This window comes from Rhodococcus sp. IEGM 1379 (assembly GCF_030056815.1).
GTDB lineage: Bacteria > Actinomycetota > Actinomycetes > Mycobacteriales > Mycobacteriaceae > Rhodococcus_F.
In genome coordinates, this window is sequence record NZ_JASHKR010000005.1 from 115034 (window position 1) to 172704 (window position 57671).

Annotated in this window: 58 protein-coding genes and 1 pseudogene (2 of these 59 running past the window's edge); 46 read left to right on the forward strand and 13 right to left on the reverse strand. The window is 61.4% G+C overall.

Annotation, left to right across the window (positions count from 1 at the left end; translation table 11 throughout):
- Positions 1-1694, reverse strand: the 5' portion of a protein-coding gene (locus tag QM600_RS05070) for a hypothetical protein (RefSeq protein ID WP_283260377.1). The gene continues 247 nt to the left of window position 1, outside the view; 1694 of the gene's 1941 nt are visible here — the first part of the coding sequence; the start codon lies at positions 1692-1694; the stop codon falls past the left edge of the window.
- 471 nt (positions 1695-2165) lie between these two features.
- On the opposite strand from QM600_RS05070, the gene QM600_RS05075 reads away from it, so the two are divergent.
- The 3 genes from QM600_RS05075 (at position 2166) to QM600_RS05085 (ending at position 5204) form a co-directional block, all read left to right on the forward strand.
- On the forward strand, positions 2166-3596 hold the full coding sequence (locus tag QM600_RS05075; protein WP_283260447.1) for an MFS transporter: 1431 nt from the start codon (positions 2166-2168) through the stop codon (positions 3594-3596).
- Positions 3597-3678: 82 nt separating this feature from the next.
- Positions 3679-4107: a CBS domain-containing protein gene (locus QM600_RS05080; RefSeq protein ID WP_283260378.1), complete on the forward strand. Its 429-nt coding sequence runs from the start codon at positions 3679-3681 to the stop codon at positions 4105-4107.
- A 176-nt stretch (positions 4108-4283) separates the two neighbouring features.
- A complete protein-coding gene (locus QM600_RS05085; RefSeq protein ID WP_283260379.1) occupies positions 4284-5204 on the forward strand; it encodes an NAD-dependent epimerase/dehydratase family protein in 921 nt (306 codons plus the stop codon).
- A gap of 86 nt (positions 5205-5290) precedes the next feature.
- Here QM600_RS05085 and yaaA read toward each other — a convergent pair whose 3' ends face one another.
- Positions 5291-6031 (reverse strand): peroxide stress protein YaaA, encoded by a 741-nt coding sequence (yaaA, locus tag QM600_RS05090; protein WP_283260380.1) that lies wholly within the window; start codon positions 6029-6031, stop codon positions 5291-5293.
- A gap of 55 nt (positions 6032-6086) precedes the next feature.
- On the opposite strand from yaaA, the gene QM600_RS05095 reads away from it, so the two are divergent.
- From QM600_RS05095 to QM600_RS05115, 5 genes are all read left to right on the forward strand, one after another.
- Positions 6087-7832 carry a proline--tRNA ligase gene (locus QM600_RS05095; RefSeq protein WP_283260381.1) on the forward strand — a complete coding sequence of 582 codons (1746 nt, stop codon included), beginning with the start codon at positions 6087-6089 and terminating at the stop codon, positions 7830-7832.
- A gap of 81 nt (positions 7833-7913) precedes the next feature.
- Positions 7914-8585, forward strand: a complete 672-nt coding sequence (locus QM600_RS05100; protein ID WP_283260382.1) for an O-methyltransferase — start codon at positions 7914-7916, stop codon at positions 8583-8585.
- Positions 8586-8633: 48 nt separating this feature from the next.
- Entirely contained in the window at positions 8634-9293 is a 660-nt protein-coding gene (locus QM600_RS05105; RefSeq protein WP_283260448.1) for a rhomboid-like protein, read from the forward strand.
- A gap of 56 nt (positions 9294-9349) precedes the next feature.
- Entirely contained in the window at positions 9350-11092 is a 1743-nt protein-coding gene (locus tag QM600_RS05110) for an acyl-CoA dehydrogenase family protein (protein ID WP_283260383.1), read from the forward strand.
- A complete protein-coding gene (locus QM600_RS05115) occupies positions 11089-11868 on the forward strand; it encodes a ketosteroid isomerase family protein (RefSeq protein ID WP_283260384.1) in 780 nt (259 codons plus the stop codon). Before QM600_RS05110 ends, QM600_RS05115 begins: the two co-directional genes overlap by 4 nt.
- Before the next feature lie 41 nt (positions 11869-11909).
- Here the strand turns inward: QM600_RS05115 and QM600_RS05120 are convergent, their stop codons facing one another.
- Positions 11910-13307, reverse strand: a complete 1398-nt coding sequence (locus QM600_RS05120; protein WP_283260385.1) for an aminotransferase-like domain-containing protein — start codon at positions 13305-13307, stop codon at positions 11910-11912.
- Here QM600_RS05120 and QM600_RS05125 point away from each other — a divergent pair.
- On the forward strand, positions 13306-14316 hold the full coding sequence (locus tag QM600_RS05125) for a DMT family transporter (protein ID WP_283260386.1): 1011 nt from the start codon (positions 13306-13308) through the stop codon (positions 14314-14316). The two genes, QM600_RS05120 and QM600_RS05125, sit on opposite strands and share 2 nt — an antisense overlap.
- On the opposite strand, the gene QM600_RS05130 is transcribed toward QM600_RS05125, so the two are convergent.
- The 3 genes from QM600_RS05130 to QM600_RS05140 all read right to left on the reverse strand — a co-directional run bounded on the left by QM600_RS05130 (position 14269) and on the right by QM600_RS05140 (position 16330).
- Positions 14269-15108 (reverse strand): SDR family NAD(P)-dependent oxidoreductase, encoded by an 840-nt coding sequence (locus QM600_RS05130; RefSeq protein ID WP_283260387.1) that lies wholly within the window; start codon positions 15106-15108, stop codon positions 14269-14271. The two genes, QM600_RS05125 and QM600_RS05130, sit on opposite strands and share 48 nt — an antisense overlap.
- Positions 15105-15602 carry a nuclear transport factor 2 family protein gene (locus tag QM600_RS05135; RefSeq protein ID WP_283260388.1) on the reverse strand — a complete coding sequence of 166 codons (498 nt, stop codon included), beginning with the start codon at positions 15600-15602 and terminating at the stop codon, positions 15105-15107. The genes QM600_RS05130 and QM600_RS05135 overlap by 4 nt, the downstream gene beginning before the upstream one ends.
- Before the next feature lie 92 nt (positions 15603-15694).
- Positions 15695-16330: a TetR/AcrR family transcriptional regulator gene (locus tag QM600_RS05140; RefSeq protein WP_283260389.1), complete on the reverse strand. Its 636-nt coding sequence runs from the start codon at positions 16328-16330 to the stop codon at positions 15695-15697.
- Between the two features lie 73 nt (positions 16331-16403).
- Between QM600_RS05140 and QM600_RS05145 the strand changes: the two genes are divergently transcribed.
- Positions 16404-17825 carry an MFS transporter gene (locus tag QM600_RS05145; protein WP_283260390.1) on the forward strand — a complete coding sequence of 474 codons (1422 nt, stop codon included), beginning with the start codon at positions 16404-16406 and terminating at the stop codon, positions 17823-17825.
- Between the two features lie 20 nt (positions 17826-17845).
- On the opposite strand, the gene QM600_RS05150 is transcribed toward QM600_RS05145, so the two are convergent.
- Together QM600_RS05150 and QM600_RS05155 are read right to left on the reverse strand one after the other, a co-directional pair.
- Positions 17846-18301: a ferritin-like domain-containing protein gene (locus tag QM600_RS05150; protein WP_283260391.1), complete on the reverse strand. Its 456-nt coding sequence runs from the start codon at positions 18299-18301 to the stop codon at positions 17846-17848.
- Positions 18298-18753 (reverse strand): hypothetical protein, encoded by a 456-nt coding sequence (locus tag QM600_RS05155; RefSeq protein WP_283260392.1) that lies wholly within the window; start codon positions 18751-18753, stop codon positions 18298-18300. Before QM600_RS05155 ends, QM600_RS05150 begins: the two co-directional genes overlap by 4 nt.
- Before the next feature lie 364 nt (positions 18754-19117).
- On the opposite strand from QM600_RS05155, the gene rimP reads away from it, so the two are divergent.
- The 13 genes from rimP (at position 19118) to QM600_RS05220 (ending at position 30731) form a co-directional block, all read left to right on the forward strand.
- The gene (rimP, locus tag QM600_RS05160) at positions 19118-19738 is read left to right on the forward strand and encodes a ribosome maturation factor RimP (RefSeq protein WP_283260393.1); all 621 of its coding nucleotides are present in this window, start codon (positions 19118-19120) and stop codon (positions 19736-19738) included.
- Positions 19735-20766, forward strand: a complete 1032-nt coding sequence (nusA, locus tag QM600_RS05165; RefSeq protein ID WP_283260394.1) for a transcription termination factor NusA — start codon at positions 19735-19737, stop codon at positions 20764-20766. Before rimP ends, nusA begins: the two co-directional genes overlap by 4 nt.
- Before the next feature lie 44 nt (positions 20767-20810).
- On the forward strand, positions 20811-21161 hold the full coding sequence (locus QM600_RS05170; RefSeq protein ID WP_283260395.1) for a YlxR family protein: 351 nt from the start codon (positions 20811-20813) through the stop codon (positions 21159-21161).
- Positions 21162-21269: 108 nt separating this feature from the next.
- Positions 21270-24299: a translation initiation factor IF-2 gene (infB, locus tag QM600_RS05175; RefSeq protein WP_283260396.1), complete on the forward strand. Its 3030-nt coding sequence runs from the start codon at positions 21270-21272 to the stop codon at positions 24297-24299.
- 140 nt (positions 24300-24439) lie between these two features.
- On the forward strand, positions 24440-24730 hold the full coding sequence (locus tag QM600_RS05180) for a DUF503 domain-containing protein (protein ID WP_283260397.1): 291 nt from the start codon (positions 24440-24442) through the stop codon (positions 24728-24730).
- 117 nt (positions 24731-24847) lie between these two features.
- On the forward strand, positions 24848-25333 hold the full coding sequence (gene rbfA / locus QM600_RS05185; protein WP_283260398.1) for a 30S ribosome-binding factor RbfA: 486 nt from the start codon (positions 24848-24850) through the stop codon (positions 25331-25333).
- A 12-nt stretch (positions 25334-25345) separates the two neighbouring features.
- Positions 25346-26338, forward strand: coding sequence for a DHH family phosphoesterase (locus QM600_RS05190; RefSeq protein WP_283260399.1), 993 nt, complete (start codon positions 25346-25348; stop codon positions 26336-26338).
- Positions 26335-27753, forward strand: coding sequence for an MATE family efflux transporter (locus QM600_RS05195; RefSeq protein ID WP_283260400.1), 1419 nt, complete (start codon positions 26335-26337; stop codon positions 27751-27753). The genes QM600_RS05190 and QM600_RS05195 overlap by 4 nt, the downstream gene beginning before the upstream one ends.
- Positions 27738-28661: a metallophosphoesterase family protein gene (locus tag QM600_RS05200; protein ID WP_283260401.1), complete on the forward strand. Its 924-nt coding sequence runs from the start codon at positions 27738-27740 to the stop codon at positions 28659-28661. Before QM600_RS05195 ends, QM600_RS05200 begins: the two co-directional genes overlap by 16 nt.
- Positions 28662-28674: 13 nt before the next feature.
- Positions 28675-29334 (forward strand): 4'-phosphopantetheinyl transferase family protein, encoded by a 660-nt coding sequence (locus QM600_RS05205; RefSeq protein WP_283260402.1) that lies wholly within the window; start codon positions 28675-28677, stop codon positions 29332-29334.
- Positions 29335-29358: 24 nt separating this feature from the next.
- The gene (truB, locus tag QM600_RS05210; protein ID WP_283260403.1) at positions 29359-30279 is read left to right on the forward strand and encodes a tRNA pseudouridine(55) synthase TruB; all 921 of its coding nucleotides are present in this window, start codon (positions 29359-29361) and stop codon (positions 30277-30279) included.
- Entirely contained in the window at positions 30276-30458 is a 183-nt protein-coding gene (locus QM600_RS05215) for a hypothetical protein (RefSeq protein ID WP_283260404.1), read from the forward strand. The genes truB and QM600_RS05215 overlap by 4 nt, the downstream gene beginning before the upstream one ends.
- A gap of 69 nt (positions 30459-30527) precedes the next feature.
- On the forward strand, positions 30528-30731 hold the full coding sequence (locus tag QM600_RS05220) for a hypothetical protein (RefSeq protein ID WP_283260405.1): 204 nt from the start codon (positions 30528-30530) through the stop codon (positions 30729-30731).
- A 28-nt stretch (positions 30732-30759) separates the two neighbouring features.
- Here QM600_RS05220 and QM600_RS05225 read toward each other — a convergent pair whose 3' ends face one another.
- On the reverse strand, positions 30760-31506 hold the full coding sequence (locus tag QM600_RS05225; protein ID WP_502942883.1) for a metal-dependent transcriptional regulator: 747 nt from the start codon (positions 31504-31506) through the stop codon (positions 30760-30762).
- Between the two features lie 117 nt (positions 31507-31623).
- Between QM600_RS05225 and QM600_RS05230 the strand changes: the two genes are divergently transcribed.
- From QM600_RS05230 to QM600_RS05330, 22 genes are all read left to right on the forward strand, one after another.
- The gene (locus QM600_RS05230; RefSeq protein WP_283260406.1) at positions 31624-32622 is read left to right on the forward strand and encodes a bifunctional riboflavin kinase/FAD synthetase; all 999 of its coding nucleotides are present in this window, start codon (positions 31624-31626) and stop codon (positions 32620-32622) included.
- Positions 32623-32791: 169 nt separating this feature from the next.
- Entirely contained in the window at positions 32792-33061 is a 270-nt protein-coding gene (gene rpsO / locus QM600_RS05235; RefSeq protein WP_094274942.1) for a 30S ribosomal protein S15, read from the forward strand.
- A 485-nt stretch (positions 33062-33546) separates the two neighbouring features.
- Positions 33547-35817: a polyribonucleotide nucleotidyltransferase gene (locus QM600_RS05240; RefSeq protein WP_283260407.1), complete on the forward strand. Its 2271-nt coding sequence runs from the start codon at positions 33547-33549 to the stop codon at positions 35815-35817.
- Positions 35818-35965: 148 nt separating this feature from the next.
- A complete protein-coding gene (locus tag QM600_RS05245) occupies positions 35966-37312 on the forward strand; it encodes a M16 family metallopeptidase (RefSeq protein WP_283260408.1) in 1347 nt (448 codons plus the stop codon).
- A gap of 31 nt (positions 37313-37343) precedes the next feature.
- Positions 37344-38450 carry an alcohol dehydrogenase catalytic domain-containing protein gene (locus QM600_RS05250; protein ID WP_283260409.1) on the forward strand — a complete coding sequence of 369 codons (1107 nt, stop codon included), beginning with the start codon at positions 37344-37346 and terminating at the stop codon, positions 38448-38450.
- Positions 38451-38636: 186 nt separating this feature from the next.
- Positions 38637-40361 carry a cutinase family protein gene (locus tag QM600_RS05255; protein ID WP_283260410.1) on the forward strand — a complete coding sequence of 575 codons (1725 nt, stop codon included), beginning with the start codon at positions 38637-38639 and terminating at the stop codon, positions 40359-40361.
- A 139-nt stretch (positions 40362-40500) separates the two neighbouring features.
- Positions 40501-40830 carry a hydrogenase maturation nickel metallochaperone HypA/HybF gene (locus tag QM600_RS05260; protein ID WP_283260411.1) on the forward strand — a complete coding sequence of 110 codons (330 nt, stop codon included), beginning with the start codon at positions 40501-40503 and terminating at the stop codon, positions 40828-40830.
- Between the two features lie 2 nt (positions 40831-40832).
- Complete coding sequence (gene hypB / locus QM600_RS05265) at positions 40833-41612, forward strand: hydrogenase nickel incorporation protein HypB (protein ID WP_283260412.1); 780 nt, start codon at positions 40833-40835, stop codon at positions 41610-41612.
- Between the two features lie 148 nt (positions 41613-41760).
- On the forward strand, positions 41761-42834 hold the full coding sequence (locus QM600_RS05270) for an NADH-quinone oxidoreductase subunit B family protein (protein WP_283260413.1): 1074 nt from the start codon (positions 41761-41763) through the stop codon (positions 42832-42834).
- 59 nt (positions 42835-42893) lie between these two features.
- Positions 42894-44687: a nickel-dependent hydrogenase large subunit gene (locus QM600_RS05275; RefSeq protein ID WP_283260414.1), complete on the forward strand. Its 1794-nt coding sequence runs from the start codon at positions 42894-42896 to the stop codon at positions 44685-44687.
- 3 nt (positions 44688-44690) lie between these two features.
- Positions 44691-45620, forward strand: coding sequence for a NifU family protein (locus QM600_RS05280; RefSeq protein ID WP_283260415.1), 930 nt, complete (start codon positions 44691-44693; stop codon positions 45618-45620).
- Between the two features lie 14 nt (positions 45621-45634).
- Entirely contained in the window at positions 45635-46258 is a 624-nt protein-coding gene (locus QM600_RS05285) for a DUF5947 family protein (protein WP_283260450.1), read from the forward strand.
- On the forward strand, positions 46255-46893 hold the full coding sequence (locus tag QM600_RS05290) for a DUF6084 family protein (RefSeq protein ID WP_283260416.1): 639 nt from the start codon (positions 46255-46257) through the stop codon (positions 46891-46893). Before QM600_RS05285 ends, QM600_RS05290 begins: the two co-directional genes overlap by 4 nt.
- Positions 46890-48275, forward strand: coding sequence for a hypothetical protein (locus QM600_RS05295; RefSeq protein WP_283260417.1), 1386 nt, complete (start codon positions 46890-46892; stop codon positions 48273-48275). Before QM600_RS05290 ends, QM600_RS05295 begins: the two co-directional genes overlap by 4 nt.
- Positions 48272-48391: a DUF6893 family small protein gene (locus tag QM600_RS29755; RefSeq protein ID WP_502942885.1), complete on the forward strand. Its 120-nt coding sequence runs from the start codon at positions 48272-48274 to the stop codon at positions 48389-48391. Before QM600_RS05295 ends, QM600_RS29755 begins: the two co-directional genes overlap by 4 nt.
- Positions 48392-48397: 6 nt before the next feature.
- On the forward strand, positions 48398-48886 hold the full coding sequence (locus QM600_RS05300; protein WP_283260418.1) for a hydrogenase maturation protease: 489 nt from the start codon (positions 48398-48400) through the stop codon (positions 48884-48886).
- Between the two features lie 3 nt (positions 48887-48889).
- Positions 48890-49147 carry a HypC/HybG/HupF family hydrogenase formation chaperone gene (locus tag QM600_RS05305; RefSeq protein WP_283260419.1) on the forward strand — a complete coding sequence of 86 codons (258 nt, stop codon included), beginning with the start codon at positions 48890-48892 and terminating at the stop codon, positions 49145-49147.
- Entirely contained in the window at positions 49144-51483 is a 2340-nt protein-coding gene (hypF, locus tag QM600_RS05310) for a carbamoyltransferase HypF (RefSeq protein ID WP_283260420.1), read from the forward strand. Before QM600_RS05305 ends, hypF begins: the two co-directional genes overlap by 4 nt.
- A 16-nt stretch (positions 51484-51499) precedes the next feature.
- Positions 51500-51817: a HypC/HybG/HupF family hydrogenase formation chaperone gene (locus tag QM600_RS05315; RefSeq protein WP_283260421.1), complete on the forward strand. Its 318-nt coding sequence runs from the start codon at positions 51500-51502 to the stop codon at positions 51815-51817.
- Positions 51814-52926, forward strand: a complete 1113-nt coding sequence (hypD, locus tag QM600_RS05320; protein ID WP_283260422.1) for a hydrogenase formation protein HypD — start codon at positions 51814-51816, stop codon at positions 52924-52926. Before QM600_RS05315 ends, hypD begins: the two co-directional genes overlap by 4 nt.
- Complete coding sequence (gene hypE / locus QM600_RS05325) at positions 52916-53986, forward strand: hydrogenase expression/formation protein HypE (protein ID WP_283260423.1); 1071 nt, start codon at positions 52916-52918, stop codon at positions 53984-53986. Before hypD ends, hypE begins: the two co-directional genes overlap by 11 nt.
- Positions 53986-54738, forward strand: a complete 753-nt coding sequence (locus QM600_RS05330) for a DUF6390 family protein (protein WP_283260424.1) — start codon at positions 53986-53988, stop codon at positions 54736-54738. Before hypE ends, QM600_RS05330 begins: the two co-directional genes overlap by 1 nt.
- Here QM600_RS05330 and QM600_RS05335 read toward each other — a convergent pair.
- Positions 54712-55119, reverse strand: a complete 408-nt coding sequence (locus QM600_RS05335; RefSeq protein WP_283260425.1) for a Zn-ribbon domain-containing OB-fold protein — start codon at positions 55117-55119, stop codon at positions 54712-54714. The two genes, QM600_RS05330 and QM600_RS05335, sit on opposite strands and share 27 nt — an antisense overlap.
- 234 nt (positions 55120-55353) lie before the next feature.
- Positions 55354-56289 carry a helix-turn-helix domain-containing protein gene (locus tag QM600_RS05340; RefSeq protein WP_283260426.1) on the reverse strand — a complete coding sequence of 312 codons (936 nt, stop codon included), beginning with the start codon at positions 56287-56289 and terminating at the stop codon, positions 55354-55356.
- 139 nt (positions 56290-56428) lie between these two features.
- On the opposite strand from QM600_RS05340, the gene QM600_RS05345 reads away from it, so the two are divergent.
- Positions 56429-56596: a hypothetical protein gene (locus QM600_RS05345; protein ID WP_283260427.1), complete on the forward strand. Its 168-nt coding sequence runs from the start codon at positions 56429-56431 to the stop codon at positions 56594-56596.
- A gap of 204 nt (positions 56597-56800) precedes the next feature.
- Here the strand turns inward: QM600_RS05345 and QM600_RS05350 are convergent.
- Positions 56801-57142: pseudogene (locus QM600_RS05350) on the reverse strand (HNH endonuclease); the annotation flags it as partial.
- A 175-nt stretch (positions 57143-57317) separates the two neighbouring features.
- A protein-coding gene (adhP, locus tag QM600_RS05355; RefSeq protein WP_283260428.1) for an alcohol dehydrogenase AdhP crosses the window boundary here: on the reverse strand, positions 57318-57671 show its end. Its footprint extends 699 nt past the window's final position; 354 of the gene's 1053 nt are visible here — the last part of the coding sequence; its start codon lies off the right edge, out of view; it ends in the stop codon at positions 57318-57320.

A 57671-nucleotide genomic window follows, 5' to 3' on the forward strand; every position in this document is an offset into this window, starting at 1 on the left:
TAGATCGAGCACGTGTTCTTGGTGCAGTCGGAGTCGCCCTTGACGGCCATGATTTTCATGGTGGTGGACCACGCGCCGTTGGTGATCTTGCTGGGGAGGATGAAAGCGGTGGTCATCCAGGCGCCGGCGTCGGTGGTGGAGTACTTATCGTCCTGGATGAGACCGACGTAGATGCCCGGCTGCGCACCGGAGAATCCGGTGCCCGAGATGGTGATCTCTTCGCCCTCGATCTTGATGCCGCTCGACTTGGACAGGGTCACGGCCCCGGTATTTGCAGCGCCGCTGTTGGCGGCGCCGTTACTGGCGGGGGGCGCGGTGACTGTGCCCGGTGCGACGCCGCCGACGAAGCCCACCGGCGTGCGGCTGTCCTGGCTGCGGTCACTCGAGCCGTGGGCGGCGACGGTATAGATCGAGCACGTGTTCTTGATGCAGTCGTAATTTCCTTGAACGGCAGCAAGTTCCATGGTGGTGGACCAGTTGCCGCCGGAGATCGACTCCGGCTTGAGGAAGGCCGTTGTCATCCAGACCGAGGCGTCGGTCGCGCTGAACACGTTGTCCTGAACCATTCCGACATAGAGGCCCGGCGATGCGCCGGAGAAACCGGAGCCGGAAATGGTGACGGTTTCACCGGAAGGCGTGATGTCGGTGGACTTCGAAAGTGTCACTGACAGAGCACTGTTGGTCGCTATCGCGCCCGCACCAGTCCCGGTACCCGTCCCGGCACCTGTGCCGGTTCCTGTTCCGGTGCCTGTGGTTGCACCGGGCGCCGGGGTTCCGACGAAACTGATGGGGGTGGAGGTGTCCTGGCTGCGGTCGCTCGAACCGTGTGCTGCGAGGGTGTAAATGGCGCAGGCGTTGGCCTGGCAGTCGCTACCGGCGAAAATCGACGACACGTTGAGTGACGTCGACCAGGAACCGCCGGGCATATCCGTGGGCTTGATGAACTTCGCGTCCTGGAACACTGAAGCGTCGGTGTTCGAGTACCGGTTCGACTGCGCGATACCGATGTAGATACCCGTTCCCGAGGTCGAGAATCCGCTACCGCTGATGCTGATCGTGTCGCCCGCCGCGTTCAGCCCGCTGGTTCGGTCAGCGCTCACGCTCGGTCCGCCGGTCGGCGTCGTCGGTTTCTTGGTGGTGGTGATGACCGGAACATCGATGGTCGGTTCCGGATCTTCGGTGGTGGTCGGCGGCTTGGTGGTGGTTGTCGTTGTTGTTGTCGGTGCAGCTGCGAAGGTCACCGTTGTCTGGGTGTCCTGGCTGCGATCGCTCGAGCCGTGTGCCGCGACGGTGTAGATCGAGCAGGAGTTCTTGGTGCAGTCCGAGGCGCCCGCAATGCCCACGACGTCAACTGATGTCGACCACTCGCCGCCGATGATCTGGGTGGGGCGGATGAACGCAGTGGTCATCCAGGCGCTGGCGTCCGTGGCAGAGAACTTGTTGTCCTGGACCAGGCCGACGTAGATTCCGGGCTCGCTGCCGGAGAATCCGGTGCCCGAGACGGTGATGGTTTCACCGCTGACCTTCAGCCTCGACGTCTTGGAGACCGTCGTATCCGGAGTGCCCGAGATGGATTTGGAGGCCGGGGCGCTGTCACCTGAAGTTTCGGGGGCGGCGACGGCGACGCTCACCGATGTCGTCAACGCCACGGCTACGGCCATAGTCGCGAAAGCAGCCCTGCTTAACGCTCGCATCTTTCTTCTTTCCTTCTGGCGACAATCGCAGTCACAGCGCGATCCGTCGAACACACACTCGAGTAAGTTAGCCTAAGCTAGCAGAGGCCAGCCTAAGCTACGTCATATTGGTCCATTTTGGGCTAGCCATGAAGTCTCCTGACCGTTGTGCCGGGGATCACGGGGCCATTTCGGTGCAGTCGGTTGTAGGTATTCCGGCCACGTCGCGAGAGGTGAGGCCTGAGCCTGCTGCTGCAAATGGGCATGTTGTGCCGCGTCATCCGGTTGGGTTGGACGACCGAACCGAAATGTCGACACGTGCCGAGGGCGACGAGATCGAGTCGTCGACCATCGTGACCACCGACCGGTGACGAGCATTTCCCTGAACTCTGGGTAACGTGAAGCCCTGTGTCTGATTCCCTGAGATCCGAAAATGCCGGTGGGTCCGAAAACCTTGCTGTGAAATACCCCGTGACCACCCGGGCGTTCGGTATGGCCATCATCGTCTTGAGCGGTATGCAGTTGATGATGGTGCTCGATGGCACCGTTGCTTCACTGGCGCTCGCTCGGATTCAGGAGGATCTCGACCTCAGCGATTCCGGACGCAACTGGGTCATTACCTCGTACGCGCTCACCTTCGGCGGTTTGATGCTGTTGGGCGGTCGACTCGGCGACACCTTCGGGCGCAAGAAGGTCTTCCTCAGCGGCGTCATCCTGTTCACGCTCGCATCTCTGGCGTGCGGCCTGGCCACCAACGAAGCGATGCTGATCGCGGCGAGATCCGTCCAGGGTGTCGGCGCGGCAATCGCATCGCCGACGGCATTGGCTCTGGTGGCAACCACGTTTGCGCCGGGACCCGTCAGGAATCAGGCGATCGCTATCTTTGCTGCGATGACGGGTATCGGATCCGTCACGGGCCTGATCATCGGCGGCGCACTCACCGAAGTGTCGTGGCGGTGGATCTTCCTGATCAACGTGCCGATCGGCCTGTTGATCATCGTGCTCGCGTTCGGTGCGTTGGTGGAAACCGGAGCGGAACGGCTGGCATTGGATGTTCCGGGAGCGATCCTCGCGACGCTCGGCTGTACCGGAATTGTCTTCGGCTTCACCGAAGGACCCGAAATGGGTTGGACCAGCGCGCCGGTGCTGGGTGCGCTCATCGGCGGCGTCGCTCTGTTCGTCATCTTCCTGATGGTCGAGCGTCGTGCCGAGAATCCACTACTGCCGTTCAGTCTGTTCAGGAACAAAAATCGTGTCTTCACGTTCATCTCGCTCGCCTTGATCGGCGCGGTGATGTTCTCGCTGGCCCCGTTTGTTGCTCTCTTCGTCCAGGACATTCTCGGCTACAGCCCGCTCCACGCGGGTCTGGCCTTTGTTCCGTTTGCCTTCGGATTGGGCGCCGCAGCGTTTGTCGCGTCCAAACTTGTCGTGCGGGTGCAGGCTCGCTGGTTGATCGTCACCGGTGCGGTAATGACGTTCTTCGGACTCCTCTACGGTTCGACGCTCGACCAATCCACCACGTACATGGGCAATCTGTTTGTGCTTGTTGTCGGTATCGGCTTCGGCGTCGGACTGGCGGTAGTGCCGCTCCCGCTGTGCGCGATCGCGGGAGTCGGCCCCCAGGACATCGGCCCACTCACCGCCATCGCTCAGGTCGCGCAGGTACTTTTCGGCCCGGTCGGCTTGGCCATCGTGGGAGCCATGGCGACGTCTCGCACACTCTCGCTCGGCGGTGTCAGCGGTGTAGCCGCCGACATGAACGAGGCCCAGTTGTCGGCCTTGAGCGAGGGATACGTATTCGCTCTGTTCGGGTGCGCGATCTTCGCGGCCCTCGCCGCAATCTCGGCACTGTTCATCAAGTTCACACCCGCTCAGGTTGCGCAGGCACAGGCCAATGAAAAGGTTGCTCAGGGTATCGACTGATCAGGCCCTATTTTTGAGAGTCTTTACTGGCTACGATCGTTGCAAGGGGAGCCGAGATTCTTTAAAAGATCGGAGTGCCACGATGCGGATTGCGGATATCTTGCGCAACAAGGGCAACAGTATTGTCACGATCGACGCCCATGCGACTGTGAACGCGCTACTGTGCGACCTCGCCCGCCATAACATCGGTGCCATGGTCGTCCTGGACAACGACGCGGTCGTCGGAATCATCTCCGAGCGCGACGTTGTACGACGCCTCCATGAGCGCGGATCCGAACTACTGAGCACAGAAGTATCCGACGTGATGACGGCGCTCATGTTCACCTGTGTGCCTGCCGATTCGGTGGACAGCATCGCCGCGATCATGACGGAGCGTCGTATCCGTCATCTGCCGGTCATCGAGGACGGCGTCCTGCTCGGGATCGTCAGCATCGGCGATGTCGTGAAGAGTCGGATCGACGAATTGCAAAGTGAGCGTAACCAGCTGGAGTCGTATATCGACCAGGGTTGATCGACTGTTCGGACAGGTTCCGTTCGATCACAATTTCCGGTGGCAAAGGCGATTTCACGTCGAATGACGGCGATTTGCCGGATTCTCGGTCCCGCTCGGTGAGAGCAGTGACTCCCGAGTGAGCGGAATTTCCCTAGATTCGGATTGGAGTATTTCCCCTGTAAAGAAGAGGTTTTATGAAAATCCTGGTTGTCGGCGGAACTGGCATGATCGGTGCCAACACGGCACTTTATCTGCGCGAGATGGGTAACGACGTTACGGTGGCCGCGCGTAATCCGCTCACCGACGACTCTCCCGTTGGGGACTTCCCGGTCTTGCTCGGTGACTACACAGAGCAGACCTTTACGGCCGCGCAGCTTGCGCCGTTCGAGGCCATCGTCTTTGCCGCCGGACAGGACGTGCGCCACATGGGCCGCGGCGTCGACGAGGCAGAGTTCTGGGAGAAGACGCAGTCCGGTGGGGTGCCGCGGTTTGCGGCGCTGGCCAAGGAAGCCGGCGTTGCCCGGTTCGTCCAGGTCGGTAGCTACTACCACCACCTGCGTCCTGAGATGGCGGAGACGATGCCGTACATCGCAGCGCGAAAAGCTGCAGACGAGGGAGCTCGCGCGCTAGCCGACGAGACTTTCAATGTCTCGACGCTGAATCCGCCTTCAATTCTCGGCACTATCAGCGGAGCGTCAGCGAAGCGTTACCGCAAGATGTTCTCGTGGGCTGCGGGCAACGAGGTGGAGATTCCCGACTTCGCACCGGCTGGCGGCACAAACTTCATGTCGGTTCGCTCGCTCGCGGAGGCGATCTGGGGCGCGCTGCAGCATGCTGAGTCCGGCAAGGCGTACCTGATCGGAGACGAGAGCCTTACGTACCAGCAGTACTTCCAGTTGATTGTCGATGCCACTGGCGGCGATCGCGTCATCGACGAACGCAACGAGGAGCACCCGATTCTCCCGGACAGCTATATCGTCCAGGGACGCGGCAACGTCATCTCGTACGAGCCGGCTGCCGAGGACACCGCGCTGCTCGGCTACACCCGGAATGACTGCGCGCGTGCGCTTACGGAGATGTACGAGGCTGTGAAAGTAGCCACCGAAGCACGCTGACTCGTCGATAGCTGGGGCGGGTGAGGATTGCGCGGCCCAGCTATCTTCGATCGTCCAGTTCCAGAAATCGTCGTCGGGAAGCGCAGCTACGTCAGAATGATCAATTCCCGATCCGACGCGATTTCCACCCGCAAGCCCGCTTTCGACGCCACTTTCGCGACGCCTTTGACGTCGCTCGGCTCGGCTCGCGATATCACCAAAGCCCGTGCGAGCAGTCCCTTGTGATGCTTGTTGAAGTGGCTCACGACGGTGCGAGTGCCGTCCGGCTTTTCGGTGAGAACCGTCGCGATCACGGCATCAGGGATCGGCCCCAAGTCCTGATAGGTGCCTGACCTCAGATCGATGACCAGGCCGTCGGCTTCGGCAGCCAGGGCCTTCGGTAGTTCCGGCTTCCACAGTGAGCGCAGTGTGCCCATCCCGGGCAGTTTGGATCCGCCGGAGAGTCGATACGCGGGAATCAGATCACCTGCGCGAACTGCGCCGAACAATGCGGAACCGATGGCGATCCGGTCGAGGGCCTTGGCTTTCTGGGTGCGAGAGAATGACTTTGCGTCGAGGGCGTCGAAGAGCACGCCGGTGTAGCGCTGCAATGCCGGCCGCGTGGCCGAGACCCACAGTTTGGCGTTGCGTTCGACCTCGCCGGCCTGGGTGGGGCCGAGCCCCAACGCTGCGCATGACGCGTCGACATCAGCCGCCAGGTCGACCAGCGTCTGGATCAGCAATTCGCGGGTTTCGGTCAACTGGGGCATCGACAGTTCGGCCAGATCCAGGGGCGCATCCTTGCCGCCGTCGGACTTGGTTTCTGAGGGAGGCAGCAATACAAGCACCCCGATACCGTACCGACGCCCGGATAACCGAGTGCGCCGACTATCCTTGGACCTCGTGATTACCCGTCTGTCCCACCTGTTCCTGCGTACCCTGCGTGACGACCCCTCGGACGCCGAAGTTGCCAGCCACAAACTGCTGGTCCGTGCCGGCTACGTGCGTCGTATCGCCCCCGGCGTCTACTCGTGGTTGCCTCTGGGTCTGCGGGTGCTGCGCGAGGTAGAACGCGTTGTCCGTGAAGAGATGAATGCCATTGGGGGACAGGAAATCCTGTTGCCTGCTCTGCTGCCGCGTGAGCCCTACGAGGCTTCAAACCGGTGGACCGAGTACGGCCCCAACCTGTTCCGTCTCAAGGACCGGAGGGGCAACGATTACATGCTCGGCCCGACCCACGAGGAGCTTTTTGCTCTGACGGTCAAGGGTGAGTACAACTCGTACAAGGACTTCCCGGTCACCCTGTACCAGGTGCAGACCAAGTATCGCGACGAAGAGCGTCCGCGCGCCGGCATTCTGCGTGGACGTGAATTCCTGATGAAGGACTCCTACTCCTTCGACCTCACCGACGAGGGCCTGACCGCGTCCTACCAGGCGCACCGCGACGCCTACGAGAAGATCTTCACGCGTTTGAGCGTCAAGTACGTCGTCGTCTCCGCGACGTCCGGCGCGATGGGTGGCAGTGCGTCCGAGGAATTCCTTGCCGAGAGCGAAATCGGCGAAGACACCTACGTGCGCTGCCTCGAGTCCGGTTACGCCGCCAACGTGGAGGCCGTCAAGACGGTTGTTCCCGACGCGCTTCCGATTGACGGTTTGCCCGAGGCGAAGGTCTACGACACCGCGAACACGCCCACTATCGACACCCTTGTCGACTGGGCCAACGGCGCAGATCTCGGCCGTACGGTCACCGCCGCAGACACACTCAAGAACATCATGGTCAAGACCCGCCTGCCCGGCGGCGAGTGGGAACTGCTCGGCATCGGCATCCCCGGGGACCGAGAGGTAGACGAGAAGCGTCTCGAAGCTTCGCTCGAGCCCGCTGAGTTCGTCATGATCACCGAGACCGACTTCAAGAACAACCCGTTCCTGGTCAAGGGATACATCGGACCGAAGGCTCTGCAGGCCAACGGCATTCGCTATGTCGTGGACCCGCGAGTTGTCGAGGGCACGAGCTGGATCACCGGTGCCGACGAAGACGGCAAGCATGTTGTCGACTTGGTTGTGGGCCGCGACTTCACTCCCGACGGAACCATCGAAGCTGCTGAGGTCCGTGACGGAGATGCATCTCCCGACGGCGCCGGCACGCTCGTCTCCGCTCGCGGAATCGAGATCGGGCACGTCTTCCAACTCGGCCGTAAGTACACCGACGTGTTCACCGTCGATGTCCTGGCAGAGAACGGCAAGCCTGTCCGCCCGACGATGGGTTCGTACGGCGTCGGAATCTCGCGCCTGGTCGCTGTCATCGCCGAGCAGCATCACGACGAGAAGGGCCTGCGCTGGCCGGCCGAGGTGTCGCCGGCTGACGTGCACCTGGTCATCGCGAACAAGGACGAGACTGCTCGTGAAGGTGCCGAAGGCTTGGCAGCGCAGCTTGATCGCGCGGGCCTCGAGGTCATCCTCGACGACCGCAAGGCTTCGCCTGGTGTGAAGTTCAAGGACTCGGAACTGCTGGGTATTCCCACCGTCGTTGTCGTCGGCCGTGGTTGGGCTGACGGAAAGGTCGAGATTCGCGACCGCTTCACCGGCGAGAGCCGCGAGATCGATGCAGCGTCGGCGCTCGACGAAATCATCACCGCCGTGCGTGGCTGATTCGGCACACTGACCCAGGGTGGCCGCAGATACCTTCGAGGTACCTGCGGCTGCCCTGTTTTTCTGCCACAATCTTTATCCATGGACCGCGAACCGGATTGGGCAGAAGTCGACGGCTATCTCGTGTCCACGTTGGTAGGTGAAGACCCCGCTCTGGACGCGGCACTCGCCGCCAATGCCGAAGGCGGTCTGCCGCCCATCGACGTGGCCCCGAATCAGGGCAAGCTCCTGCATTTGTTGGCTCGAATGTGCTTGGCGCGCAACGTCCTCGAGATCGGAACGTTGGGTGGCTACAGCACGATCTGGCTGGCTCGCGCGGTCGGGCCGTCGGGACGCGTCATCACTCTCGAGTTCGATCCGGTGCATGCTGACGTCGCTCGCTCGAACATCGAACGGGCTGGATTGGCCGATCGCGTCGACATTCGAGTCGGAGCGGCGCTCGGGTCCCTCCCGGACATCGTCAAAGAGGAACTCTGTCCCTTCGACCTGGTGTTCATCGATGCGGACAAGGAAAACAACTGTGAGTACGTGCGATGGGCTCTTGCGCTCTCGCATCCGGGTACCGTCATCATCGTCGACAACGTCGTGCGTGGGGGCCATGTCTCCAACCCCGATATCGACGACGAGAAGGTCAAAGCCAGCCGCGCGGTGCTCGAGATGATCGCTGCTGAGCCGAAACTCGGCGGCACGGCCATTCAGACCGTCGGCTCCAAGGGCTGGGACGGGTTTGCCATTGCACTCGTGAACGAGTGAACGTTATTGCACTAGTGAACGAGTGAGCGCAGACTCGAAACGGTGAGAATGCGGCGGGCTGCAAAGTCGGTGTGGGGATGGGTTCGGAGTGCGCCCGGGACGTATGTCTGGCTGCTGGCGTTGCTATTCACGACGCTGTTCCTGCGTCACCTTCCCGAGGATGTCCAAGAACATTTCCTGGGCCGACGGTCGACCAATCTCCATCACCTCGCCGAGGATCCACTCCGTGTCTTGTTTTCGAGCGCCTTTTGGCTCGAAGGTGGAGGCTGGCTGGGCTACCTGGTCTTGTTCACCATCTTTCACGCAACGGCGGAGCGGTGGCTCGGGACCTGGCGCTGGCTGTGTGTTGTGGTGGTGGCCCATGTCGGAGCTACTTATCTCAGTGAAGGTGTTCTCTACGAAGGCATCCGGCATGGCTACGTGCCGAATTCGGCTGTCAATACACTCGATGTCGGTGTCAGCTACGGGCTGGCGGGAATCGTCGGTGTGCTCGTCTATCTGATCGCAAAGCCCTGGCGCTACGCCTATCTGGCCGGGGCGTTGATTTTCTATGCCGTGCCTTTGATTTTTGCTACCACTTTCACGGCGGTGGGGCATATGTCCGCCTTGCTGCTCGGGTTGGCGTGCTACCCGATCACTTGCGCGCGGCCGGCGGTGTGGAATCCGCGGGACATGTTGACGTCGCGAAGGATCCCAAGCGTCCCATGAACTCGGCACGCTAAGTTACTGGCTGGTAGGTTGACGGAATCGACGAAAGGTATGACGTGTCTGACACCGACGGATTGCTGTTCAACCCCCACACCGCAGACTTCGCGCAGTTCGATCCGGAAACCCGGCGACTACTGAAGGCCACCATCGAGTGGTTCGAGAACCGCGGCAAGAAGCAACTGCTCCAAGACGATCTCAACGCCGTGTGGGTTTCCGATTTCCTCGACTTCGTCAAGAAGGAGAAGCTGTTCGCAACGTTCCAGACGCCGTCAGCATTCGCCGGCGGCGACGAGAACAGGCGCTGGGACGGCGCCCGCAACGCGGCGCTCAGTGAGATCTTCGGGTTCTACGGACTTGCGTATTGGTACGCCTGGCAGGTCACCATCCTCGGTCTCGGGCCGATCTGGATGAGCGATAATGTGGCCGCTAAGAAGCGTGCCGCGCAGGAACTCGCCGACGGCAGGGTCATGGCATTCGGACTCTCCGAACGCGAACACGGTGCAGACGTGTACTCCACCGACATGCTGCTGACTCCATCCGAGGGTGATGCAGCGGGTGATTCGGCCTTCCTCGCGAGCGGCGAGAAGTACTACATCGGAAACGGCAACATTGCCGGCATGGTGTCGGTCTTCGGGCGTCGTACCGACGTCGACGGGCCTGAAGGGTACGTATTCTTCGTCGCGGACAGCGCGCACCCGAACTACCACTTGGTGGACAACGTCCTGCGCGGTCAGATGTACGTCAGCACGTTCCGTCTCGAGAACTACCCGGTTCGTGACGAAGACATCCTGCACACCGGTGTCGCAGCATTCGAAGCTGCGCTCAACACCGTGAACGTCGGAAAGTTCAATCTCTGCACCGGTTCGATCGGCATTACCGAACATGCCTTCTTCGAGGCGATCACTCACGCACAGAACCGAATTCTGTACGGCAATCCCGTGACCGATTTCGCTCACGTTCGCGCGGCATTCGTTGACGCCTACTCTCGTCTGATCGCGATGAAGCAGTTCAGCGGCCGGGCCGTCGACTACTTCCGGAGCGCAAGCCTCGATGACCGTCGATACCTGCTGTTCAATCCCATGACCAAGGCCAAGGTCACGTCGGAGGGCGAGCGCGTTGTCGGCCTTCTACACGACGTGATTGCGGCCAAGGGTTACGAGAAGTCCACGTACTTCCGCGAGGCCGCTCAGATGATCGGAACCCTGCCCAAGCTCGAAGGAACGGTCCACGTCAATGTCGGCCTGATCCTTAAGTTCCTGCCGAACTACCTGTTCAATCCGGCAGAGTTCCCCGAGGTCGGTACCCGCCTGGATGCTTCCGACGACGAATTCTTCTGGAATCAGGGACCGACTCGCGGCGCCGCGAAGATCAGGTTCCACGAGTGGAAGTCGTTCTACGAGAAGCACTCCGGGATTCCGAACGTCGCACGTTTTTACGAGCAGGCAATCGCATTGACCGAATTGCTCACCGCGGCAGCGCCGGACGAGCAGCAGCGACAAGACCTAGATTTCATGCTCAATATCGGACATCTCTTCTCCTTGGTCGTCTATGGTCATTTGATCCTCGAGCAAGCAGAAATTACGGGATTGGATACTGACATCATCGATCAAATATTTGACTTCCAGATTCGGGACTTCTCCGGATACGCGATTGCGTTGCACGGAAAGCCGTCGTCGACGCCCGATCAGCAGGCGTGGGCGTTGGCCTCGGTGCGCAAGCCGCACGTCGACGGCGAGCGTTTCCATCGCGTCTGGCAGCACGTCAAGGCATACGACGGCGCCTACGAGATGCGCCCATGACCACCCCGGTGACCCGCGACCAGTTGATGGCTGTGGTGGAAGGATCCCCCAAAGCCGTAGGCGCGCACGATCGGTCGACATGGGTGGCGCTCTTCGCCGGTGACGGCCAGATCAACGATCCGGTGGGCTCGCGCCCGCACAACGGAATGTCGGCAATCGAGAGTTTCTACGACACCTTCATTGCACCGAACGCCATCACGTTCTACGTCGAACGCGACATCGTGTGCGGACAAACGGTGTGGCGTGACTTGAGCCTTGCCACGGAGATGTCGACCGGTGTGGTGCTGAATGTTCCGATGCATCTGAGGTACGACCTCGTCGGGGATCCCGAGAATCTTCACATCGGAACCCTCTATGCCCATTGGGAATTGGCGACGATGCTGCGGCAGCTCGCCACGGCCGGCGTCGACGGAGTCAAAGCTGCGGCCAAGCTGACCCCGCAACTGTTATCCAACCAGGGGATCGGGGGAGCGCTCGGCTTCTCCCGCGGCATCCTCGGCGTTGGAGCAAAAGGTAAGCAGGCCGCGACGAGATTCCTCGACGCTGCCGCTGTCGGGCGGACGCCACCCCTTCCCGTGGAACTTCCGGCAGGGACGCACCTGTCCCTGGCTGACGTCAACGATCTCTTGACAGGCATGACCAGGAGCAAGGTCCTTGTTGCGGGACGCACCGTCACGGTGAGCGTCGTGGTGTGCGGACAGCCGGGCATCGCGCTGTTCGAATTCGAGTCCAAGGGACACCGGATCAAGCGGGTGCAGTTCTTCACCGAAAGCTGACGTGATCGTGTTCGGCGCACGGGTTGGTGCGCCGAACACGATCAAGCTTTCAACTGCTGCGCGAGGATGCGTGCGGCTTCCTCGAAACGGTCCGGGTGTGAACCGCCGAAGTTCAATCGGATGTACGCGGCGGTTGGTTCTGCCGGAAACCATTCGGCTCCGGGGGAGATGGAGAGGCCGTGCGCGAGGCACCTCGCGGCGAATGCTTCGGAATCCGAACCGTCCGGCATACGGAGCCACAAGTTGAGGCCGCCGGCCGGCTTGTGCGTGAGTGTGAGTTCTGGTGCATGGGTGTCTAATTCGCTGATCAACCGGTCGCGGCGTTCGCGGAGTAGTTCGCGAACAGTGCGCCGATGTGAAATCCACGACGGTTGCGTAAGAACGTCTGCCGCTGCCGCTTGCAGAATTCCGGAGACGTAGAGATCGTCGATAGTGCGATCGGTTTCGATTCGTCGTCGCGCCGGACCACGTGCGACAACTGCCGCGACGCGCAATGCGGGCGAGGCGCTTTTGGTGAGTGAGCGGACGTAGATCACGTGACCGTCCGGGTCGTTGGAGGCCAGGGGAGTGACGTCGGCGTCGATGCCGAAATCACGCGCCCAATCGTCCTCGATCAAGAACACGCCGTGATCACGCACTACCTTCAGGATCGATTCCTTCTCGGCGTTCGACCAATAGGCGCCGGTCGGGTTCGCGAAATGAGGCTGCGCATAGAAGACACGTGCCCCCGATGTTTCGAACGCGGTGGCAAGATCGCCCGAATCGGGAGCACCTGTTGCGCGGGGAACGGGAACGACAATCAACCCTGCCTGCTTGGCGGCGGCAATGGCACCCCAATAGGTGGGTGATTCCATCACGATGGCGTCGCCGGGGCCCGCCAGTGCTCGAAACGTCGACGACAATGCACTTTGCGCGCCCGGGGTGATCAGTACGTCGGAGTCGCGAACAGTAGTAGCGCCCGCTCTGGTCAGTTCATGTGCAAACCACTCGCGGAGTTCACCCAGTCCGGAGGCGTGTGCCCGACGTGCCGCGTGAGGGCTCCGCGCCGCCCGTGATAGTGCGGCGCGAACCTGCCGAAGCGGAAGCAGTTCGTCCGAGGGGTAGCCGCTGTGCAGCGGAATCGTGTCAGGAGTGACCGTCAGCATGCTCGATCCGATGGGGTTGGCGTCACTGCGGCTCGGTCCGAGACTGGTTGTCTGCCAAGAGAAATCCGAAATCTGGGGATCGCGTTTACGGGCAACGAAGTTTCCTGAACCCGGGCGCGTTTCCACCAATCCTTCGCCCACGAGTTCTCGGATTGCCCGTTGTACGGTCACGGGTCCGACGCCGTGCGTTGCTGCGAGAGTTCGCGTGGACGGTAGTTGTGCCCCGGCGGCCGATGCCCGGATCAGCGTGCGCAGGCCGTCGATAACTCGCTGGGGACTGCTACTGTGGAACATGAGTATAGAGAGTAGCGCTATCGCACACCGAAGCGCACCGCTACCGGACGAACATTCGCGTGCAGGTCTGTGGTGGGGATTGATGGGAGTTCTGGCGTTCTCGTTCACTGTCCCGTTGACCCGGGTTGCCGTCGCCGATCTTGATCCGCTGTTTATCGGCGCCGGGCGCGCAGTGCTTGCGGGAGGATTGGCCGTCACTGTCCTGCTGGCCACCCGCGCCACCATCCCCAGCCTTCGACAGTGGGCGCGAATTGCACTCGTGACCGCCGGAGTGGTTCTCGGGTTCCCCCTGCTGACGACCTTCGCTTTGCAAACTTCGCCGGCTAGCCATGCAGCCGTCGTGATCGGATTGCTGCCGGCCGCGACAGCAGTGTTTGCCGTCCTCCGCGGGAAGGAGCGTCCGAGCAAGTCATTCTGGTGGGCCAGCGCGGCCGGTGCATTGTCGGTTGCACTTTTTGTCGCATTCGCAAACGGTGGACTTGGCTCGTTCCATCTCGCGGACCTGCTGCTCGTCGGGGCGGTGCTCTGCGCGGCACTCGGCTACTCGGAAGGCGCGTTGCTGGCGCGAGAAATCGGATCGTGGCAGACCATCGCCTGGGCGCTGATTCTCGGACTTCCCGTCACGATCACGCTCACCGTCGTATCGAGGGTAAATGTTCCCGTGAATGCCGATGTCAACTCGTGGCTCGCGTTTGCTTACCTCGGTGTAATCAGCATGTTCCTCGGCTTTTTCCCCTGGTATCGCGGCCTGGCCATCGGACCGATTTCCACAGTCAGCCAGACGCAATTGGTTCAGCCGGTGCTGACTATCGCGTGGTCTGCATTGATCCTCGGTGAGGCATTGTCATCCACTGTCGTCGCGGGTGGCGTCGTGGTCATCTGTTGTGCCTGGCTTGCTCTCAAGGCGCGCGTAGCGGCGTCGCCGGTCGGCCTGACCGGCGACGCCGTTATCGCGTCGGATCTACGCGGGTCCGAAGAGCGGCCCACCGCCGAATGCGCTCCGATGTGAAGCCGGTTGCTTACCGTTTGCGTCGGTGATCCCGTAGTCGAGCGCGGTCTCCGCCGTGATCAGGGTGTGGCCGTTACGGGCGTTGACCTCCGGGTCGTTGGCGAGTGCCGTGATGACTTGCCCGACAAACTCGGGGGTTTCAGCCTCGGCAAGAGAGAAGCCCTCGAAGTCCTTCATTCCGCTGGCTTCCATCCGCTCGTTGCGGATCAAGCCGAGCCAGAATGACAGTGCGGTGACGCCGGTGCCTTTCAGTTCGACGGCCATATCCGCGGCCATTTTGTCGAGTCCCGTCTTAGACATTCCGTACAGCACGGAGTGCAGATATCCACGGCTGCCGAATGACGAAATGTTGCCGATCACGCCGCTACCGCGGGGAACCATCAACTTTGCTGCTTCCACCGAGGCGACGTAGTGTGCGCGCAAACCGATGCCGATCAGCGAATCCCAGTCTGCGACAGGTCGTTTCCAGAATGGATCCGTGAAGCCTGCATATCCGGCCGGGTTGGCCCAGACATTATTGATCAGGAGATCGAGCTGCCCCGATTGCTCGTCGGCAATGCGAGCGAACAGATCTACGATCTGCTGATCGTCGCTGTGATCGACCTGCACCGCGATCCCGTGCCCGCCGCGTTCGGTGATTTCAGCGGCGGTCATGTCCAGGGCGCCGCCGGTGCCGACCTCGCCGCGGGCGGTCACATAGACGGTCCATCCGTCGCTGCCCAATGCCAGGGCTATGCCCTTGCCGACGCTCCGGCTCGCACCGGTGACCAGGGCGACCTTCTGTGCGTTCATCGCTTACCGCCGAACGTGCCCTCGGCGATAACGGCTTCGGGGTGCAGGGGAGTGGTGATCGACCACGTCTCCGTGAAATGGCACTGACCCATCTTCCAGACCCCGTCCTCGATCACGTAAGCGTCGTCGTATTCGCCGGTCATAAGCTTCTCAGTTCGGCGGACCGTGTCGATCTGACGAAACTTGAGAGTCCATCGTCCGCGTGCGGTTGTCTCCGAGGTCAGTTCGATATCGGCGTGCTGGCCGTGGTGCATGTCGAGGACTGCGTAGTTGCCTTCTACTTGCCGCAGGGCAACTGCCGTGAAGATATCGGCCATCGGACCAGCATCGTCGAACGCGCCGAGTCCGCCGTAGTCGATGGATGCGCCCTGGGCGATGAAGCTGTTGCGAAACCCGACCGGGTCTTTGGCGTCGCAGGCGCGCCAGTAGCGGTACTTGAGCTTCTTGATCTCTTCGATCTGCTCGAGTGCGTCGATGCGTTGTGCGAGATCCAACGTCGGTCCTTTTCGTCAGGGTTTCCCGTGATGTGTCGGATCGACTGTATGGTGTCTGCGGTCACAGTTGTTGCAGAATTCCCAGTGGTCGGTCAGGAAACCGCGTCAGATTCAGGAGTGGTTCCGGCGGCAGCGAGCGCAATGGCGGCAGATTCGCCGAAAACGCTGGTCCACAATTCTCCCAATGCTGGATCCTCGTCGACGTTTTCGGGCGCCTTCATCGCAAGCAGGTTGTTGATCAGCATGCCGTTGGCGATGAACAGTCGGGCCTGCTCGGCGGTGCAGCCGGTTCGATTGCGTAGAAGGGTGTAGATCTCCGACATCGCGGATCGAGAGGCGGCGGCGATATCGTCTGTGCTGGTGGCGAATCCGTGCAACATGACAAGCAGTAGATCTCGGTCGAGGACCAGCTCACCGTAAGAGGAGCCGAGTTCTGCCCAGAACTGCGGATCGCTGGGCTCGATGCGCAGTGTGTCCAGCTTGTCGGTGAAGGTGCGGACGATCTCGCCGAGCGCGCGCGAGAACACAGCCTGGAACAGATCTGCCTTTGTTCCGAACATGCGAACGACGTACGGCTGGGATACGCCGGCTTCCTTGGCGACGGCGTCGGTACTGGTGCCGGAATACCCACCGCGAGCGAAGGCTCGAGTTGCCGCGGCGAGGACGAGCGCTCGCCGCGCGGGTGCGCTCATCCTGCGTTTGGGCTGCTGGAGTTCTTCGCTCGACATATTGACAGGTTATCAGTTGATGCCTTAACGTCGATTAAGTAATCAATCGATGCCTAAAGGCGAGGAAAATGCGATGACTGTTTTGGCGAATGCCGACGCCGGGGCAACCCCCGGGTCGAAAGCGCATGGCCGACGAACTGTGCCGGTCGCGATAGCGATCCTCGCGGCCTCGCTCCCGATGTTCATGGCCACTCTCGACAATCTTGTGATGACCAGCGCATTGCCGGTGATCGAGAAGGATCTGAACGCATCCGTCGGCCAGTTGCAATGGTTTATGAATGCCTACACTCTCGCCTTTGCGACGCTGATGCTGTCGGCGACGACGCTCGGAGACCGCTGGGGTAGGCGACGCATGTTCGTGGGCGGGATCGGATTGTTCACGGCAGCATCGATCGCTTCTGCATTGTCGACATCGGCTGGTCTGTTGATTGCAGCACGAGCCGTTCAAGGGGTCGGTGCTGCTGCGATCATGCCGCTCTCACTGACGCTGCTCGTGGCGGCAGTTCCGGAAGCTAGGCGCGCCATGGCAATCGGCGTGTGGGGTGGCGTATCGGGGCTCGGAATCGCCCTGGGGCCAGTGGTGGGAGGCGCTGTGGTCGACGGGTTCTCATGGCAAGGAATCTTCTGGATCAACGTGCCGGTGGCAATCGTCGCAGTCCCCCTCGCAATGTATGCATTGTGCGAATCGACCGGGCGCACACAACCTTTGGATCTACCCGGAGTTGTACTCGCCGGCCTGGGAGTGTTCCTGGCAGTCTGGGGCATCGTTCACGGCAACGACGACGGCTGGAGTTCTTTCGGAGTTGTTGCCTCGCTGGTGGGTTCAGCTGTTGCCTTGGCGCTGTTCGTCCTCCGTGAACAGAAGACTCCGTATCCGGTGATGCCGTTGCGGTTGTTCCGCTCGCGCAGTTTTTCAATGGCGAACGTGATCGGGTTGACCTTCTCGATCGGTATCTTCGGTGCGGTGTTCCTACTCTCGCAATACCTTCAAATCGCCATGGGTTTCAGCCCTTTCGAAGCAGGGCTGCGGACGCTCCCGTGGACGGCGGCACCGATGATCTTCGCTCCGCTGGCCGGACTGCTCGCGCCGAAGCTAGGTCTGCGTTCCTTGCTGCTCGCCGGTCTCAGTCTGCAAGCCGGCGCCTTGTTCTGGTTGGCCGCACTCATCGAGCCTGGCGTCACCTACGGTTCGATGGTCCCGGCACTTCTCATCGCCGGCGTCGGGATGGGCCTGACCTTCGCGCCGAATGCGACCGCAGTCCTTGCAGACATGGACGGGCCGGATCACGGTACGGCCAGTTCGACCAACGCGACGCTTCGCGAGATCGGCGTTGCGCTGGGAATCGCGATACTGACAGCCGTCTTCCTGGCGGCCGGTGGCGCGTTGACCCCGATCGGTTACGGCGAAGCACTCACTCCCGCCCTGCGGGTGGGTGGATGCTTTGTGCTGGTCGCGCTGGTCGCTGCGTGGTTTGTGCCGACCAAGAGGTGGTAAGCCGCCGGAACTCCCGGCAGCTATGCCCCCGGAACCCCGGGGAATGCCGTTGTCACCGGAGTTGTCCCCAAAGCTGAACGCCACCCGGCCCCGCGAATGGAAGCGTCGGTAAGCGCGTCGACCCCGAATGTCCGCAGTTCGTCGGCATCAACCTGTTCGATGAACGCGCGATAGGTGATCGCTGTGTCTGCTTCGATCTGCGCTGCCAACTGAGCCGCGGTGATGGCATCGGTGACCGGGAACGGAATCGCGTAGGCCGCGGCGGCAATCGGGGGAGTGAGTCCGGCCTCGGTTGCCATCGCAGTCAGAGAATCACGCCGCGCGCGGTGAGTGGCCGTATGAACGGCGACCTCGTTGACGCGCGCCGGATTGGAAAATGCTGCGACGACGCCATAGGCGAAGATCGCGGCATTCTCGGATTCGATTGCTGCGAGCACGGCGTCGTCGCCGGCTTTCGATCTACGAATGATGCTCATGGCAGCAACACCGCAACCTGCGTCGCACAGGAGGCGCTGACCGAACCCAGCAAGCCTGCGCGGTAACCCGATACGGTGCGCGCGAGATCACCGGCGCTGCGTGCCGATTCTGTCAAGGTTGTGCGTAAGGCATCGACCCCGGTCGGAGGCGGCGCCACAGTCGACGAAGAGGGTGACGTAGTAGTGCTGGGAGTTGTTCCGGCAGCCCGGGCAATTTCGGCGTCCAAGGCGTCTGCGTGGGACTTACGCTCCGCGCTGATCGTGGTGAGTACAGAAACTCGTTCCGGTGCCAACGCGATTGCAGACGAGGCTGCGGCCGCGTCGGCCCGTGCGCGGTCGGCTTGCGTGATCAGTTGGTCTACTTCGGCAGCAGTTTTTGCGGTGCCGTTGTCACTGCAGGCAGTGGCGGCGACGGCGACGGCGCCGATTGATGCCGCGCCTGCGATCTTCATCGCACTCCGACGGGAGTGCGGGGTGGTGGATAAGGACGTCAGCACTCGTCCATGGTGCCAGGTAGGGCGTGATTCGTTCGAATCCGGCGATCGTGTTCGAGTGTGATGTGTAACCGGTCGGCCTGGTCGCAGTGTCGTCATCGCGTGGTCGCAGTGGCCTCGATTGGGCGGTACTCTTGGATGCTTGGCCGAGAACGTGGGCAATTGTGGTCTCGCCATGCCCGTAGTGGGGTACTCATGGACACCGAGCTTTTAAGCACACCGAGTCGACGAAGTCGACGACATTTGAGCCGAGTCGACGAAGTCGACGACATTTGAACCGAGTCGACTTGGTCGACGACAACTGAAACGAGGAGTTCGCGAGATGCCGGTGCCATCCAAGGACAGGGTTATCGAGCTGGTCTCCGAACTCGTGCAGGGCCAGGGCTACGACGTCGAGGATGTCGTAGTCACTCAAGCGGGCAAGCACAGTGCAGTTCGCATCATGGTCGACAGTGATGCCGGGATCGAGCTCGATGCGGCGGCTGACATCAGTCAGCTCGTGTCCGATCTGTTCGACAGCCTCGAGGAGATCGGCGAAACGCCGTACACACTTGAAGTCACCTCACCCGGAATCGATCGTCCGTTGACGTTGGGACGCCATTGGCGTCGGGCGCGCGGACGTAAGGCTCGGATCGACCTCGCCGACGAAACTGTTGTCGGCCGTATCGGGCTGCTCGGTGAAGATTCGGTTGCGGTCGTGTTGAACAGTCGGGGCCGCTTCACTGTCCGTGAGATTCCCCTCGCCGATGTACAGAAAGCTGTTGTCCAGGTCGAGTTTTCGAAGCCTGGTGAGCAGGAGCTCGAGTTGGCCGGTGGAATCCTGGAGGGGCGTGCTGTTCCTTCGGATGTGAACGCGGATGTAGACGAGACCGACGATTCCCACGTGGTCGGTTCAGAAGAAGACGACGAAGACGTAGAAAACGAAGAAGGGTTCGACAAGTGAATATCGACATTGCAGCGTTGCGGGCGATCGAGGCCGAAAAGGGCGTCCCGATCGAAACGGTGATCGCCACGATCCAGACCGCGCTGCTGACGGCGTACCGGCATACCGAGGGCCACAAACAGAACGCTCGGATCGACGTCAACGTCAAGACCGGATCGGTGCGAGTCATGGCGCACGACACCGATTCCGACGGACGCATGATCGGTGAGGAATGGGACGACACCCCGGAGGGATTCGGCAGGATCGCGGCTACCACTGCGCGTCAGGTCATCCTCCAGCGTCTGCGTGACGCCGAGCATGAGCGCAGCTTCGGCGAATACGCCACGCACGAGGGCGAAATTGTCGGTGGCGTCATTCAGCGTGACACTCGGGCGAATTCGCGCGGCATGGTCGTCGTTCGCATCGGTAGCGACGCGCACGGCACCGAAGGTCTACTGCCGCCCGCCGAGCAGGTTCCGGGCGAGAGCTACGAGCACGGCGAGCGCATCAAGTGCTACGTGGTCGGTGTAGCACGAGGCCAGCGCGGCCCGCAGATCACGCTCTCACGTACGCACCCGAACCTCGTTCGGAAGCTGTTCGCACTCGAGGTGCCCGAAATTGCCGACGGCAGTGTTGAGATCATCAACGTCGCTCGCGAGGCGGGTCACCGCTCGAAGATTGCGGTTGCCTCACGAATTCACGGACTCAACGCGAAGGGCGCGTGCATCGGACCGATGGGCCAGCGTGTGCGCAACGTCATGAGCGAACTCGCGGGTGAAAAGATCGACATCATCGACTTCGACGAGGATCCTGCGACGTTTGTGGGCAATGCCCTCTCGCCGTCGAAAGTGGTCTCTGTCACTGTCGTCGATCCGGATGCTCGTGCAGCCCGCGTTATCGTGCCTGATTTTCAGCTCTCGCTGGCTATCGGCAAGGAGGGCCAAAATGCCCGCCTTGCTGCACGGTTGACCGGCTGGCGCATCGATATCCGTAGTGATGCCGCACCGGTCGACGAGGGGTCGGAACGCTCCGGCGCGTCCAACGGATAACGGTGGAATGCAGTGTTCGAGACGGTTCGACGGTAGAGTGGACGATGGTTCGACGTGAGTCCTCGGATTCTGCGCGCGTGAGGCCCGGTTCGCCGGTCCGGACATGCGTGGGATGCAGGGAACAAGGGTCGGCTGCCGATCTGTTGAGGGTCGTGGTTGGTGAGCTGGGGCCGGAGGGTTCCTTGCTCGTCCCCGACGTATTGCGACGGCTTCCCGGTCGAGGTGCTTGGCTGCACCTCGATGCGAGTTGTCTGAGCCTGGCAGAGCGGCGCCGAGCATTCAGCAGAGCACTGCGAGTGTCCGGAAATCTGGACACGTCCGCTGTCGACCAACTGGTCGACGCAGTTCACACAAAAGCAGTACCTCTCGAGAAGAACAGGCACAAGCACTCATGAGCACACCGTGAAGCACCAACGATGAACGTCCATCGGCTATAACCCGAGGTCGTGTGGGACCCACATCTGTGGGAAGCCTCCTGCTCGACCTCATCAGTGAGGAGAGCAGTGGCAGGCAAGGCCCGCGTACACGAGTTGGCTAAAGAACTCGGTGTCACCAGCAAGGAACTACTCGCAACGCTCAAAGAGCAGGGCGAGTTCGTGAAGTCTGCGTCATCCACAGTGGAGGCGCCCGTCGCCCGTCGTCTGCGGGAGTCATTCCCGTCTGCCGCAGGCGCAGAAACCAAGTCCGAGTCCGGCGATGCAGCGGCAAAGCCCGCGGCAAAGCCCGGTACTCCGGCACCGTCTGCGGCAAAGCCCGGCGCACCGCGCCCGGGTCAGCGTCCCGGCCCCAAGCCGGCCGCACCCGCTCCGGCTGTTCCCGAGGCTCCGGCAGCACCTGTTGCTCCCGCAGCTCCGGCCGCACCCGCTCCGGTTGCACCCGCTCCGGTTGCACCCGCAGCTCGGGCTGTCGCATCGCCGGCAGTGCCTACACCTACGTTCAACGCACCGAAGCCCGGTCGTCCGGCTCCGGCTGCTCCCGCAGCTCCGGCTCCGGCAGCACCCGCAGCTCCGGCACCGGCTGCACCCGCAGCAGCAGCTCCGGCCGCACCGTCGACCGGCGCAAAGCCCGGTGGACCGCGTCCGATGCCCAAGGCTCCGCGCGTCGGCAACAACCCGTACTCCTCGGCTCCGACCGAGCGTCCGGCTCCTCGTCCGGCTCCCGGCGCACCGCGTCCGGCACCGGGTCAGGGCGGTCCTCGTCCGGCTCCCGGTCAGGGCGGACCTCGTCCGACTCAGGGCCAGGGCCAGGGCCAGGGCGGATCTCGTCCGGCACCAGGTCAGGGCGGTCCTCGTCCGGCTCCCGGCCAGGGTGGACCCCGTCCGCCCGCAGGTCAGGGTGGACCCCGTCCTAGCCCCGGCTCCATGCCTCCTCGCCCGAACCCGGGTGCAATGCCTGCTCGTTCCGCTCGTCCCGCGCCCGGTGGCGGCGGACGTCCGGGTCGTCCCGGTGGCGCTCCCGGCGGTCGTCCCGGTGGTGGCGGTGGCGGTGGCGGTGGATACCGCGGTGGCGGCGCTCCCGGCGCCGGCGCCGGTGCAGGTGCTCCCGGTGGAGCAGCTCCCGCAGGTGGTTTCCGCGGTCGTCCCGGTGGCGGTGGCCGTCCCGGTCAGCGCGGCGCAGCAGCAGGTGCGTTCGGTCGTCCCGGCGGAGCAGTTCGTCGTGGACGTAAGTCGAAGCGGGCCAAGCGCGCCGAGTACGAGAGCATGCAGGCTCCCGCAGTCGGTGGCGTCAGGCTGCCTCGCGGCAACGGCGAGACCATCCGTCTCGCTCGCGGCGCATCGCTGTCCGACTTTGCCGACAAGATCGATGCGAACCCCGCAGCGCTCGTGCAGGCACTGTTCAACCTCGGCGAGATGGTCACGGCAACTCAGTCGGTAAACGACGAGACGCTGGAGCTTCTCGGTGGCGAAATGAACTACGTCGTTCAGGTCGTCAGCCCTGAGGACGAAGATCGTGAACTGCTCGAACACTTCGACCTCACCTACGGCGAGGACGCCGGCGGAGAAGACGACCTCGACGCCCGTCCGCCTGTGGTCACCGTCATGGGCCACGTCGACCACGGTAAGACCCGTCTGCTCGACGTGATCCGTAAGGCCAACGTCCGTGAGGGCGAAGCCGGCGGCATCACGCAGCACATCGGTGCCTACCAGGTGCTCACCGAGCTCGAAGGCAACGAGCGTCTCGTGACGTTCATCGATACACCGGGTCACGAGGCCTTCACAGCTATGCGTGCTCGTGGTGCCAAGGCCACCGACCTCGCGATTCTTGTTGTCGCAGCCGACGACGGCGTGATGCCGCAGACGGTGGAAGCGATCAACCACGCCCAGGCGGCCGACGTGCCGATCGTGGTCGCGGTGAACAAGATCGACAAGGAAGGCGCGAACCCGGACAAGATCCGTCAGCAGCTGACCGAATACGGACTGGTTGCCGAGGAATACGGCGGAGACACCATGTTCGTCGACATCTCGGCGAAGCAGGGTCTGAACATCGACCAGCTTCTCGAAGCTGTTCTGTTGACAGCGGATGCTTCCTTGGATCTGCGCGCTAACCCGGACATGGACGCACAGGGTGTTGCCATCGAGGCGCACCTGGACCGTGGCCGTGGTCCCGTTGCTACCGTGCTCATCCAGCGCGGAACGCTGCGGGTCGGCGACTCCATCGTTGCCGGCGATTCCTACGGCCGCGTCCGGCGCATGGTCGACGAGCACGGCGAGGACGTCCACGAGGCAACGCCTTCGCGTCCCGTTCAGGTCATCGGCTTCACGTCGGTTCCCGGCGCAGGCGACAACCTGCTCGTGGTCGACGACGACCGTACTGCCCGTCAGATCGCTGACCGTCGTAATGCGCGCAAGCGCAATGCGTTGGCAGCGAAGAGTCGCAAGCGCATCAGCTTGGACGATCTCGATGCAGCTCTGAAGGAACATTCGCAGCTGAACTTGATCCTCAAGGGCGACAACTCGGGAACCGTCGAGGCTCTCGAAGAGGCATTGCTGGCAATCCCGATCGACGACGAGGTGCAGTTGCGCGTCATCGACCGTGGTGTCGGTGGCGTCACGGAGACCAACGTCAACCTGGCAGCGGCTTCCAACGCGATCATCATCGGCTTCAACGTCCGTGCCGAAGGCAAGGCGACCGAGCTGGCGAACCGCGAGGGCGTCGACATCCGGTACTACTCGGTGATCTACCAGGCCATCGACGAGGTCGAGAAGGCACTCAAGGGTCTGCTCAAGCCGGTCTACGAAGAGGTCGAGCTGGGCAAGGCGGAGATCCGTGCGATGTTCCGTTCGTCCAAGATCGGCAACATTGCCGGTTGCTTGGTCACGTCGGGTTCCATCCGTCGCAACGCCAAGGCACGTCTCATCCGCGACAGCATGGTTGTCGCCGAGACGGTCACCATCTCCTCGCTCAAGCGGGAGAAGGAAGACGTCACCGAGGTTCGCGAAGGCTATGAATGTGGTTTGACCGTCACCTACTCCGATATCAAGATCGGTGACGTTCTCGAGTGCTACGAGCTTCGTGAGAAGCCGCGCGACTGATAGTCGCCACGAGCGCTGGGGGCGCTCGTGAGTACTGACTGACTGGACCCTCCCGGACATTGACAAAATGTCCGGGAGGGTCCATTCGGCTATTTCTGGGCTGGTGGCAGTAGAGTTTCTCGGGTATTTCGAGGGGGAAAATGTTTGTAGGAGCATTGGAGTGCGACATCCTTTTCGGAGATGTCCACTCACTCAAGGAAAAGCGTTCGCTGGTGTCGCCGATACTGACGGAACTGCGTCGTTTCGGCGTCAGCGCTGCCGAAGCCGGTGAGCAGGGACGGTTTCGTCGGGCTCTGGTCGGGGTCGCGGCTGTCAGTTCGTCGGTCGATCACCTGCACGATGTCCTCGATCATTGCGAGCGTGCGGTGGCCGCGCGCCCAGAGATGCAACTCCTTGCGGTGCGACGACGAATATTCGGTCCCGAGGACTGATTTGGTTGCCAGGCTGCGATGCACAAGACTGTTGTCGGTAATAATTCTTGCTAATCAGCACTTTGATCGATCGAGTCAGCTCGTATCGAATGTCCAGGGAGAAGGAGACAGAGAGTCATGGTGGATCCAGCCCGGGCCCGTAAGCTCGCAAAACGAATCGGCACGATTGTCGCAACCGCAATTGACCACGAGATCAAGGATCCGCGGCTTGATTTTGTGACGATTACCGATACCAAGGTCACCAACGACCTGCACGATGCGACCGTGTACTACACCGTCATGGGTGAAAAGGTTGACTCTGCGCCGGACGTCGAAGCTGCCGCGGCCGGTCTCGAGAAGGCCAAGGGCGTCTTGCGGTCGAAGGTGGGCGCCGGAACCGGTGTTCGCTTCACACCGACTCTGACGTTTGTCGCGGACACAGTTCCGGACACCGCACGGCACATGGAAGAACTGTTGGCGCGTGCACGTGCAGCCGATATCGAAGTTGCCAAGGCACGCGAGAACGCGAAGCCGGCCGGCGACGCAGATCCGTACAAAGAGCCCCGCACAGTAGCCGACGACGGGGATGACGTCGTGTCCTCGGACGCTCGTGACAACGACTGACGCGTAGCGAAGATGACGATCACCGCGCCCACTGGCGAAGACCTCTGCGAGGCAGAATTCGCTCAGGTGGTCGAGGTGTTGGATGTGGCACGGACGGTAACCGTCCTGTGCCACATCCAGCCGGACGCCGACACGATCGGCAGTGGGCTGGCACTCGGCCTGGTGCTCGAACGCAAAGGCGTCTCGGTTCAGGTTGCATTCAGTCGACCTGAGGAACTGCCGGAGTCGATGGACGGATTGCCCGGACTGCATCTGCTGGTTCCACCGGCGAGCGTGCGTGCGTCGGTTGATGTTCTTGTCACCGTCGACGTCGGCAGTACCGGTCGGCTCGGTGATCTTGCGAACCGTCTCGGCGGTGCCGATCACACAATCGTCGTCGATCACCATCGGTCGAATTCCGAATTCGGCGCGATCAATGTCGTGGACGAGTCTGCGGCGTCGACCACCGCGCTCCTGGCGAGATTGTTTGATTTCTGGGGTGTGGAGATCGATCGGGATGTAGCGCATTGTCTCTACGCCGGTTTGGTGACCGACACCGGTTCCTTCCGATGGGGCGGCCCGTCGACGCATGTTCTGGCGGCCAGATTGTTGGCGACCGGCATTGACGGAGACGCCATTGCCCGTCAACTTCTCGACACCCATCCGTTCGGATGGCTGCCGATGTTGTCGTCCGTTCTGGGATCGGCGACGTTGGTGCGCGAGGCGGCGGATGGTCGCGGGCTCGTGTATGCCGTGATCCGCCGAAGTGACGTGGGTAACCTTCGTTCGGAAGAAATCGAGAGCGTCGTCGACATCGTGCGAACGACGGCCGACGCGGAAGTTGCCGCGGTTCTCAAGGAATCGGAACGCGGTGGTTGGTCGATCTCGTTGCGCGCGAAGTCCGAAATCGACGTGTCGGCGGTTGCGGAAAGCCTCGGCGGCGGGGGACACCGGCTCTCGGCTGGATATACCTCGTCGGATTCGAGTGAGCAGACGGTCGCGGCATTGATTGCGGCGCTGGGGTGAGTTCGGGGTCAGTCGCTCCTGATGCTGACACCGATTTCGAGGTGACCGGCCGTCGAATCTTTGCGCTGGCTTTCCCCGCATTGGGTGTGTTGGCCGCGGAACCCCTATACCTCCTGTTCGATATTGCCGTCGTCGGACGACTCGGTGCACTCCCGTTGGCGGGGCTGGCGGTGGGCGGACTCATCTTGTCTTTGGTGAGTACTCAGCTGACGTTCTTGTCGTACGGAACCACGGCACGCGCTGCGCGTCTGCACGGCGCCGGTCGTGAGCGAGACGCAGTGGGCGAGGGCGCTGCGGCAACGTGGTTGGCCTTGGCGATCGGGCTGATGTTGGTGGCGATCGTGCAGGTGATCGCCGGTCCGTTGACGTCGGCAGTAGCCGGTGATTCGGATATTGCAGATGCGGCTGAGAGTTGGTTGCGCATCGCAGTTCTGGGTGTGCCGCTGATTCTGGTGGCATTGGCGGGAAATGGTTGGATGCGTGGCGTCCAGGACACAGTCCGGCCACTGCGATTCGTCCTTGTCGGTCTCGGAATTTCGGCAATTCTGTGCCCCATTCTGGTCCACGGTTTGTGGGGCGCGCCGCATCTGGAACTCGAAGGATCTGCCGTCGCAAATCTGGCGGGCCAGAGTATCTCCGGTGCGTTGTTCGGCTGGGCGTTGTTTCGTGAACCGGTATCGGTTCGTCCGAATGTCGCGATCATGCGAGCTCAGATGGTCATGGGGCGCGATCTGATTCTGCGTAGTCTCGCGTTTCAGGCGTGCTTCGTCTCGGCTGCTGCGGTGGCGTCGCGATTCGGCGCCGCAGTTGTCGGTGCGCATCAGGTGGTTCTGCAATTGTGGAACTTGGTTGCGCTACTACTCGATTCACTCGCGATTGCCGCGCAGACGTTGATCGGTGCCGCATTGGGCGGCGGGTTTGCGGCAGCGGCCAAGAAGATGTCGTGGCGGATCACGGCGTGGTCGACGGTATTCGCGGTACTTCTGGCCGTGGTGTTTGCAGCCGGGCACTCGGTGATCCCGCAATTGTTCACCGCTGACGAGGACGTTCTCGGTCAGATGTCGATCGCGTGGTGGTTCTTCGTCGCGATCATGCCCGTCGCCGGAATCGTGTTTGCACTCGACGGCGTTCTACTCGGCGCAGGCGATGTCAAGTTCCTGAGAAACGCGACCATGCTGTGTGCCGTCGTCGGTTTCCTGCCCGCGATCTGGATGTCGTTGGCATTCGACTGGGGATTGGCCGGAATCTGGGCGGGTCTGACAGTGTTCGTAATACTACGGATGGTTGCAGTCCTGTGGCGCGCTCTCTCGGGTAAGTGGGCGGTAACGGGAACCCAACCCACAGCAACCCGGACAACAGCACTTCACATCGAGCGTCCGAGCGAGGAAACAGAGGGATCGTGGCAGCAAAGCTGATGGCGGTGAGCGACATTCATGTCGGTCACAACGGCAACAAGCCGATGACGGAAGAACTGTTTCCGGATTCACCTGACGACTGGCTCATTCTGGCCGGTGACGTCTCCGAGAAGACGGACGACATTCGTTGGGCGCTGACGCTGCTGCGCTCTCGCTTCGCGAAGGTGATCTGGATTCCCGGAAACCACGAGTTGTGGACCACAGCCAAGGACCCGGTTCAGATTCACGGTGCGCCGCGGTACGAGTACCTGGTCAACATGTGCCGTGAGATCGATGTCATCACGCCGGAAGATCCGTTCCCGATCTGGGACGGTGAAGACGGCCCGGTGACGTTGGTGCCGATGTTCCTTCTCTACGACTACTCCTTTCTGCCGGCCGGGGCACGGGACAAGGCTCACGGACTCGAGATTGCCCGCGAGAAGAATGTGGTGGCGACCGACGAGTTCCTGCTGTCGTCGCAGCCGTACGCGACGCGCGACGCGTGGTGCCATGCCCGGATCGAGTACACGAAGGCTCGGCTCGATGCTCTGGCTGCCGGTACGAAGACCGTCCTGATCAACCACTTTCCGTTGGTCCGTCAGCCCACGGATGTTCTGATATACCCGGAGTTCGCGCTGTGGTGCGGTACGACCATGACGGCGGACTGGCACGTGAAATACAACGCGGTGTGCTCGGTCTACGGGCACCTGCACATCCCGCGTACGACGTACTACGACGGTGTCCGCTTCGAGGAAGTCTCCCTCGGATACCCGCGTGAATGGCGTCGGCGAGGATTGCCCGAAAAGCTGTTGCGTCAGATTTTGCCGGTGCCGGAGTACCCGCCGGGAACGCTCAACAAGTGGGGCGGCCACTTCAAGGTGACGCCGGAGCAGGAAGCCGAAGTCGAGCGCATGCGCTCGGGGAAGTGAGAGGTACCGACACGTGATCGAACAGATTCTTCCCGGTGGCATCGCGACGGCGGAAGCGTTCGAGGATCCGCCCGGGCTCGTTCCACACCCCAGTGAAGAGGCGCTGATCGGCCGGGCCGTCGAGAAGCGTCGTCGTGAGTTCGTGACAACGCGCCATCTCGCCCGCACAGCGATGGGAAAACTCGGCGTTCCGCCGGCGCCCGTCATGCGGGGCGAACGAGGCTCGCCGCTCTGGCCGCGGGGTGTTGTGGGCTCGCTGGCCCACTGCGACGGGTATCGCGGCGCCGTGCTGGCCTATTCGATGCAGGTTCGTTCGCTCGGGATCGACGCGGAACCGCATGCGCCCCTACCCAAGGGTGTACTGCCGGCCGTCAGCATCGAGGACGAGCGAACGTGGCTCGGAACGGTGGACATGGACGGGCCAGTCCACTGGGATCGAGTTCTGTTCTGCGCCAAGGAAGCCACGTACAAGGCGTGGTTCCCGCTCACCCAGCGTTGGTTGGGATTCGAGGACGCGCACATCACTTTCGAATCCGAGTCCGCCACGTCGGGCACGTTTCGGTCGAAGCTGCTGGTTCCCGGGGAGGCGACGTCGGGTGCGCCGCTCACCGAATTCGACGGTAAATGGATGGTGTCCGGCGGCCTGATTCTGACGGCAATTTCGGTGCAGTGAGTTCGGCTGGCAGAATCGGGACACGTGTCAGCTCGCGAAAAGCCTTCCTCCGGACTTGTCGGCGCCGGAATCCTGATCGTCGACAAAGAGGCAGGTCTCACCAGCCATGATGTTGTGGCTCGGTGCCGCAAACTGTTGAACACCCGAAAGGTCGGTCACGCCGGCACGCTTGATCCGATGGCGACGGGTGTTCTCGTGCTCGGTGTGGAGCGCGCAACCAAGTTGCTGGGCTTGCTGGCCCTGACAACCAAGGCGTACTCGGCCACCATTCGTCTGGGCGCGTCCACGGACACCGACGACGCCGAAGGTGGGATCCTGACGACGGCCGACGCGAGTGCTGTCACCGATGAGGAAATTGCCGCCGTCGTGGCGACGTTGACCGGGGACATCGAACAGATTCCGGCCAGCGTCAGCGCAATCAAGGTGGACGGCCAGCGGGCTCACGCTTTGGTGCGGGCCGGCGAGACCGTCGAGCTTGCCGCGCGTCCGGTGACGGTGTCGACGTTCGACGTTCTGGCTCGTCGCGATGTCGACGGCGGTTTTGTCGACCTGGACGTCGAGGTGGAGTGCTCGTCAGGCACCTACATCCGTTCGCTGGCGCGGGATTTGGGTCGCGAACTCGGAGTGGGTGGCCATCTGACTGCGTTGCGTCGCACGAGGGTTGGTCCGTTCACGCTCGATCATGCGTTGACCCTCGAGGATTTGGCCGAGGCTCCCAGCGTCAGTTTGGATATCGACGAGGCCGCGCAGACAGCATTCCCGCACCGTCAGATCACGGCTGAAGAGGCCGAGGCCATCAGTCAGGGCCGTTGGCTCGAACCGATGGGCGTCAAGGGCATCTATGCGGCCATCGATCCCACTGGTCACACCATTGCGTTGCTCCAGGAGAAGGGCAAGCGCGCCAGTTCGGTAATGGTCGTTAGGCCGGCGACTCTGCGTCAATGAGTGCGTCCGACACAGCCCTCGTCGTCCTGAAACGGTCGAGGATCTCGTTCTTGCGGTTCACCCCTTACGGCCCCGTCGTCACGATCAACGGCCGAACCGAAATCCGTCAGTGGGGTGAGTACCGCTTAGCTGTTCCGGATACCCAACCCTTGTCGACCGACGTGGGTGTCAAAGGGTGAGAGCCGGGATGGAGGCAAGGGACTTTCGGACGCTGTGCCGTCGTCGTTCCTCTCGGAACTGCTCGGGTAGTGGAGTATTCAGCACCGGCCCAGGAATTCTGCAAGGGCGATGTGGGGCCACTCGGTACGACGCGTTTTCGCGGGACAGTTGCTCAGGCCTTGCTAGTTGGTGCGCTGGGACTGTTCTGCGTGCTCATGGCGCTCGGGATTCTCGGGATAGGGCTGGCCGCACTCAGGGGTGAGCTCAGTGGACAGCAGCTGGGTTCGAGCTGACAGTCGGCCGAAGCAGATTTCTTTCGAATCAGACTAGCCAAATAGCTTGGGCGACAGGACTTCCTAGGTCGATGCAGTCAGGGTTGTCGCCGAGTCGCACGGAGACTGTGCCGGCAAAATCGCGTCGTTCCTCCACCGTGATTTCGACGTCGAGGCTGACGCCGACGGAATCGAAATAACGGAGCATTTCCGGATCGGAATCGGAGATGCGAGCTACGCGGCCCCGTTCACCGTTGGCGAAGTCGCTCAGTTGCCGGGCCGGGGGAGTCGGTACCGAGCCGTCGGTAGACGGAATGGGGTCGCCGTGCGGATCGCGCTCGGGGAAGCCGAGTTTGGCGTCCATGCGCGAGATCATCAGATCCGAGACGGCGTGTTCGAGGATCTCGGCTTCGTCGTGGACCTCGTCCCAGCCGTACCCGAGTTCTTGAACCAGGTACGTCTCGATCAAGCGGTGCCGTCGCACCATGGAGACTGCGGCCGCGCGTCCGGCGTCTGTCAGTGCGATCGACCCGTATCGGGCGTGATCGACGAGTCCTTGATCCGACAGTTTGCGAATAGCCTCGGACACCGTCGATGCGGAGACACTCATCTTCTCGGACAGCAGCTTGGTGGAGATCCGTTCATGCGACCATTCCTGGACGGTCCAGATCACCTTCAAGTAGTCCTGGGCGACGGAGGAAAGTGCAAGTGTGTCGATCGATGCATTCGATGTCTGTTCGACAGCGTTGTCCGCATTGGAGGGATCGCCGGAGGGTTCAGTCTTGTGAGCTGCCACAACACTTAGCTTAGGCTACGAATTCCGGAAGCTCCGTACGCGAGTGAGCATGCAGTGGCGAGCCGCTCGGCGGGTCCGAAGGTGAGAGTCGCCGACGCGACCCGTAGGCTGCCATTCGTGCTGAGGTGGCGTGGTCTCGACGAAGTTCCGGCCGATTGGGGTCGTTGTGTGCTCACTGTCGGTGTATTCGACGGTGTGCATCGTGGGCATGCCCAATTGATTGCGACGGCGGTTACCGCTGCGCGCAAGCGGGGTGTTCCCAGTGTTTTGATGACGTTCGATCCGCACCCCATGGAAGTAGTGCGCCCGGGCAGTCACCCGGCTCAGTTGACGACGCTTGCGCGCCGCGCGGAACTGGCCGAGGAGCTCGGCATCGACGTTTTCTGCGTCATACCGTTTACCGCGGAGTTCATGAAGGTGACCGCTGAGCGTTACGTCCACGAAATCCTCGTCGAGCGGCTGCATGTCGCCGAGGTAGTAGTGGGGGACAACTTCACTTTCGGCAAAAAGGCTCTCGGCAACGTTGATCTGTTGCGCGAGATGGGCGCTCGATTCGGGTTTGCCGTTGACGACGTCCAGTTGCTCGTCGAGCACGCAGTCACGTTCTCTTCCACTTACATTCGCTCCTGCGTCGATGCCGGAGACATGGCTGCGGCAACCGAAGCGCTCGGCCGGCCTCATCGGGTCGAAGGCGTCGTAGTCCACGGAGACAAGCGTGGACGCGAACTCGGATTCCCCACGGCAAATATTGCGCCGCCGATGTTTTCGGCCATTCCGGCCGATGGTGTCTACGCGGCCTGGTTCAGCGTTCTCGGAATCGGTGACGCTGTCGCGCCCGGCGTAGAATTGGGCACCGTCGTACCAGGTCGCACGTACAAGGCGGCGGTATCGGTGGGAACCAATCCGACCTTCTCCGGACGCACCCGTACCGTCGAGGCGTTTGTCCTCGACACGGAAGCAAATCTGTACGGCCAGCACGTCGCGGTCGATATGGTCGAGCGGATTCGTGGGATGGAGAAATTCGATTCCATCGAATCCCTGATCGTGGCAATGGACCGAGACGTCGAGCGTGCGCGCGAGATATTGGACCAGGACACCGAGCGTAGCGTCGGCTGATTTCGGTCACCTCCTGACCGGTCGGAGTGTCGACCGCCACACTTCTCCGTGACCGTCGAGTTGGCCGCATTGCTCCTGGTAGGATCATCTCTCGGTGTGTGCTGCGGTTTGCGGCGGCCGCATCCGATCTAGATCCTTTTGCGCAATCGTCATCACAGGAGTGAATCAAGTGGCATTGACCACCGAAGAAAAGAAGACCGTTCTCGGCGAGTACGGCTTGCACGAGACCGATACGGGATCGCCCGAGGCTCAGGTGGCAATGCTCACCAAGCGCATCGTCGATCTCACCGAGCACCTCAAGATGCACAAGCATGACCACCACTCGCGTCGTGGACTGCTGCTCATGGTCGGCCGTCGTCGTCGTCTGCTCAAGTATGTAGCAAAGACCGATGTCGCTCGTTACCGTGCGCTCATCGAGCGTCTCGGCCTGCGTCGCTAGTTTTACGACGCTGATCGAAAGCAACACGGCAAACTCACGTTTGCTCAACACTCCGTCAGCCGGCGAATCCACGGATAGACTGGGATTCGCTGGCTTTCGGCGTTAACTGCCGCGAGGTAGTGAATGGCTGTAACTGCAGCAGTGATTGGCTTTAACTGAAGGGATCGGCTGTGTCAGACAGCTGAGTTGGCGGGCGAAAGCGCCGTCAGCACACCGTATGCATCAGAGAACGTGGTGTCGGTTGTCGGTAGTGGTTTTCCGGATCGGGCTCGAGTTCGTCAATATCTCGGGCCTGGCATGTTCCGGCGAACTTCGATCGACGGCCGCCCGAAGGTCAGTGACGTCCCGAAGCAGAGAAAAGTTCGCAGCTATCGCGAACCTCTGCAATTCAAGAGGGGGACGTCCCTCGGTGCGCAGTTTCCACCAGGAGGGTGGGAACGCCCGCGCGGGTACGGCGAAGACGAGAGGGAAGTGAAGAGAAAAAGATGACAGAAAATTCCGTAGTAGAGGTCGACGAAGGCGTGTTCGAATCCACCGCCGTGATCGACAACGGGTCCTTCGGTACCCGCACCATCCGTTTCGAGACCGGACGCCTTGCTCAGCAGGCTGCCGGCGCCGTCGTTGCATACCTGGACGACGAGACCATGCTGCTGTCCGCCACGACCGCCAGCAAGCACCCCAAGGAGCACTTCGACTTCTTCCCCCTCACGGTGGACGTCGAAGAGCGCATGTACGCCGCGGGCCGTATCCCCGGCTCGTTCTTCCGTCGTGAGGGACGCCCCTCCACCGACGCGATCCTCACCTGCCGCCTGATCGACCGGCCGCTGCGCCCGTCGTTCGTCGACGGTCTCCGTAACGAGATCCAGGTCGTCGTTACGGTCATGAGCCTCAACCCGCAGGATCTGTACGACGTCGTGGCTATCAACGCCGCTTCCGCGTCGACTCAGATTGCGGGCCTGCCGTTCTCCGGTCCCGTTGGTGGCGTGCGTGTTGCACTCATCTCCACGGCTGAGAACAAGGCCGGCCAGTGGGTTGCCTTCCCGACCGTCGACCAGCTCGAAAATGCTGTCTTCGACATGGTCGTCGCCGGCCGCGTCGTTTCCGGCAGCGGTGACGATGCCGACGTCGCGATCATGATGGTCGAGGCCGAGGCCTCCGTCAACGTGATCGCGAAGGTCGCCGACGGCGCTCAGGCTCCGACCGAGTCCATCGTCGCCGAGGGCATCGAGGCATCGAAGCCGTTCATCGCTCGTCTGTGTGCTGCTCAGTCGGCACTCGCGTCCAAGGCTTCCAAGCCCACGGGCGACTACAAGGTCTTCCCGGCTTACCAGGATGACGTCTTTGCTGCCGTTGAGGCTGCTGCAGCTGAAAAGCTCAATGCCGCACTGACAATCGCCGGCAAGCAGGAGCGCGACGACAAGACCGACGAGGTCAAGGTCGAGGTTCTCGAGCTCGTTGCACCCAACTTCGAGGGTCGCGAGAAGGAACTGGGAGCAGCGTTCCGCTCGCTCACCAAGAAGCTGGTTCGCCAGCGCATCCTGCGCGATCAGTTCCGCATCGACGGCCGCGGCATCACGGACATCCGTTCGCTGTCCGCCGAGGTTGCAATCATCCCGCGCGCACACGGCTCCGCACTGTTCGAGCGTGGCGAGACCCAGATCCTGGGCGTCACCACCCTCGACATGGTCAAGATGGCTCAGCAGGTCGACTCGCTCGGTCCCGAGACCAGCAAGCGCTACATGCACCATTACAACTTCCCGCCGTACTCCACCGGTGAGACGGGGCGCGTCGGCTCGCCGAAGCGTCGCGAAATCGGCCACGGCGCACTCGCAGAGCGCGCTCTCATGCCGGTTCTGCCCAGCGTCGAAGAGTTCCCGTACGCAATCCGTCAGGTCTCCGAGGCTCTGAGTTCCAACGGTTCCACCTCGATGGGTTCCGTGTGTGCTTCCACGCTCGCACTGCTCAACGCCGGTGTGCCGCTGAAGGCTCCGGTTGCCGGTATCGCAATGGGCCTCGTGTCCGACCAGGTCGACGGCGAAACCCGTTACGTGGCACTGACCGACATCCTCGGCGCCGAAGATGCTTTCGGTGACATGGACTTCAAGGTTGCCGGTACCAAGGACTTCGTCACGGCTCTGCAGCTCGACACGAAGCTCGACGGAATTCCGTCCAAGGTTCTGGCCGGCGCTTTGGCTCAGGCCAAGGATGCTCGCACCACGATCCTCGAGGTCATGGCCGAGGCCATCGACACCCCGGACGAGATGAGCCCGTTCGCTCCCCGCGTGACGGCCATCAAGGTCCCCGTCGACAAGATCGGTGAGGTCATCGGCCCCAAGGGCAAGATGATCAACTCCATCACCGAGCAGACCGGTGCCAGCATTTCCATCGAAGACGACGGCACTGTGTTCGTCGGCGCCACCGATGGACCGTCTGCACAGGCCGCGATCGACATGATCAACGCCATTGCCAACCCGCAGCTCCCCAAGGTCGGCGAGCGGTTCCTGGGCACGGTCGTCAAGACCACCGCCTTCGGTGCCTTCGTTTCGCTCCTGCCGGGTCGCGACGGATTGGTTCACATCTCCAAGCTGGGCAGCGGCAAGCGTATTGCCAAGGTCGAAGACGTGGTCAACGTCGGATCCAAGATCCGCGTCGAGATCGCCGACATCGATGCTCGCGGCAAGATCTCGCTGATCCCCGTCGAAGAGGGCAACGACGAGGCTGCAGCTCCCGTAGCTGAAGAGGCTGCTTCCGAGTAAGCATCTTCACTCAGCGGCCCCGTGCGGATTTTCGTACGGGGCCGCTGGCGTAAAGTTCCTTTCGCCGTGGCGACCACGCGGTGTTCTTCCCAAAATTCTCCAGCCCAACTTTTCCACCCAACTTCTTCAAGGACCGTTGACACACTTCATGGCCAAGACCGCGCGCAGTCGTACAACTGCACTGAAATCCCCGATCGACGCGCAAGCTCCCGAGTCCGGAGTCCAGCGGACGGTCCTGCCCGGTGGACTCCGTGTAGTCACCGAGTTCATTCCTGGCGTGCGCAGCGCTTCGGTCGGCGTCTGGGTTGGTGTCGGATCGCGCGACGAGCAGCCGAGTGTTGCGGGCGCGGCACACTTCCTCGAGCACCTTCTGTTCAAATCGACTCCGTCGCGAACTGCGCTCGATATCGCACAGGTCATGGACGGTGTCGGCGGAGAGCTCAACGCATTCACGTCCAAAGAGCACACGTGCTTTTACGCGCATGTGATCGACGAGGACCTGCCGATGGCAGTGGATCTTGTTGCGGACGTCGTTCTTCGTGGCCGGTGCCGTACCGCGGATGTCGATATCGAGCGGCAAGTAGTTCTCGAAGAGATCGCGATGCGCGACGACGATCCGGAAGACCTTCTCGGCGACGCGTTCATAACAGCGTTGTTCGGTGATCATCCGGTGGGGCGTCCCATCATCGGCAGTGTGGAATCGATTGAATCGATGACCCGCAGTCAGTTGCATTCTTTCCATGTGCGCCGGTACACGCCGCAGCGGATGGTTCTTGCTGTGGCCGGAAACGTCGACCACAAGCAGGTTGTGACGTTGGCCAGGCGCGCATTTGCCGGGCATCTCGAGCGCGGTGTGAAGCCTGCTCCGCGTCGTGAGGGAACATTGCGGCTGCGTACGATGCCCGAACTGAGCTTGACCCATCGTGACAGCGAGCAGGTTCACCTGGCGCTCGGCGTGCGGGCATTCGGGCGTCACGAAGGTCATCGCTGGGCATTGTCAGTGCTCAACACTGCTGTGGGTGGCGGCCTGAGTTCTCGTCTGTTCCAAGAGATTCGGGAACAGCGGGGCCTCGCGTACTCCGTTTACTCGGGCGTCGATACCTTTGCCGATACCGGAGCGTTTTCGGTGTATGCGGGCTGTCAGCCCGAAAACCTCGGCGAGGTCACCACGGTAATCCGCGAGGTTCTGGCGCAGGTTGCGGTGGGCGGCATCACCGATGCCGAAATTGCTCGCGCCAAGGGTGCTCTCCGGGGCAGTTTGGTCCTGTCCCTTGAAGATTCTGGTTCGCGAATGACCCGAATCGGCCGTAGTGAACTCAATTACGGCAACCATCGCAGTGTGGCGCAAACCTTGGCCACCATCGACGCGGTCACTGCCGAAGAAGTTCTCGAAGTAGCTCAGGTGCTACTGACGCGTCCGTTCGCGGCTGCTGTAGTCGGACCGTACAAGCGCGTGCGGGACCTTCCGGCTTCGGTGCGCGGGATTGTTGGGTAATTAGTCGGTTCAACGAAATCGAGGTAGGCAGTTGAAGATTCGCGGCGGCGTGCTGGAAGAGATCGGTCGCAGCCGGCCGTATGCATCCTCACTTCCCATCTCGGTGTCCGAACTCGAGCTGGATCCGCCCGGAAATGGTGAGATCCTCGTCAAGATCGAGGCGGCCGGACTGTGTCACTCCGATCTTTCCGTGGTGGACGGCAATCGCGTTCGCCCCGTGCCGATGCTGTTGGGGCATGAGGCTGCCGGCCGGATACTTCAGGTCGGGGAGGGTGCCGACGATTTAGCCGTCGGTACTCGCGTTGTCATGACGTTCCTTCCTCGTTGTGGTGAGTGTGCGGGATGTGCCGCTGATGGTCGGCTGCCCTGCACGGTGGGCGGGGCAGCTAACAACGAAGGAAGCTTGCTCGGCGGTGCTCACCGGTTGCGCCGCGGCAATGAGATCGTCAAGCATCACCTCGGAGTCTCGGGCTTTGCGACGCATGCTGTAGTGAACGCCAAATCCGTAGTCGCAGTCGAGGACGACGTTCCGCCGGACATCGCGGCAGTGCTGGGCTGCGCTGTATTGACCGGTGGGGGAGCCTTGCTCAACGCAGCCCGGCCACGCCCGACTGACACCGTCATGGTGTTCGGGTTGGGCGGCGTCGGGATGGCCGCGATTCTGACTGCCCGTGCGCTGGGGGTGGAGACTGTGATCGGAGTCGATACCCTCGAATCGAAGTTGGCTCAGGCAATAGATATGGGTGCGACGCAGGTATTCACCCCGGCAGGTTTGACGGACTCGGGCCTTCGAGCGGACATCGTCGTCGAGGCTGCCGGAAACGCGCGAGCGTTCGAGGCTGCTGTGGCGGCAACTGCGCCCGGCGGGACCACGGTCACGGTCGGATTGCCGGGGCCCGATGCGCGTTCCTCGATCTCGCCGTTGGGTTTGGTGGCCGAAGCTCGCACCATCATCGGGAGCTACCTCGGGTCAGCTGTGCCGGCCCGAGATATTCCCATTTACGCGCAATTGTGGCGCGACGGAAAGTTGCCCGTCGAGAAGCTGATCTCTTCCCGAATCGCTCTGGACGACGTCAATGCGGGGATGGATGAACTCGCCGACGGCAAGGCGATCCGGCAAGTCATCATGTTCGACTGATCTTGCACACTAATTCCACTTCACCGGCGAAAATGCCCGGGGTGTTCCGACGATCGCAGCCGAAACCGTTCGCTCGAGTGTTACCCGCTGTAACGCAATCGACGTACTCGACGACTTCAGTTGTGACGTTACGTTCTGCCCTGGGGGTCGGTCGGTACGTTTTCCGGAGTGAATTGGGGAGTAGATATGGCTGTACGTGGGTTCTTTTCACGACATCGAATACTTGCGGGCGCAGTTGCGCCCGCAGCGCTCGGCGTGGCTGCGCTGGTCGCGGTCGCAGTTGCCGTGGACTCGCCGCAGTCCCGCGATATCGACACCGAACTGACGGCATCGGTCACCGAGTGCCACGACATGGTGAGTATTGCCGTTGCCGGTCGGCATGACACACCTGACCCGACGACGGTCAAGATGCTTCTAGGCGCAGACAACAAGCCGTTGCCGGCGGCACTGTCGGGCGACTACTCCAGTGAGCGCGTCGATCAGGTGATCAACCCGGCCGGTTCGGTCAATACGGTGGCCAAGCCCGATTCGTACGCGGCGGTGTACATCGCGTATCCCGCAAACATGGCTACCTATGAAGATGCCGTCGCCGAAGGCGCAGCCAATACTCAATCCGTCATGAGTGCCATCTCGAAGGCGTGCCCGAACACCCAGTTCTCGATCGTCGGATACAGCGAAGGCGCAGACGTCGTCCGCCGCGTAGCCATGGGTATCGGTACGCAGAAGGACAACGAGTTCGGTGTCAGCGCCGACAAGGTTGTCGGTGTGGTGCTGCTCGCCGACGCGGGCCGTCAGGAAGGCGACGGTACGTTCCTCGGCGCGAAGAATCCCTTCACGAACCCGGACAACTTCGACAAGAAGTACCAGAACGGAACATCGGCGACACCGGGCCAGGGTGCACTCCCGGATACCGCAGGCGGTTTCGGAAAGCTGAACGGCAAGGTCGCTTCGTTCTGTTCCGACGGTGACTTCACTTGTTCGGCTCCGGAGAACATCTCCTTGCTGATCTTGGCCGCGAACGTCGGTCGGCAATTGAACGTCGACCAATTGGAATCGCAGGGCCTCACGCCGACGACGGGTCAAGATGTCGCGGTTGTATTCAGTGAGATCATGTTCAAGGCATTCAACGATATTTCGTCTCAGCCGGATTGGATGCAGAGCGACGAGACGTTCATGGACGTGCTGCTGAAGGTGTCGACTCCGGGGTACAAGCCGGGTACGACGGACACCGTGACGCCGGTCGCCAAGGACGGCACGATTTCAGCGGAGAAAGTGTCGCCGCTGGCATATCTGCCGCAGAAGCTGTTCAAGGAGATCGTGGGACTGATCGCTACCAACCAGAACACGATTCCGGTGATCATGAGCGATCCGTACCAGATGACACTTGCTCCCGGTGTCGGCCATCACTTCGACTACTGGACTGACGCTGACACTGCCAATGGCAAGACGTTGACGTCGGCGCAGTACGCGGCAGCATGGCTCACCTACCTTGCGCAGCAGGCAAAGGACGGCAAGCCCGTTGACACGACGGCAAAGCCGACCCCCGAACAGCTTGCCGCTGCCGTCGATCTGTACATGGCAAATGGTGGCGGTGAGGGCGGAGCCACTGCCGGAAATGGCACGACGACCGACACCACTTCCGAGTCCGGTCAGGCCCCCAGTGGGACCACCGGTTCGGCGCAATCTTCGGGCGCTGCCGCAACGCCGTCGCAGGCACCTGCTGCGGGATCGGCTTCGGCAACGTCGAGTGCCGTCGCTTCACCGACCGGATCGGTAGCACCGACCTCGGGTGCGGCAGTAACGAGCGCTCCGACGTCGCAGGCTGCGAGCTCGGACGCAGCAGTCACGTCCACCACCGGCGCGACAACGACGACAACCACGACGACAACCACGAAGGCTCCGGCCAACTGACCTTCGTCAATAGCACTGCAGCAGGCTGCGATCCGCACAATGTGCGGATCGCAGCCTGCTTTTTTGTGTTTGCTCTGTTTTCGACAGTGGGTGGCGCTTATCGTGGAATGCACGATCGATCTCGAAATGTGGGTCTGCCGTGCATGAATTGTCGATTGCCCAGAGTGTGGTCGACGCAGTGTGCGAGCGCGCCGGGGATCGAAAGATCCTCACCGTTCGCCTCGAGGTCGGTCGGTTGTGCGCCGTAGTTCCCGATTCGTTGTTGTTCTGCTTCGACGTTGTGACCGCGGGTACTCACGCGGAGGGTGCCAGCTTGTGTATCGACGAGGTCCCGGCCAGTGCACGGTGTAGAGCGTGCGGCGACTCGTTTTCACCGCCGGACATGTTTCTTCTGTGTCCGTGTGGCAGCGCCGACGTCGAGGTTCTTGCCGGCCATGAGCTGCGAATATTGTCGATGGAAGTGAGCTGATCATGTGTGCGACGTGCGGCTGCGGGGAGAGTGCAGGAGTGCGGGTTTCTGACTCTGCGCACAGCCATGACCATGACCATGGCCATGGCGATTTGCACCATCATCCGCACAGCGAGACTGTGGTTCTGGAACAACGGGTATTGGCCAAGAACGACGAACTGGCTGCGCGGAATCGAGAATGGATGCGGACTCGCGGGATCTCCGCGCTCAATGTCATGAGTTCTCCCGGCGCCGGGAAAACCACCTTGCTGGTTCGCACGATCAATGATCTCGGTGGCAGGTTTCCCATTGCTGTCATCGAAGGAGATCAGGAGACTCAGCTCGACGCCGAGCGAGTTCGCGCCACGGGATCAACTGTTGTGCAAGTGAATACGGGTCCAGGATGCCATCTGGATGCCGACATGATCGATCGTGCGCTTGCGGTGAGTCGTCCGGTCGACGGGTCGCTACTCTTGATCGAGAATGTCGGAAACCTAGTCTGCCCGGCACTTTTCGACCTCGGCGAGGAAGGCAAGGTTGTCCTAATTTCGACGCCGGAGGGTGTCGACAAGCCTGTGAAGTACCCACACATCTTTGCTGTTGCGGATCTGGTGATCATCAACAAGATCGATCTGCTGCCGTACGTGGAATTCGATGTCGAGGCTTGTGTCCGGCAAGCTGAAGCGCTCAATCCTGCTGTGCGCGTTCTGACTTTGTCGGCGACAACGGGTGAAGGTCTGCCCGAGTGGTACAGCTGGATCGGTGCTCGTATGGGCCTGGCGCCGGTGGCCGTTGACAACTGATGTGCTCGGGTAGTTAATGAAATGAGTGGGTGCCACAGAAGAGGGCCGATTATCGGTTCGGGTGGCGTTCGATACCGGCGGCAGTTCGACCCGGTGGAACAGACCCGGTGGAACACATGGTGCCGTCGCACACGTGAAAGCGGCTGACATGGATACTCGAATCGAGACTGCTGAGACCGCAGCAGCCAAGGCAGAAGAAACTCTGATCCATGTTCTGTGGATCAACGCCGGACTCAGTTGTGACGGAGATTCAGTGGCGTTGACCGCCGCCACACAACCGAGCGTCGAAGAAATTGCACTCGGTGCGCTACCCGGATTACCCAAGGTTGCGATGCACTGGCCGCTCATCGACTTCGAGTGTGGCCCCGAGGGTGGTGCCGACGATTTCCTGGAGTGGTTCCGGAAAGCCGACCGTGGTGAATTGGAACCGTTTGTCCTTGTCGTCGAGGGTTCGATACCGAACGAGAAGTTACACGACGAGGGCTACTGGTGCGGATTCGGAAATAACCCGGAGACCGGGCAACCCATCACGACGAGTGAATGGCTGGACCGGTTGGCACCCAAGGCGACGGCCGTGGTGGCTGTCGGCACATGCGCGACGTACGGCGGTATCCACGCGATGGCGGGCAATCCGACCGGTGCGATGGGGGTGCCGGACTACCTGGGGTGGGATTGGAAGTCGAAGGCCGGCATTCCGATTGTGTGTGTGCCGGGCTGCCCGATCCAGCCGGACAACCTCTCTGAGACATTGACCTACCTGCTGTACATGGCTACTGATCAGGCGCCCATGATCCCCCTCGACGAATCGCTACGGCCGCAATGGTTGTTCGGTGCGACCGTGCATGAGGGTTGTGATCGCGGCGGGTATTACGAGCAAGGTGAGTTTGCGACGGAATACGGTTCACCCAAGTGCATCGTCAAGTTGGGCTGCTGGGGTCCGGTCGTGAAATGCAATGTGCCCAAACGAGGTTGGATAAACGGTGTGGGGGGCTGTCCCAATGTCGGTGGTATTTGCATCGGCTGCACGATGCCGGGATTCCCGGACAAGTTCATGCCGTTCATGGATGAACCACCTGGCGGCAAACTGTCGACAAACGCTGTTGGCCTGTACGGCACCGTGATTCACAGTCTGCGACGAATTACCGGAAGCACGTTGGATCACGAGCCGCACTGGCGTGAACGTGGATCGACGTTGCTCACCGGCGCAATTCGAACGTGGTGACGGGCTCACTCTACGAACGGCAAACTCTAGGTTTCGACTTTTTCTGGGAGGCACTGAACATGACGGCCATCATTCCCGAACCCACCTCGACGGCAGACCGTGACGGTCTGGTCGAGATGGCCTGGGACCCCATCACACGAATTGTCGGAAGCCTCGGCATCTACACCAAAATCGACTTCGCCAATCGTGAAGTCGTGGAATGCCACAGTACGTCGTCGATCTTCCGCGGATATTCACTGTTCATGAAGGGTAAAGATCCGCGCGACGCGCACTTCATCACCAGTCGCATCTGCGGGATCTGCGGTGACAACCACGCGACGTGCTCGTGCTACGCACAGAACATGGCGTACGGGGTCAAACCACCGCATCTCGGAGAGTGGATTGTCAATCTCGGTGAGGCTGCAGAATACATGTTCGATCACAACATTTTTCAAGAGAATCTTGTGGCGGTCGACTACTGCGAGAAGATGGTGTCCGAAACCAATCCCGGCGTCCTGGCCCAGGCCGAGAACACTCGCTGCCGGCATGAGGATCAGCACGGATACCGCACGATCGCAGACATCATGCGCACGCTCAATCCGTTCACCGGAGAGTTCTACCGTGAGGCCCTTCAGGTTTCCCGTTCGACACGTGAAATGTTCTGTCTGATGGAGGGGCGTCACGTCCACCCGTCGACTCTCTACCCGGGCGGGGTCGGAACCGTCGCGACCATTCAGTTGATGACGGATTACATGACGCGGTTGATGCGGTACGTCGAGTTCATGAAGAAAGTTGTGCCCATGCACGACGATCTGTTCGATTTCTTCTACGAAGCTCTCCCCGGATACGACAAAGTCGGTCTGCGTCGAACGCTGCTCGGCTGCTGGGGGTCCTTCCAGGACCCGGAGTACTGCAATTTTGCGTACAAGGACATGACCGAGTGGGGACGCAAGATGTTTGTCACCCCCGGTGTTGTTGTCGACGGCAAACTTGTCACCACCGATCTCGTGGACATCAACCTCGGAATCCGGATCATGCTGGGCTCTTCGTATTACGAGGACTGGAAAGACCAGGAAATGTTCGTCACAACCGACCCGCTCGGGAATCCAGTGGATCGGCGGCACCCGTGGAATCAGCACACCAACCCGCATCCGCAGAAGCGTGACCTCGAGGACAAGTACAGCTGGGTGATGTCGCCGCGTTGGTTCGACGGCAAGGATAACCTTGCACTCGACACCGGCGGCGGCGCCCTCGCCCGGTTGTGGAGCACAGCTCTGGCCGGGCTGGTCGATATCGGCTACGTGAAGTCGACAGGGCGCAGCGTGCAGATCAATCTGCCGAAGACGGCGTTGAAGGGTCCGGTGTCGCTCGAGTGGAACATTCCCGAATACGGGAGCAACACCCTCGAGAGAAATCGGGCGCGTACCTATTTCCAGGCTTACGCTGCGGCGTCGGCCCTGCATTTTGCCGAGAGGGCTTTAGTGGAGATTCGTGCGGGCCGGACCAAGACGTGGGAATCGTTCGAGGTGCCCGACGAAGGCATCGGTTGCGGATTCACCGAAGCGGTACGTGGAGTTCTCTCCCACCACATGGTGATTCGCGACGGCAAGATCGCGAACTACCATCCGTATCCGCCGACGCCCTGGAACGCGAGCCCACGAGATAGCGAAGGCACACCGGGGCCGTACGAGGACGCCGTGCAAGGTCAGCCGATCTTCGAAGAGAATGATCGAGACCACTTCAAAGGTATCGACATCATGCGCACTGTCCGCAGTTTCGATCCATGCCTGCCGTGTGGTGTGCACATGTATCTCGGCGGCGGCAAGACCATCGAGAAGCTGCATTCACCGACACAGTCCGTGACGGGGGAGTAGTCGATGGAGCAGTCGGACAGCCGCAGCCTGTCGGGAGATTACTGGCGCGGGGCGGGTGACCGTATCGAGACGTTGTTGCAGAGCAGCGCCGGCGGCGGACCTGTTGCGCGGGATCGCGCCGAACAGTTGGTGCGCGAGATCGTCCAATTATACGGTGCTGCCCTCGAAAGGACTGTGCAGCTTGCAGATCCGGAGATGGTCGAGAAGATGGTGCACGACGACCTGATTTCGAGTCTGATGCTGGTCCACGGGCTACATCCGCACGACGTCGAAACCCGTGTCCGAACCGCGCTGGACAGCGTGCGTCCGTACCTCGGATCGCACGGCGGTGACGTCGAATTGATCGAGGTGTCCGGCGGCGTCGTTCGATTGCGACTTCTGGGCAGTTGCAACAGTTGCCCGTCTTCGTCGGTAACCCTCGAATCAGCGGTGCAGGATGCCGTTCAGTCCGCAGCGCCGGAGACCACGGGTATCGAAGTCGAGACGCCGCCCGAGCACGAGCCGAAAGCCGGTGTGATTTCGGTGGAATCTCTTTTCTCGCATGTCCACCGCGATACCGGCAGTCAATGGGTCAGCGTGCCGGAGTTCGCCGAGGTCGGTGCCGGTGAAGTAGCAGGCTTCCGCATCGGCGGCGCGGATCTGTTGGTGTGTAGGTCGGGTGACGACCTGTACGCGTACCAGGATCATTGCCCGGCGTGTGATCGCTCGCTGGCCGGAGCCGTATTGGAACGCATGATGGGGCGGTCCACGCGCAATGCCGCTGTGTTGACCTGCCCCAATTGCGCCGCTCACTACGACGTCCGAGGTGCCGGAGCGCGAGTCGACGCCGGTACGGAGCACCTTGCACCGTTGCCGATTCTGACCCGTGACGGCGTGCTCTCGGTAGTGGTGCCGATCGATTCTGTTGCCGGGTCACAGGTTCCGGTGATGTAGTGGCGAAATCGACAGTGGGGGAGGTTCTCACACGAATAGCGTCGGCGCGCCCGGTATCGACCGGGCCGCGATGCGAGATGTGCGCCGTCGATATCGGCGACGTGCATCAACATGTCGTCGACGTCCAGGTGCGCAGTCTCCTGTGCGTCTGTCGACCCTGCTATCTATTGTTTTCGCCGGTCGACGCGGACCTCCGTTACAAAGCCGTTCCGGACCGATATCTTGAACTGACCGAATTCGAATTGGGGCCGGGTCGATGGGAATCGTTGGAGATTCCGGTAGGCCTGGCGTTCTTCTTCCGGAATTCGTTGCTGGACAGATTTATCGCGTTCTATCCCGGGCCGGCCGGGGCCACGGAATCCGAACTGCCCATCGACGCTTTCGAGACCGTCCTGCGGGAGAACCCGATTCTGCGCGAGGTGCGGTCGGATGTCGAGGCACTGATTGTCCATATCCTCCCGGGCGAGCAGATACCGAGATGCTTCATTGTGCCGATCGACGCGTGTTACGAGTTGGTGGGGCGATTGCGCACGGTATGGCGGGGGTTCGACGGTGGCCAGGACGCGAAGCGTGAGGTATCGCAGTTTTTTGAGCGTGTGCAGTCGCGCAGTACTGCTGTATCAGGAGAACGACAGTGACCGCACTCGAATTCTCGGTTGTGGACGTCGTCGTAGATCCGTATTCGGTGACGCCGAACCTCACTGTGCGGTTGCGTATTTCGGAATCCACCGGTGCTCATGTTCGGGCATTGGCGTTGCGGGCGCAGGTTCGCATCGAGCCGCATCGTCGGCCGTACACGGAGTTGGAGGAAGAGGCTCTGTTGGATTTGTTCGGCCGAAGGGAACGGTGGTCCAGCACCTTACGAACCTTCCTCTGGATGGAGTGCTCGACAGTGGTGCAGGGCTTCGACGGCGTTACCGTCGCAGACTTACCCATGCCGTGTACCTACGACGTTGCAGTGACGGCGTCGAAGTACATGCACGCGTTGGCCGGCGGCACAGTGCCGGTGGTCCTGTTGCTGAGCGGAACCGTTTTCACAGACGGTAATCGAGGATTTTCGGTCGAGCAGATTCCCTGGGACAGGTCGGCGTCGTACGAAATTCCGGTGGCGACGTGGAAACAGTTGATCGAGACGCATTACCCGGGCTCCGGCTGGGTACGCCTTGATCACGACACCATCGCGGAACTTGCCCGATTCAAGGCTGCTCACGGGCTCACCGACATGGAATCTGCAGTGCGGGAGCTACTTTCCGGAAGCGAGGTCGCGACATGAGCGGAGTCGGTACCGGTCATGACGTCCGGGCGGTTGCCGACGCTGTTCTGTACGAGGGCTATCTCCTGTATCCGTATCGGGCGACTTCGGGAAAGAACCAGTCGCGCTGGCAGTTCGGAGTTCTGGGACCGCCCGGCGCTGCCGAAGCTGGGGTCGGCGAGGAATCGGGGATGTCGGTGCAGTGCGTTCTCGATTCCGATGCGCGCGCTGTGGCTGTGACCTTGAGGTTTCTGCACTTACAGGCACGCGCCCTGGAACATCGGGGGCCGCACGGCGAGTGGGTGCCGGTCGACCGTCTCACTTCGGGTGATCGTGAGTGGATTTCCTGGGATGAGGCGAGTGAGTCCGAGATCGAGTTGGGCTCGTGGACACTGACGGAGTTGATGTCGGGGATCGAATTGCCCTTCGAGGTTGCTGCCGTCGTGGAAACCGAACCAGTTCTTGATTCCGACGGTCGGCAACTAGGGAGGATAGTTCGGACCCGGCGGGCTCTGTCGGGGCACGTCGAGATTCACGCGGTGCAGGACACACACTCTGTGCTGTCGATCGGTGTTCGGAACACCACTGCGATCGAGGGCGTCGACAAGCGTTCGGCATCGGCCTATTCGATGCTCGGGGCGCATCTCATCCTGGAGTGTTCCACGGCGTCGTTCATATCGCTGTTCAGCGTGGACGACGCACAGACTCTGATTCAGAATCGGTGTTACCCCGTGCTGGCCGGAGTTGAGAACCCCGAGTTGCCGGGTCGCTCGAGCACAGTTCTGGCGTCGCCGATCATTCTCTACGACTTTCCGGAAATCGCCGAACAGAGTGAGGGCGCGCTGTTCGACTCCACCGAAATCGACGAGATCCTGACGCTTCGCATTCTGACGATGACCGACGAGGAAAAAGTCGAAGCAAGAGCCACCGATCCGAAGGCCGCAGCCATCATCGATCGTTGCGAAGGATTGACCTCCGAGGGTCTCGCGGACCTACACGGAGTGCTCCGCGATCCGCATGTCGGGCAGAGGGATTCGTCGAATTTCATTCCCGAGGTGCCGGATGGCGCCGATTGGTGGACACCGGAGGCTGACACCAGCGTGAGCCCCCGCACCGACGCGGTGATGATCGGTGGCGTCCGTGTCTCCGGTGGCAGCACAGTTCGACTGCATCCTTCGCGTCGCGCGGACGCTCAGGACCTGTTCTTCGACGGCCGGATCGCCCACGTTGCCACCATCCATGAAGACGTGGACGGCGACATTCATGTGGGGGTGACGTTGATCGACGATCCGGCCGCCGATCTCCACAACTGGTACGGCCGCTATTTGTACTTCGCTCCGGACGAGGTGGAACCGGTGTCTGCGGTGGAGGAACAGGGTTATCGAGAGGAGAACGGATCATGAGAGGCATGGGAATGCTGTCGACGGTACTTCTCGGCGCAACAGTGATCGCCGCGGCGGTCGTGCTGGTCGTGTCGATGCCGGACATACAACGGTATCTGCGGATGCGGAAGATGTAGTCCCGCATGCGGGTTCTGGTGGCGGGGGTCGGAAACATCTTTCTCGGAGACGACGGCTTCGGGCCTGAGGTGGTGCGCGAGCTCGAACGGGAAGATCTACCCGACGGAGTGAGGTTGGTGGACTACGGGATTGGAGGTGTCCATCTGGCTTACGACCTACTCGAACCTTGGGATGCGCTGGTCCTGATCGATGCCCTGCCGCACACCGAACCACCAGGGCAGGTTGAGGTTTTCGAGGTCGACTCCGAAAGTCTCAGCAGTCCGGCAGGATTCGATGCGCACTCGTTGGATCCGACGTCGGTGTTCGGGAGTGTACGGGCACTCGGCGGAACGCTTCCACGGACCTTTGTCGTCGGGGCACATGCAAGTTCGGTAGACGAGGGGATCGGCCTCACACCGGAACTGCAGAGTTCGGTAGGTGGTGCGGTATCGGTTGTCCGCGGACTCGTCAGATCGATGGCCGTTGATGCCGCTACCTCTGGACAGGAGGCGTGAGCCATGTGCTTGGGGATCCCCGGACGGGTCGTGCGACTGCTGGACGGGTACGGCGGCCAACTTGCGCTCGTCGATGTCGAAGGAGTGGCGCGCAAGGTCAATATCGGAATGCTCGACAATAATTTCGTGTCCGCTGGTGACTGGGTGCTCATCCACATGGGTTTCGCGGTCGACAAGGTGGACGAGAATGGTGCGGCCGACGCGATGGCCGGACTGGAATTGATGGGCCGGGCTCGCACTGTGACGGAGGTCGACCCATGATCACCGCCAGCCGTCTTACCGTGCGTGGGGTGGTTCAGGGCGTCGGATTCCGGCCGTTCGTGTACTCCCTCGCAACAGAATTGGGGTTGGCAGGTTCGGTAGGCAACTCGACTCGCGGTGTGGTGATAGACCTCGAGGGACGGGATATCGACGTTGTCGAATTCGTGACGGCGCTCCGGGTGCGGCAACCGCCACTGGCCCGCATCGATTCGGTGGAATACGAACCCGCGCAGCCCTGCGGCCTGTCCGGATTTCGGATCGTCGAGACGGACACCAGTACCGTCGGGCAAACGCTGACGCCACCGGATGTAGCGACCTGCGACGACTGCCTGCGTGAGATGACCGACCCCGCGAACCGGCGGTTCCGTCATCCGTTCATCACGTGCACACATTGTGGCCCGCGCTTCACGATCATCACAGCGCTCCCGTACGACAGGTCCTCGACAACGATGCATCGCTTCCCGATGTGCGCGAATTGTGCGGCAGAGTACGCGGATCCGGCCGACCGCAGGTTTCACGCGCAGCCTATCGCGTGCCCCGATTGCGGACCGACCCTGTCGTTTGTCGAATCATCGGTTGTCAGTTCGTCGGGGGAGGGCGCAGTGCTGGGGGAGTCGGCAGTGCTGGGGGAGTGCGCGGTACGGAAAGCGAGGGAGTATCTGCGGGACGGAAAGATCATCGCGGTCAAAGGGATCGGTGGATACCACCTGGCTTGTGATGCTCGCAGTGAATCTGCGGTTCAGGAGTTGCGCGCCCGTAAGCGCCGGCGCAGCAAGCCTCTGGCCGTGATGGTGCGTGACCTGCCTGCCGCGAGCGAGTCGGCACAGCTAAGTGTTGCCGAGGCCACCGCGATTGTCGATCGGTCACGGCCCATTCTTCTCGTTCGGAAAGCGACGGAATACACCCTTGCGCCATCCGTGGCACCCGGTCTTCCCGACATCGGAATCATGCTGGCCTACAATCCGATTCAACACCTGCTACTCGGGTTGGCCGGGGATCCGATCGGTCCGCAGGCATTGGTGATGACGTCGGCAAATTTCGGCGGTGAGCCGATCATCTACGACGAGCGCGATCGGGACCGTTTGTTCGCTCTTGCCGACGGCATTCTCACCCATGACCGCCCGATTCGGATGCCGTGCGACGACAGCGTCCAGCGAGTGGTGGACGAGGAGTTGACGACGGTGCGGCGTTCACGTGGACATACGCCCTTGCCCATCGACCTACCCGCCATGCTGCCGTTCGATGTGCCCGCGACACTGGCAGTCGGCGCGGACCTGAAAAACACGTTCTGTCTGGCACACGGGGCCTCCGCGTGGTTGAGTCAGCACATCGGCGACATGGGCGATCTGGCGGTACTGGACAGCTTCGCAAACTCGGAGTCGCACTTCGAATCGCTCACCGGCGTAACGCCGATCCAGGTTGCCTGCGACGAACATCCAGGATATCGATCGTCGCAGTGGGCTCGGCGACATGCAGGGCCGCTACCGGTACGCGCAGTTCAACACCATCATGCGCACGTGGCTGCTGTCATGGGCGAGAATGGTTGTGACGGTGACGAACCCGTTCTCGGTCTGGCTTTTGACGGTACCGGATACGGCGTCGACGGTGCAGTGTGGGGCGGGGAGATATTGTTGGCGACATACAAGGGTTGTCAGCGTCTCGCGCACCTGAAATATGTGCCGTTGCCCGGCGGCGACATCGGCATCGAACGTCCTTACCGAATGGCGTTGTCACACTTGTGGAGTGCCGGAATCGACTGGGATCCGGATCTGCCGCCGGTTGCAGCCTGCCCCCCGCGGGAATTGGGAGTCCTGCGTCATCAACTCGAAACCGGATTCGGATGCTCCGACACGTCCAGTATGGGCCGGTTGTTCGACGCTGTTTCTTCCCTGATCGGAGTGCGTTACATCGCAGACTACGAGGCCCAGGCGGCGATTGAATTGGAGGGGATTTCCCGGGGAATCGATGTTGGTTCACAGTGTTACGTCTTCGATCGGATTGGTGAAGCGCACAGTGATTCCTGGGTCGGTGACCCCTCGTCGATGATTCGAGACGTGGTCCGGGACCATCGCGGCGGAGTGTCGGCCGGTGTTATCGGTGCTCGCTTTCACGAGGCTGTCGCTCAACTGGTGCTCGATTGGGCACTGCGGGGGCGTGAGCTTGCCGGTGTCGACGACGTTGTGTTGACCGGCGGGGTCTTCCAGAACCCCCTGCTGCTCTCCCGCTCGCGAATCCTGCTGCGAGAGGCTGGATTCACGCCGTTGACCAGCCGTGAACTGCCACCCAACGACGGAGGTCTCGCGTACGGCCAAGTGCTGGTGGCGAGTTCGTCATGAGATCAGGAGTTGTGCCATGTGCCTAGCAGTGCCGGGACGAATCGAATCCCTGGAGAATCGTGACGGAACACTGATGTCTGTCGTGAACTTCGGTGGGGTACGCAAAGAAGTGTGCTTGGAGTACATTCCGGGCGCAGCGGTCGGTGAATACGTGGTTGTGCATGTCGGTTTCGCCATTCAGCGGCTGGACGAGGAATCGGCAAAGCGCACCCTTGCGGAGTTCGAGCACCTCGGTGTCCTGGAAGAGGAATTCGGTGACGGATTCGCCCGTGCTGCCCGCGCCGCAGGCGTCCAACCTGATGTGGGTATCCAATCGAAGGAGAAGGAATCGTGAAGTATCTGGATGAGTTCTCCGACCCTGAGTTGGCGGGAAAACTGCTGGACCAGATCCGTACACTCGCCACCCGTCGGTGGGCGATCATGGAAGTGTGTGGAGGCCAGACACATTCGATCATCAGACACGGAATCGACCAATTGCTGCCGGAGCAGATCGAAATGATTCACGGACCGGGATGCCCAGTCTGTGTCACGCCGCTGGAAATCATCGACAAAGCCCTCGAGATTGCGGCCCGTCCGGACGTGATCTTCTGCTCGTTCGGAGACATGCTGCGGGTGCCCGGAAGCTCCTCGGACCTGTTTCGTATCAAAAGTGCCGGCGGTGATGTACGGGTGGTGTATTCACCCCTCGACGCCCTCACCATCGCGAAGGAGAATCCAGACCGCCAAGTCGTGTTCTTCGGTATCGGATTCGAAACCACAGCGCCGGCCAATGCCATGACCGTGTACCAGGCACACCGCTTGGGAATCAAGAACTTCTCACTGTTGGTTTCGCACGTCCTCGTCCCACCCGCAATGGCGGCGATCATGGATTCACCGGATTGCCGCGTGCAAGCATTTCTGGCGGCCGGCCACGTGTGCAGCGTCATGGGCACGTCCGAATATCCTTCTCTGGCCGAGAAATACAAGGTACCGATCGTTGTCACCGGATTCGAGCCGCTCGATCTGCTCGAAGGCATCCGCAAGACAGTGCTGCAATTGGAGACCGGCAGATACGAGGTGGAAAACGCCTATGCACGGGCCGTGACGGCCGAGGGGAATACCGCAGCCAAAGCGATGCTCGAGGACGTGTTCGCGGTCTCCGATCGAACGTGGCGAGGAATCGGCTCCATCCCCGACAGTGGTTGGCAACTGGCACCGAAATATGCGGAGTTCGATGCAGAACAACGATTCTCAGTCGCTCACATTCATACCGAGGAATCCACGGTGTGCCGATCGGGTGAAGTGCTCCAGGGTCTGATCAAGCCGCATGAATGCAGTGCGTTCGGCAAGCAGTGCACGCCGCGTAATCCCCTGGGGGCGACAATGGTTTCGTCCGAAGGTGCGTGCGCCGCCTACTACCTCTATCGACGCTTGGACTTGCAGGAGGTGGGTCATGCCGGCTGAAAAGGGTGCACTCGTAGACGCGTCGTCCTGGGTTTGCCCTCTGCCGCTACGCGATTCACCGAACATCGTCATGGGTCACGGCGGCGGCGGAGCGATGTCCGCGGAATTGATCGAGCATCTCTTCCTGCCGGCTTTCGGTGAGGCAGCCGACGCAGAACTGGGAGATTCGGCGCTGATCGATATCGGCGGCGTGCGCCTTGCCTTTTCGACGGACTCCTACGTCGTCAAGCCGATGGTGTTTCCCGGCGGAACAATCGGCGATCTTGCAGTCAACGGTACGGTGAACGATCTGGCGATGGCGGGTGCGCAACCACTGGCGATGTCGACGGCTTTTATCCTCGAGGAGGGCACCGCCCTCACCGACATTGCCGGGATCGCGTCGGCGTTGGGCAATGCCGCGCGCGTGGCCGGGGTTCGTTTGGTAACAGGCGATACCAAGGTGGTCGATGCTGGTCACGGTGACGGAGTGTTCATCAACACGGCTGGGATCGGCGTGGTGCCGGAGGGCGTGGATATCCGTCCGACGCGAGCTGCAGAGGGTGACGTGGTGATCGTCAGCGGGGACATCGGAGTGCACGGCGTTGCGGTGATGAGTTGCCGGGCCGGTCTTGAATTCGGAACCGAAGTGGAAAGTGACTGCGCCGCACTCAATGGCGTCGTCGCGGACATGATTGCGACGGGGGTCGACATTCACGTGCTTCGTGATCCGACTCGCGGCGGTGTGGCGGCCACGCTCAACGAGATCGCCCAGGCCTCGAACATCGGTGTCGCACTGGTGGAGCGCAGCCTTCCGATTCCGGCGGCAGTCCGTGACGCCTGCGGACTTCTGGGATTGGATCCTCTGTACGTGGCCAACGAAGGGAAACTTGTAGCGTTTGTTCCGCGAGAGGATGCCGACAGAATCCTGGAAGCGATGCGTGGCAACCCCCTAAGTAAAGGCGCGGCGGTGATCGGGGAGTGCGTAGCCGAGCATCGAGGAATGGTTGTCGCCCGGACGGCCCTTGGTGGAAACCGGGTAGTGGATCTTCCTGCCGGTGAGCAACTTCCGCGGATTTGCTGATGGCCGCGGTTGAAACTGCTGGGCCGGTCCTGTTCGCACGGTACGCGTATCCCCCCAACGAGTTGGGGTACTGCGGGCCGGATGATCCATCGGCATTGCTACGTCAGGCCGGCGGAGTTGCTACGAATCAGGATCGGGACCGGGCACAGCAGTTCGACGGCGCATGGCCGTACCTCGAGACGCTGGCACGGGGCGCCGGTATCGACGATCCGCTTGATCCGCGGGTGATCGAGGCTTATTGGGTTGGTAGCGATCTGCTTGGCGCAGTGGACCCGGGGAAGCTATTGCAGCACTTACGTAAAGAATTCGGGTTGCGCAACGACGTGGGTCTACTCGCCGATCTCGGAGGGCAAGATCACGCCCTCGCGCACCACAGTTTTCACGTATTCGTTGTGTATCCGTGGGTGAAGCTACTTCGTAAACACGGTGCGGTGCCCCTCTCCGTTCTCCAGAACTGCCGAGTCAGATGGGGTGAAGTGCAAGAAGTCGGTGAGCAACACGCTGTTGTGCGTTCCGCGCCAATCACATTCGACGGTGAGCGACTGGCGCGCGGCGCGCCGATGATCGAACGCGTGCGTTGGAACGTCGACGGAATGTCGCTGGCAGCCGTTCCGGTGCAAGGCGGATTGGTGACAATGCATTGGGATTGGTTGTGCGACAGCATCACAGCAGCGCAGTCCCTGGCATTAGACGGCGCTGAAGATTCAGCTCTCGAGATCGTGAACCTACGATTGAGCGAGCGCAGGCTGTAGGACTTGGCCTGACGAAACCACGAAGACGGGCAACTGCCCGGCGCTCCCAGTCGACGTATATTCGACTCGGACCCGACCGTCGGACGTTGTCGGAACCGTTCCGGTTACCCACGAGTACACCCAAGGGCCGTCGTCGAGTTCGACAATCGCGATCGTGAAGGGTTCGAGCTTGCTGAACAGATCGTCTACCTCGCGCTCGACCACCTTGAACGACACGATCGAACCGATGCCGCAGGACTCGACTGGTACGAACGCGGTGCCGTGACACCATGAGCACTCTGCCATTGTCGGTGCGAGCAAGGTTGCGCAGTTCGAGCAACGCAGGATCATGAGCGTGCATTGTGAATGCACACCTGCCCGGGTCAGGCCGTCGACGGTCATGTGCGTGGCTCCGTCAAAAGGGTGGTGTCGCCGAGGTGTAAGGGCTTGTAGATCATAGGGTTCCGCTTCCAGTTACGCGGACGAGTTCTGGTGAGGGTTGTTCCGGTCCGCTGCGTCTTTTTCTTCTACTGATCTTCTCAATCGCACCTTGGGTGGGTTTGATGCTCAGCGACATGTGCTTGAGGCTTGGCGACAGGTCTATCCGTCTTCTGCTGGTCTTCTTCTGGGGCGAGGTCAGTGACAACGGGCTCGAAACTGCGTGGGATTGACCCCGTACCGCGTTGTGAAGTTCCGACTGAATTGCGCGAGGTCGAAGTATCCGTAGCGGGCGATGATCGTCGAAATGCTCGAGTTCGGTTCGACCAACAGTGCATGGCGACTCTTCTCCATCCGTCGGCCCCGGATCCAGTTGGCCACGGTTTCTCCTTCTCGGGCAAACAGTCGGTGCAGAGTGCGTGTGGAGATGAAGAAGTGATCGGCGACGTGCTGTGGATCGAGTAGAGGGTCAGCAAGGTTCAGCTCGATGAAGTGGAGAACCCGTTTGGTCAGGCTTTGCGTCGAAGCGGTGATTTCGCGTTGTTCGAGACCCGCGGTGACGGCCATAGCAGCAAGTTCATCGGCGAAACGGATTCCACTGGCAGCGGAGACATCGCTACCCAAGTTCACGACATCGGTGAGAGCGTGAGCGAGAATCCCGCTGATTCCTGAGTTCCCGGGCAAGCGGAGAGCAGTAATCTGCTCGGATTCGAATCGCTCGAGGGCTATCGCTTCTCGCTGCCAGGTAAATACCAACAGCTTCCAATCGCCATCGAGTTGCCAGCGGAACGGACGCGCGGTCTCATAGACGGCAAAGTCGCCAACTTCCACGTTGCAGGATCGACCGTCCTGTATGAGGTGACCAGAGCCTTGGGTAACGAGTCCGATCTGAAAGAGTTCTGCAGGCTCGGCGGCAACCAGCCGTTTCGATCTGGTGAAGACTTGCGGCGCCGACGAGACCTCGGCGGCAGAAAGGTGTCCCAACTGTCGATTCCAGACAGTGCCGGTGAGCGGTTCCCGTAGTTCTGACGCTGTTTGAGGGGCAATATCGAGGGCCACGAACTTGGACCGGATCAGATCGATCCACTCGTCGATACTCCCCGCTGTCACGGGTTGGTTCGGATGTGTGGTCATCGGCGATTCTCGGGTGTGTGTGACAAGTCTGATCTTGGCTGGCGATGGGGCTGTGAAACCCCAGGGCTATTGCAGATATTACGCCGATCAGCTGGGCGACAGAGAGTAATCCGCGCGCACCAGTGAAAGAATTGGAGTCATGTTCCGTGATCGGCCGGCACGTGTCGACGGTGCGCTGGCGGTGTCCGCCGGGGCTTTCTCCGGGATCGCTGCCGGAGCGACGAGCGGAAGCGTGTGGGAAGGAATTATCACCGGGACGGCGATAGCGGCCGCATTTGTCTTGGCTAGGTTGCTGATCCGGGGGTGACGAACGGCGTTGGCGAGTGATCGCTAGATGTCGCGCGCGTTCGTGACTAGTTTGTGGACATCGAGCTCCATGTCGTCGAGACCGAAGCTGATGATGCGTTCGGGGTGGATGCGAATGGTCGGACCATCCAGACCACGAGAGTCAGCAGTGGCGGTGTCGATAGTTTCGGCGCGCCCGCGGATTTCGACGCACCGGACCCGCCGCGGCATGATCGACGGTGAGGTCACCGGCATCGAATTGCGCCGCGATATCGGGGAACGCTCGTAGCGCTGCCCCGAGGGTGGCGATCTTGTTTCCGGCCGCGTTCTGCAGCATCGTATTCGCAGCCAGCCAGCGACCGACACCGCGGTAACACAGCACCTGCTCGTCCGGATGACGCGCTAACTGGTCGACCGCAGCAACGCGGATCGCTTCCAGTCGAAGGATTTCCGCGGATGCGGTGACCGCAACGTCCCTCACCTCGCACGGACGTAACCGCCACAGCATGCCACGCACATTCACAGCAGAACCAGCCACGACATCGGCAACTACGGTATCGATACTCATCGGATCCCCCCATCCTTACCCCGAATTGTACTCGAACATACATTCGAGTCAAGGGGAAGTTTGGAGCGGAGATTTAGTAGGCTTTTCGAAAACCGTTGCAGCAAGCAACCTTCAGAGTGTTTGGATAGTGCACACTGTCTTGTCGGCGTGCAGTGACTGCCGGGATTTAGACCTGCTAGGTCGCTTCTCCATGGCGGCCTTCGGTGAAATCGAGGACGATTCGTCCATCGATCCGTCCGGACTCCATATCAGTGAAGACGTCGTTGATGTCCTCGAGCTTGCGGAGACTGTAAGTGGGCTGGATCAACCCTCGGGCGAAAAAGTCCACCGCTTCCGTCATGTCCTTACGGGTGCCGACAATCGATCCACGCACAGTCAGTCCGAATAGCACAGTGGTGAAAATGTCGAGTGGGAACTGCTCCGGTGGTAGTCCGACGAGTGAGACGGTACCGCCTCGTCGCAGGCTGGCGACTGCCTGTGGGAAGGCGTGCGCGTTGACGGCGGTGACAAGAGCGCCATGAACTCCGCC

Excerpts from the sequence above, each read along its gene's own strand:
- QM600_RS05330 (WP_283260424.1), top strand. The coding sequence starts at position 53,986 with ATGGCCGCGGTTGAAACTGCTGGGCCGGTCCTGTTCGCACGGTACGCG.
- QM600_RS05335 (WP_283260425.1), bottom strand. The coding sequence starts at position 55,119 with ATGACCGTCGACGGCCTGACCCGGGCAGGTGTGCATTCACAATGCACG.
- QM600_RS05245 (WP_283260408.1), top strand. The coding sequence starts at position 35,966 with ATGGCCAAGACCGCGCGCAGTCGTACAACTGCACTGAAATCCCCGATC.
- QM600_RS05255 (WP_283260410.1), top strand. The coding sequence starts at position 38,637 with ATGGCTGTACGTGGGTTCTTTTCACGACATCGAATACTTGCGGGCGCA.
- QM600_RS05215 (WP_283260404.1), top strand. The coding sequence starts at position 30,276 with ATGAGTGCGTCCGACACAGCCCTCGTCGTCCTGAAACGGTCGAGGATC.
- QM600_RS05305 (WP_283260419.1), top strand. The coding sequence starts at position 48,890 with ATGTGCTTGGGGATCCCCGGACGGGTCGTGCGACTGCTGGACGGGTAC.
- QM600_RS05275 (WP_283260414.1), top strand. The coding sequence starts at position 42,894 with ATGACGGCCATCATTCCCGAACCCACCTCGACGGCAGACCGTGACGGT.
- QM600_RS05140 (WP_283260389.1), bottom strand. The coding sequence starts at position 16,330 with ATGTCGAGCGAAGAACTCCAGCAGCCCAAACGCAGGATGAGCGCACCC.
- hypE (WP_283260423.1), top strand. The coding sequence starts at position 52,916 with ATGCCGGCTGAAAAGGGTGCACTCGTAGACGCGTCGTCCTGGGTTTGC.
- QM600_RS05150 (WP_283260391.1), bottom strand. The coding sequence starts at position 18,301 with ATGAGCATCATTCGTAGATCGAAAGCCGGCGACGACGCCGTGCTCGCA.
- QM600_RS29755 (WP_502942885.1), top strand. The coding sequence starts at position 48,272 with ATGAGAGGCATGGGAATGCTGTCGACGGTACTTCTCGGCGCAACAGTG.
- QM600_RS05075 (WP_283260447.1), top strand. The coding sequence starts at position 2,166 with ATGGCCATCATCGTCTTGAGCGGTATGCAGTTGATGATGGTGCTCGAT.
- QM600_RS05295 (WP_283260417.1), top strand. The coding sequence starts at position 46,890 with ATGAGCGGAGTCGGTACCGGTCATGACGTCCGGGCGGTTGCCGACGCT.
- QM600_RS05125 (WP_283260386.1), top strand. The coding sequence starts at position 13,306 with ATGAGTATAGAGAGTAGCGCTATCGCACACCGAAGCGCACCGCTACCG.
- rimP (WP_283260393.1), top strand. The coding sequence starts at position 19,118 with ATGCCGGTGCCATCCAAGGACAGGGTTATCGAGCTGGTCTCCGAACTC.
- rbfA (WP_283260398.1), top strand. The coding sequence starts at position 24,848 with ATGGTGGATCCAGCCCGGGCCCGTAAGCTCGCAAAACGAATCGGCACG.
- hypB (WP_283260412.1), top strand. The coding sequence starts at position 40,833 with ATGTGTGCGACGTGCGGCTGCGGGGAGAGTGCAGGAGTGCGGGTTTCT.
- QM600_RS05105 (WP_283260448.1), top strand. The coding sequence starts at position 8,634 with ATGCGGCGGGCTGCAAAGTCGGTGTGGGGATGGGTTCGGAGTGCGCCC.
- QM600_RS05280 (WP_283260415.1), top strand. The coding sequence starts at position 44,691 with ATGGAGCAGTCGGACAGCCGCAGCCTGTCGGGAGATTACTGGCGCGGG.
- QM600_RS05130 (WP_283260387.1), bottom strand. The coding sequence starts at position 15,108 with ATGAACGCACAGAAGGTCGCCCTGGTCACCGGTGCGAGCCGGAGCGTC.
- QM600_RS05300 (WP_283260418.1), top strand. The coding sequence starts at position 48,398 with ATGCGGGTTCTGGTGGCGGGGGTCGGAAACATCTTTCTCGGAGACGAC.
- QM600_RS05345 (WP_283260427.1), top strand. The coding sequence starts at position 56,429 with ATGTTCCGTGATCGGCCGGCACGTGTCGACGGTGCGCTGGCGGTGTCC.
- QM600_RS05340 (WP_283260426.1), bottom strand. The coding sequence starts at position 56,289 with ATGACCACACATCCGAACCAACCCGTGACAGCGGGGAGTATCGACGAG.
- QM600_RS05080 (WP_283260378.1), top strand. The coding sequence starts at position 3,679 with ATGCGGATTGCGGATATCTTGCGCAACAAGGGCAACAGTATTGTCACG.
- QM600_RS05315 (WP_283260421.1), top strand. The coding sequence starts at position 51,500 with ATGTGCCTAGCAGTGCCGGGACGAATCGAATCCCTGGAGAATCGTGAC.
- QM600_RS05155 (WP_283260392.1), bottom strand. The coding sequence starts at position 18,753 with ATGAAGATCGCAGGCGCGGCATCAATCGGCGCCGTCGCCGTCGCCGCC.
- QM600_RS05145 (WP_283260390.1), top strand. The coding sequence starts at position 16,404 with ATGACTGTTTTGGCGAATGCCGACGCCGGGGCAACCCCCGGGTCGAAA.
- QM600_RS05115 (WP_283260384.1), top strand. The coding sequence starts at position 11,089 with ATGACCACCCCGGTGACCCGCGACCAGTTGATGGCTGTGGTGGAAGGA.
- hypF (WP_283260420.1), top strand. The coding sequence starts at position 49,144 with ATGATCACCGCCAGCCGTCTTACCGTGCGTGGGGTGGTTCAGGGCGTC.
- QM600_RS05100 (WP_283260382.1), top strand. The coding sequence starts at position 7,914 with ATGGACCGCGAACCGGATTGGGCAGAAGTCGACGGCTATCTCGTGTCC.
- QM600_RS05085 (WP_283260379.1), top strand. The coding sequence starts at position 4,284 with ATGAAAATCCTGGTTGTCGGCGGAACTGGCATGATCGGTGCCAACACG.
- QM600_RS05240 (WP_283260407.1), top strand. The coding sequence starts at position 33,547 with ATGACAGAAAATTCCGTAGTAGAGGTCGACGAAGGCGTGTTCGAATCC.
- QM600_RS05270 (WP_283260413.1), top strand. The coding sequence starts at position 41,761 with ATGGATACTCGAATCGAGACTGCTGAGACCGCAGCAGCCAAGGCAGAA.
- QM600_RS05120 (WP_283260385.1), bottom strand. The coding sequence starts at position 13,307 with ATGTTCCACAGTAGCAGTCCCCAGCGAGTTATCGACGGCCTGCGCACG.
- QM600_RS05190 (WP_283260399.1), top strand. The coding sequence starts at position 25,346 with ATGACGATCACCGCGCCCACTGGCGAAGACCTCTGCGAGGCAGAATTC.
- QM600_RS05180 (WP_283260397.1), top strand. The coding sequence starts at position 24,440 with ATGTTTGTAGGAGCATTGGAGTGCGACATCCTTTTCGGAGATGTCCAC.
- QM600_RS05170 (WP_283260395.1), top strand. The coding sequence starts at position 20,811 with ATGGTTCGACGTGAGTCCTCGGATTCTGCGCGCGTGAGGCCCGGTTCG.